We start from the raw sequence: 57,671 nt of genomic DNA on the forward strand, positions 1-57,671 counted from the left end.
GTGGCTCCCTCAAAGATGGATGCGGTCTCGAATCTATCCTTGTTACTGGGAAACAGGATCAACAGCTGCCTGCCGTGGAAGGCGCAGCGCAGATCCCGGCCGAACTTCTTGCTCAAATCCAGCAAACGCTCCATAAACAAGGGGTTCATCAACACCCGGCCATTGATCTGATTGTCGGCAAAGACATCGAACTCTTTCTCGAACACAGGATCTTCCAGCTTCATCTGCTTCAGCCCCGAATAGCTGGAAGAGAGTTTCCCCAGCAGGCCGCGGTCGCGGATCAATACCGCATGACAGCCGAAGTTTTGTGGCACGGTAAAGGTCATGGCCAGGCCCTTGAATACCTCGCTGGTACGCTTCTTATTCTTGCTATCCCGATATTCTGACTTCAGCACTAATTCACTGATCCCCAGTTCGACCTGTTTATAGCTACCGGTAATAAAATCGCTGGAATGCGCTATGTCATGCTTGGGCAAAATGCCGGCATCGCGAAAAGGGCGCAGTGGCAAACCATCGTTGGGACTAAAGGTAAAGTCGTCGCCGAAATAGCGGAAGATCAGCGGGAACAGATTTTTTTTGACTTGCTTTTGAAACGCCTTGATGGGTTTCTGACACCAGAAAAACATCAGCAAAACTGGGGTAAGGGCGAGGGCAAACGAAGCTTCCGGGCCAAGGGAACTGTAGTACATAAGGTCATACCAATAGTGCCAAACCAGTAGCAGAGTCACCACAAGTGTCAGTACAAATAGGGCTACCCGGGTTCGGCACTGCTTGAGGCTCTTGATCCTCAGTCTTTCATATTGACTGGCCTTGGGCTGTATATGCTGGCGATAGTATTGCTGCAGCTTGGGCAGGTCTTCGCTGGGGGCCTGCAAGCCTTTTCCCGGGCGTACCGGGGAAATCTTGGCCCCCATCAGGAAGGTGATAATATTCACGGGTCAATCTTTTACTCTGTCTCAGTTCAAATAGTCGCCGGCATTGACCGGACTTTTGGCGCTTTCATCCGCCTCATAGAAGGGCAGAGCCTGTACCTTGGCCATGGAAGCTATGATTGAACCCGGGAAAATTTCCACCGCATTGTTGAGTTCAGTGACCGCCGAGTTGTAGAAGCGCCGCGCCGCAGAGATATGGGCCTCCACTTCGTTATAGGTCTGCATCGCCTGCAACATGGTGTTGTCTGACTTGAGTTCAGGGTAGTTTTCTACCGACACCATCAACTGGCCGACACGGCTGTTGAGCTGGTTGGCCAAATCCAGATGTTGTTTTACCGCATCTGTGTCGGCAGGATTGTAGCTTTTGGTCAGTTGAGTGCGTAATTCGGTGATCTCGGTCAGCAGCTGTTTTTCATGGTCCATGAAGCGCTTGGCTATGGTGAGAATATTGGGCAGCAGATTGGCCCTTTTCTTGAGCTGGACATCTATGCCGGAGAGGGCTTCACGGGCCGTGTTGCGTTTTTTTATCAGGCTGACATACCAGAGATAAATCAGTATCACGGCGATCGCCAGTATCAACAAAAATCCATCCATATTTGCTAAAGTTCCCTGCAGTTTTTTCTGAACTGCGCCAGCTAATCATAAAATGGCCGCAAATGCATCTTTGTTGTGATTTTGAACCTGTGCTGACCCCTTGACGGCGAGTCTTGCCAAGTCAATGAAAACCATCACTTATATGGCTTTAAATATAGATTTAAGCAAAAGCTGGCAAATCAAAGGCTTAGGCTGTACGTTTTTAGTGCATGGAAATATTATGTGGTTGATTTATTTGAAATATTTATCTGTTTTTGAGTGGTAAAAAAACAGCGACTTTTGACTCAAGTCTGTCGGAAGCCGCTATAGACCCTGGGAAAACTGTTTACCGTGCGTCAAAGCGAAGAAATGGAATCATACTATTTGCAAACAGCTTTTATTATGTTCAGGCAAGGTTCAGACAGCGTATTGTAAATTGTAATAACACAACGTTGGGGCAAAGCGAATAGTTCAGCGAATTTGCCTTTATGGACCCGCCCTGGGTCCTTTTTTTTGCCTCTAATTTCCCGCCATTCTTCCAGGTTAAGTTTCAGTTAAAAGTGTCGCGGCAAAATGGCCGGTCGCTTGTCGTAGATGTTACGACCATGAAAATAGAACCGGCAGACGAGCCGGCAGACAGGGAAATCAGATGCAGTCCAATCGTTCTCAGCAACCGCTCGAAACCGCCAAGAGTGGCTGGTTTATCCGCTTCCTCAATGTGGTGGAGCGCCTGGGCAACCTTTTGCCACATCCCATCACACTATTTGCGCTGTTTTGCGCAGCCGTCATCCTGATCTCCGGCATTGCCGGTTATTTTGAAGTCACAGTGGTGGACCCTCGCCCCGAAGGCGCCAGTGGCCGCAGTGCCGATGGCCTGATCCATGTGGTCAGCCTGATGAATGCCGAAGGGCTGCGGATGATAGTCTCCAACCTGGTGACTAACTTTACCGGTTTTACACCGCTGGGCACTGTATTGGTGGCCTTGCTCGGGGTAGGGATTGCCGAACGCTCAGGACTCTTGTCCGCCGGCATGCGGGCGCTGGTGATGGGGGCTTCCAAGCGCCTGGTTACCCTGACAATTGTCTTTGCCGGAATCGTCTCCAATACCGCCGCCGAACTGGGTTATGTCGTGCTGATCCCCATGGCGGCGATGATCTTCCATTCTCTTGGCAGGCATCCCTTGGCGGGGTTGGCGGCGGCCTTTGCCGGGGTATCCGGTGGCTACAGTGCCAACCTCCTGCTGGGAACCGTGGATCCCCTGTTATCCGGGATCACCGAAGCGGCGGCGCAGATGATAGACCCTGACTACACTGTGGGCCCCGAGGTCAACTGGTACTTCATGTTTGTCTCCACCTTTGTGATCTCTTTCCTCGGCGCCTTGGTGACAGAGAAAATCGTTGAACCCAAGCTCGGTCGCTATGATGTCTCTGAAGCCAGTGTCGATTTGGAAGATCAGCGGATGGAAACCGTCACCGAACTGGAGAAAAAGGGGCTGAAAATGGCCGGTTTGGCGGCGCTGCTGCTCGGCGCCGTGTTGGCCTTGACCGTGGTACCCGAGTGGGGCCCACTGCGTCACCCAGAGACGGGGGAGGTGGCCGGTTCGCCGTTTCTCAAGGGAATCGTGGTGTTTATCTTTGTCTGCTTTGCCATTCCCGGGCTGGTATATGGCAAGGTAGTAGGCACCATGAAAAAAGATACCGATGTGATCAATGCCATGTCTCACAGCATGAGCACCATGGGCATGTATATCGTGTTGGTGTTTTTCGCCTCGCAGTTTGTGGCCTTCTTCAAGTGGACCAATCTGGGCGCCGTGCTGGCGGTGACAGGCGCCGATGCCCTCAGCGCCCTGGGGCTGACCGGGCCGATAGTCTTCCTGCTGTTCATTATGATGTGCGGCTTCATCAACTTGATGCTCGGCAGTGCCTCGGCCCAGTGGGCGGTGACGGCGCCGATATTTGTGCCCATGTTGATGTTGGTGGGTTATGCGCCGGAAACCATTCAGGCGGCCTATCGAATAGGTGACTCAGTGACTAACCTTATCACGCCCATGATGAGTTACTTTGGTCTTATCCTGGCGGTCGCCGCGCGCTACAAGAAGGACCTGGGGATAGGTACTCTGGTGGCCACCATGTTGCCATATACGCTGGTGTTTTTCGTCGGTTGGACCCTGTTCTTCTTCCTTTGGGTATTCGGCCTGGGGCTGCCGGTTGGCCCTGGTGCAGCTACCTACTATTCACCGGCGGGCTGATAGTCTGTAACAGTGAATGACTGAGGATTTTAGTGGGAAGGGGCTTAGGTTATATACAGTAACTAAAAGTGTGTATAACGTTTACTAAGGCAGAGAAATCTGCCTTTTTATCACCAAATAATCAAAACGGATAACTCTCAACTTTTCAAGAAGCTGTGTCAGACCTGGTCGGAACTAATTCAGCATCACCAGATCAAGTCTGAACTAGTACACTTAAAGACTTCTGGCATGCTCTTATCAAGTTTCATTCCACTCGCTAGTCCTTCACTCCGACCATGCCGTTTTCCCGCACCCGCACGCTTTTGAGCAGCCCTACTATCATCTCGGTGGCATTCAAGGGGGCCATCGCCGGAAAATCTTCTATCTCTATCTTGCCGCTGATCTCCATATGAGCATAACGGACACTGTTGATTTTGCTGTCGGTGCTGACCCAGGTAAACTCCCGCTGGGTATCCGAGTATTTACCATCACTGATAAACAGCCGCCCTTCCCGCCCGGCCACCTTGGTCTTGCTGCTGGCGAAAAAGGCCATCATCCCGCTGTAGCGGCTCAGCTCCTCTTTCAAGCCCTTTTCTTCGCCTTTGCCATACACGTTTACGATGATCTCAAACAGTGAATCTTTTCCGTTAAAAAACTCCGCCTGATAGTTTTCGTGATAAGAGCCTTCCTTATACGCGCTCGTTGGATAAGGCCCTGAAGGGGTAATCGGTGGCTGAAGATTGGCGATCAAGATATTTCTTTGCAAACAGACACCCGCCTGCTTATGCGGCCAGGGCTGATATTCAATCTTCTCTATCGCCTGACGCATCCATTGCAGCCGCTGCTGCAATATCTCATCCACATTGGGGGCATTACGGGCAATGAATTTGTTAGCACGGCCATCAATGCTGAGCCCCAACTGCTGCTCCGGAAAATCCTTGAAGAAAAAGCTAGAGAAATCATGCTTAGCATTAGGATCATTCATTAAAACTCTGGAATCTTCGTTATAAACTAATGTCTTAAGTTCAGGTTCCAGGTCTCTAATCACGTACTTGGTAGGCCCATATTTCGCAGCCTTACTACGCAATTCCTCCACATACTCCAGCCATTGCTCAAGCCTATGCTCACCGGTGATCACCCCTTTCTTTTCTGCCTTATCATCCTGATGATAGATATCGATAGAGAACTGCGGTTGACCATAACCCGAGGTGAGCAGTTGCATCTCTTGGGGTAACTCAAACTCAAAACGGCCCACGCAGTGTTTGGTAAAAACCATACTCGCCGGTCCTTGCTGCATTTTTTCCGCTTGCGCCATCACAACTCCTCCCTGCCAAAAACAAACCATTACCAGACTGCCGAGCAGCCCTTGCTTGATAATCTTGCGATAACCCTCTGCCATCTCTACCCCTTGAATTTCTGGTGAATATCCGGCAGCCAAGACTGAAGCACACCGACCATCAGTTCCCTGACATCGGGGCAATTGTAAAACCCCTGGTGATCCTGGGTCGCCACCAAGCCGATAGTCTGCACCCCTTTGGGATACTTGCCCGCGCCTTCATGCACGGTACCATCACCCTTGGCCGTCTCGCTACCCAACCTGAAGCTGGCGCTTTGAGCCCTAGGCGGCATGTGGGCATGCTGATGGCCATAGCGGTTCTGCTCCATCCAGCTCTTTAACTTGCGTTCATGCTCGGCCAGCTCACTGCGGCTCAGCAGCTTGACTTCGCCCTTGACCGAGAGCCAGTCATGGTTTTCATCGCCTATGACTTGCCAGCGCTCCACCGCCGCCGTCTCCAGCCCCGGGGTCAAGCTGTTCTGCAATTGCCACTCACAGGTGTCAAACGCCTTGGTGTCCGGGTTATTGCTGTAGAGCAGTGTGGTCGTTGCGTGAAAGTTAGCCGCCAGTTGGTCATGAAATTTCTCACAATCAGTGATACGTTTTGTAAATGCTTTCTTATGTTCTATTAACTGCTCATCCGTTGATGTGCCCAGCTCGGGTGCCAACAAGGGAGGCTGCACCAGGCTATACCAAGCATCGAAACGGCGGTAGAAATCATAAATGCCACTGCCATAGCCTATCTGCAACAATTCCCGTTTGTCTGTCTGTTTCGCCGGGTCCTTATTGACAAACAGCCACTCCCCCTTATTGGCCGCATCCACGTAGAGCTTATTGGGCATCAGCTCCAGCCCGCCCTGACAAAAGCCCAGTATTGCCGTGGTATCGGCGGCGTTCTTGCCCAGCACCATTTTGACGACCTGCCCCACAGCACCGTGGCCGACGGCGCCGCAGCGAAACTGAAAATAGGTGGATGGGCTGCCGTGGGTTGGCATAGCGCCATGGATAACGGCTTCGACTTGAGATTCCAAGCCGCTTAGGATAAAGCCGGCGCGGGAGGCGTATCCGCCCATTGAGTGACTGATGACCACAAACTTAATATCGTCCTTGGTCAGCCCCAGGTTATCGCCTTCTTTATCTTCCTTGAGTAGCTGTGTCCTGAATTCCTCAAGTTTATCCTTGAGTCGCTTCCCGGCGTATTCATTGCTGCGCATCCAGTTATAGCCTACGGCAAATACCGGGAATTGCAGCCCGGGATACAGGCGTTTAAATAACGGCTCCTTCGACTCAAGATATCGAAGCAGCGGGCCATAGCTGTCCCACAACACCTCGCCCCAACCCCGACGCTTTTTGAGTTCCACTTGCGACTTGGGTACTGAGGTATAGACCCTGAAATACTTATCGGTGCCTGGGTCTTCCACCAATAAATGATCATCCCGATCGATTATCGGATCCCCTTTCTTTTTAGTTTTACCATTAACCAACAATGCTTTACGCTGTACCGGACCGGCAAAAATCAAATCTTTGATCCGAGGCCAGGCGGCGGCTTTGGTTCGGTACTTACGGCCGGTTTCCGCTATTCCGCGTCCCTTTTCCTTTATCCCTATCCACTTTCGATTAAACCATTTACCTATCCCCTCAAAGAAACCATCATCATCGTCCGCCTGCGCCGCAGCAAGCTCGGCTTCACGTTCGGCCTTCAGCTCCATGGCGGTACTGCTGGGACCACTGAACTTTCCCCCGGCAGCAGGATCCCATACTGAGTCGCCACTCTTTTTATTCATCAAGCGGGTGCCCATAATGCCGGGGACGAACACCAGCGCCACAATACCCTTGCGGCATTTACAATCGGCGTTACAACTCATAACCAGACTCCTTAACGGTCGCTTGCCGCTCTTTGGCCCACTGCAACAAGATAGCCGCTCGTCCTGAAGGCAAGCCGGTCTTGGTGACTATGGCACTCACTTCCAGGTCATCGAGTGACACTTGTGCCAAAAACAAGGCCTCGGCCACCAAGCGCAGATGACTCAGCTCGGTGAATCCATATTGATAAGCCTGACTTGCTGCTCGAGCCAGTCATAGCATGCCTGCTCATCTGTTGGTGGACTTTCCAGTGATAATAGGTGACGTGCGAGGGCATGGATCTGGTTTCGCCTTTGCCAGTTTGGCATCGCATCCATGATTTCCTGACTTAATTCCCAGCTCATTCGCTTCTCCTTAAGACACTGTCAAGGCAGCATCTCCCTGAATGACTTTGCCACCATGGGCCGTGGACGCACCCTGCAATACCACGGCGATGCCATTGACCGTCAAACTCGGATGTCCCTGAACCAGGGTATCTGGCCCGCCAACCTGGCAGTCACACTTGTGCCCGGTTAAGGCCACAGGAATACCGTTGACCGTTAGAGCACTTTCTCCCTGGTTTATCGGTCCACCAACATGAGGGGTATTGCCGCTGAACATAGGGCAAATATGTTGATGTCCTTTCAATGCAACCGGAGTCCCCATATTAATCCTCCTTAATCGATATCGCCTGGCAGCCGTATCCGTCCGGCTCCCTTTGCCAATTCAGCCAATGGCTATTGAAACGAAAGGGGTTAAGCGATGCATAGAGCACTGACCCCAAAGGCTCCAGAAATACATCCCTTCTGGCTTGCGTTTCTTCGGTTAAATAGTGATGTAAGACCCTGGGGTCGTAGAAACGAAAACGAGTAGTTTCACCATCAGGCTTGACGGCATACAACCTTTGCCCCAGTGCTTCTTTCAGTGGCTGCAGGGCTAGCTCACTCTTGCACCACAGCGCGCTGTGACCATGGGTGTCTTTCTCCAGCATCAGTTTTATCAGCTCGTCCTGTCCCGCAAGATGGAGTAACCAAGGGCCGTTATCCACCAATGCCTGATCCCTGTAATCAAACAGGCTATGACACTCGGCTCCGGCCCCTTTGGCAAACCACAGGGGCTCTGGGCATAGCGCTGCATCCAAGACCAAGTAGTTGGGCCCAAACGCCTTGAGGCTATTTTCCTTCACCATAGTCATACTGTTATTCTCCGCAATCGGGACAAAGATCGACTATCGGGTTGCCCTCTTCTGCGGCACTCTTCAGTGTCGCCAATTGGGGCTTGGCCCCGGTTGTCACAGCCACTGGCCCCTTGAGCTTGATATTGGGAGCTTCGAGAGTGATCCCGCCGGAATCTATGAGTATCTTGCCTCCTGGCCCCTGAATAGTGACTTTCTCCGAGCCATTGAGGGTGAGCGACTTGGTGTGCACCAGCACACTTTCACCGGCTTCCAATAACACCTTTCCCTCAACCTTCTGGGTGTAGTGGCCGCCCACTTCCAAATCGTGATTGGCTCTGGAGTACTCGTGACGACGATCCATGACTTCGAGGCGATAATGACGCTTGATCAGGGTTTGCCTGTCTCTGGTCACTTCCAGCTTTTGATCCTGACCAATCAATGCCTGCTGATCTCGACCTATTTCCAGAAACTCATCCTGCCCCACGTTCAGGCGCTGATCCCGTCCTATGTGCTTTTCTCTATCGTTACCCACCTGATAGTGCTGGTCGTGGTTGATTTCCAGCTTATGGTCTTTCTGGGCATGCAAATAGATGAGTTGATTTTCGGCGGCATCCTCAAAACTCAACTCATTGAATCCCGGCCCCTTGTGGGTTTGGGTCTTGAGCACGGTTTTGGTTTTGTTGGTCGGCAATACATAGGGCACAGGATTGGCAGCATGGTATGTGCGACCGGTAATGATAGGTTGGTCCGGGTCGCCTTCAAGAAAAGAGACTATGACCTCATGACCAATGCGTGGAACCGCCATAAAGCCGTACTGGCCACCGGCCCACCCCTGGCTGACTCGAATCCAACAGCTGCTCTGCTCATTTGCCTGGCCATATCTATCCCAAGGGAACTGCACCTTGACCCGGCCAAATTCATCACAAAAGATCTCTTCATTATCCGGCCCCACGACAATAGCCATGTGTGGCCCTGTCACCAAGGGTTTGGTGGCCGGAAGCGGTAACCAGGGAAGGTGCCCTTCAATTGCCAATAACTGGTTTTGATACTGAGTCGGGGTGCTACTGTTCCCCTCCTCTGCCGCTGCACCCTGTATCCCGCTGTGTTTTACCCCCACAAGCAACCAGTCACGGTTAAACGACGCATCTGGATGTTCGCCCAAGTTGAACTTGATACCGGCACCGGCATCAGCAATATCGGACATTGCCGATGCCATTTGGGTTTCATTCCGTAACGCCTGCAATCTGGCGCGGGTGAAAAGCTCTCCTTGGGCGTCATCCTTGTAACGCCCCGGATAATCATAGTGCTCATAAAGCACTTCAGATCCCGCTTGCTGGAAGTCGAGCTGATTGGCTATATCATCCTGCAAAAAGCTATAAGCAGGCTTTTTGAAGCTGTAATCCTTGAGTTCGGCCTTGGCACTCGCCAGTTGCTTGGCGTAACTGAAGCTGCGGACAAAAGGCACTTCGCTGTCGCCGCCGCTCAAGGCGTTATAGGGGAATAGTTGTTTGGCCGCCGGCAGCTTGCTGGTGGCATCACAGAAAATCAGCGTATGTTTGTCGTCACTGAATTCGAAATACCAAAACACCCCGGCCTCAGCCGAAAGACGGGTGATAAAGTCAAAGTCCGACTCCCGATACTGAACACAGTATTCGCGCTTTTCCGACTCGTAGCGTGCATCCCAACTGAAGGCATAATCACTGATACCCATTTCATCAAGCAGGGTGCTGAAAATCTGTTTGAGGGACTTTTCCTGAAAGATACGGCTGTTTTGCCGCAGCCGCAGCCGCGCCATGGCAGGTTCCATGGTCAGCTTGTATTGAGTATGTTTATGGCCTGAGTCTTCCTTGGCAAAGCGGCTGACTATACCGTGAAAACGTCTGACTCGAACACCATCCTGCCAAATACTCAAGACGCCATTCTTATCGACTATCTGCTCGGCAGTAATATCATCCCTGCGGCTCAGTAATATCAACTCTCCCTTGAAGGGCGAGGACAACTGTTCATCAAAATCAAACGACAGCAGGTTGAAACTATCGTCCGCCTCCGCTTCTGCCTTGAAATGAAACCGCAAACCACTGCCAAGATAAAACATAGCCGGTATCCTTGTTCGAGTTCGTCCTGACTCTAATCCGCTAGAATCACTCTTTTCTTGCCATTGAGACGCTACTTGGAAAAACCTTGTAGCAGATAGCAAAATGTATGCGAGCGTTTTGCCCGCATACATTCAAGCAAATCAGTCGTTGACTGAATTACGCTTCGATGGGCTTGCGCCAATCGTCGGCACCAGAGGTTCCGGCGCTGACGTGATCCCAGTCTATCTTGCGATAGGCCATGGACACTTCAACCAGCTGAGTGAAGTCGGCTTTGTTGGGATCCTGGCAGTGAGGCATATGACAGTTAATATCAATGATGGTGGCGCCTTCCAGCTTGGTGGTGAAGAAGTGCTCTTGCTTACCTTCGATAGAAGTGCGGTACCACTTGAGCTCGACCTTGGTCAGTTTCTCACCGGAAGAGAGTGAGTTGTACATGAGAGGAACGGCTTTGTTCAGCGCGACGGTGAACTTGAACGGCTTGTGCACACGCTGACCGGAAGGCATGCCGGACTGAGGGTCGGTTGGCACAGTCACAATGTGGTTGAACTCCTGAACCAGCATCTCGTCTTCATGGCCTTCCACAAAGATGTCACCGACGGATTCCGCAGTAAAGGCGCCGGCAGTGAGGTTGCCCTGAGTTTGGCCTTCGATAGAGATATAACATGGTGTTGGCATGATAAATTCCTTTTTAAAATTCACTGAGGTTTGGATTAACCTTCCTAGCTAAAGCAACCTTCGCGCCAAAATTTAATCAATTGATTTCGTTACTGTTTAAAAAATAGCCCAACTGGCTGGGCAAAAAATTGCCCGAACTTGAGCAAAAAATTGCCCAATCAATATGACGTACTTTAAATGTGAAAAACTTCCGCTTTGAGGTGTTATGACAAGGCAAGACAGATACATAATATCACCATCAAAACACGCTAGCGGTTGTCATCGTGTGCCGGTGATAACTAGAGTCCGGAGCCAACGGCCTTAGTGCTATGGAACATGGTTTATACATGGGTTACGGCCAATCGATGATGAATGCTTGCAACTCCTATCGCCACGGATCAGGGTAAGCATCTTTTTTGCCTAGATGAGTAGATCATTGCACCTATATCGTTTCTGAGTAGTAACTTGACGCAGTTATAACATCAAGCTTGGTGAGCTGGGCTTCAAGAGCACATGTTCGGGAACCCTTGCGCTACAAGGGTTCTGCAAGGTGTAGCACAAATAGGAACCGTTATTTAGGGATTGTCTGGGGGAGTGAGTAAACTTCTAATGGAAAGTTAATGCGATGGGCGAGGTTAAGTTTAAGTTGATGACAGAGAAGTATTGAAAATATTGCTTGTCATTCTCTCACTCGCGAATGGACACAGTTTTGGCCCCTTTTGTTTACAGCATAAGGCGGAGATTAACTATGTAAATGAGGACGAAAATGGTTCCGTTTTTGTTCTAACTATAAGCTATTGTTGAACTTTTTCTATTGTCATACACTATCGGGCCCTTTGGTTTGTTGGTTGGGCCCGCATGCGTTTTTCATCTGCACGTCTGTTGCTGCTAATGGCTTGGTTGGCCACGAGTTTTACCCTGGCCGCCGAGATAGGCGACACGGTAGTGGTCGGAAAACTCTATATCAGCGGCGCCGAACTGCCCGGGCAATTGACTCCAGAGGGGGCCGGTTGGTGGCCGGAGCCTATGTGGTTGCTGTGGCTCATGGGCCTTGGCAGCTTCTTTTGCCGTTTTCGTTGTTTTGCGCTCTGGCTGCTTGCTTTGCTGGCGTTGCAACTCAAGTTTGTTATTCGGGTCGACGACAGCCTGCTGTGGAGCAGTTGGCTAGTGCTGCTATTGCCTACACAAGTGTTGTTTGGCCTGATTCTGCTGTTGATTGACCGGGGCGAGGGCGCACGAGCCCAGGTAATCACCTTTGACTGACGATAGTCCAAGTCCCAAGCCGTATTGAGGGAGAATAATAGATGTCCAGAAAAGCCAGGGCCGCCATGATCTCGGTCTGCTCCAATATTTCGCTGATCATCATGAAGGTGGCGGCGGGTATTGTCAGTGGCTCGGTCAGTATCATTTCGGAAGCGATTCACTCCGCCATGGATTTGGTGGCGGCCTTGATCGCCCTGTTTGCCGTGCGCCGCGCCGATGTGCCGCCGGACTGGGATCATCCCTACGGCCACGACAAGATAGAGAATGTTTCCGGGGTTATTGAGGCGCTGCTGATTTTGGCGGCGGCCGGTTGGATTATTTTCGAGGCCGTCGGCAAGTTGCTCAGCCCCTCAGAGGTGGAAGGCCTAGGCTGGGGGGTATTGGTGATGCTGTTGTCGGCGCTGGTTAACACAGGCGTTAGTGCCTATCTCTACCGGGTGGCCAGGGAAGAGCAATCGGTGGCGCTTGAGGCCGATGCCCTGCACCTTAAGGCCGATGTGCTCACCTCCCTCGGGGTCGCCGTGGGGCTGCTGCTGATCTGGGTGGGCGGTTATTTTGGCCATAACCTGGCGCTGCTGGATCCCATAGTGGCTATAGGGGTGGCACTGTTTATTCTTAAAGAAGCGATAAGCATGCTGGATCAGGCCTTCAAGCCGCTGCTGGATCACAGCATCAGCGAAGAGGAGCTGAACCAGGCCGCCGAGATAATCGCGCACCACTGTCCCAATGAAGGCGGTTTTCACGACTTGCGTGGCCGTCAGGCGGGCAGACGGCGTCATATCGACTTCCACCTGACCTTGCCCAAGGAGATGAGCGTTGGCCATTCCCATGCCATTTGTGACCGTATCGAGCAGGCCTTGATGGCTGCCATTCCCCATGCGGCGGTGTTTATCCATGTGGAGCCGCTGGAAGAGCAGCCCGAAGAAGAAGGCTTACTGCAACAGGGCGCCTGAAGCGGCGCCCGCGTGGCTGCATCAGAGCCCTTGATGGGGACCGAACACTTCGTAGTGGATCTGCGCTTCCTCAATACCCAGGGCCAGCAACTGCGCCTTGATGCTCTGCATAAAGCCTATGGGGCCACAGCAGTAGAATTGGCCCTCGGACGGCAGCATGGCCGCTATCGGCTCCAGCACCATGGTGCCCTTCAGGTCATAATCCTGTCCCTGAATATCAGTCTCAAGCGGCTGGCGATACCAGGTCAGCGCTTTGAGATTTGTCTGCTCGGCCTGCTTGCGGCGTATCTCTTCGGCACAAGCATGCTGGGCGCCATTTTCACAGGCATGCAGCCATAGTGTCTCGGCGCAGTCTTGCTGCAGGCGACTGTTTAACATGCTCAGCATAGGCGTCAGGCCAACTCCGGCAGATAGCAGCACAACCTGGGTTTCAGGCTCAGTATTCAGGAAAAAATCCCCCGCCGGCGGGATTAGCTCAAGCTCGCTGCCGATATCGAATTCATTGTGCAGCAGGTTGGAAACCAATCCTTCGTTTTCACGTTTAACGCCGATGCGATAGCTGCGGCCGTTGGGGGCATCCGCCAGTGAGTATTGGCGTATCTCGGTATGTGCCAGCGCCGGATGGCTGAGTTTGATGTTCAGGTATTGCCCCGGCTTAAAATCGGCCACAGGGCCGCCATCCTTGGGCGTGAGTTCGAAAGAGGTAATGGCGGCAGACTCGCGGCGTTTGTTGCTGACAACAAAGGTGCGGGTGCCGCTCCACCCCCCTTGTTTGCCTGCAGCATCGGCATAAATCTGCGCTTCGCGACCAATAAAGATATTGGCCAACACCCCATAAGCCTTCTCCCAGGCGCCCAGTACCTCTGGCGTGACGGCATCGCCGCCGAGTTCTTCCAGGGTGGCAAGCAGATGCTTGCCGACTATGGCGTATTGCTCGGGTTTGATCAGAAAGCCTGTGTGTTTCTGGGCAATTCTTTCCACGGCTTCACCGAGAACAGCCAGATTGTCGATATGTTGGGCATAGGCGGCGACGGCATTGAACAAGGCTACCGGCTGATCGCCCTTATGCTGATGAGCCAGGTTGAACACATCTTTCAGTTCGGGATTGTGGTGGAACATGCGCTGATAGAAGTGTTTGGTCAGCTCTGGGCCGGCGGCAACCAGCAGGGGAATAGTACTCTTGACCACTTGGATAGTGTGTTGATCCAACATAACGACAACCTCAAAGATTTATTTAAGTTATATGTTCCGCGATAAAATAAACATGTATTTGATTTGGATCAATAAAAAATCTGACTAGATCTATCAGGTATTCAGTATGGTTTGCAAAAACACTCTTGTGGGTGAGGCATGTCTATGTTTTATCGTATCTGGATACTGATTCTGGCTTGTTCGCTTCTCTGGTGCCGGTGCCAAGTCGCCGTCAGTGGCCAACAATGACTTTTGCCGCTAAAAAGCGGATAATTCCCCCAATTTTGCTCAATTTGACCCAGATCACAGCCGGTCGCTGGTTTTACCGCTGCGGCGAGTGTCATAGGGCGAGCGGGAAACCCCGCCGGAACTCGGAACTATCCAATGGAAATCAAAGTAAATTTTCTCGACAACCTTAGACTCGAAGCCAAGTTTGATGACTTCAGTGTCATTGCCGACCAGCCAATCCGCTACAAGGGTGATGGCTCGGCGCCGAGCCCGTTCGACTACTTTCTGGCTTCATCAGCGCTGTGTGCCGCCTATTTTGTGAAGGTGTACTGTGTCGCCCGCGATATTCCTACCGAAGGCATACGCCTGTCGCAAAACAACATAGTCGACCCGGAAAACCGTTATAACCAGATCTTCAAGATTCAGGTGGAACTGCCGGACACCATCTCTGACAAAGACCGTGAAGGCATACTGCGTTCCATCGACCGCTGCACTGTGAAGAAAGTGGTTCAGACCGGCCCCGAGTTCCAGTTGGAAACCGTGGATAACCTGGATCAGGACGCCCAGGCGATGCTGATGCTTAAGCCGGATGACAGCCACAGCACCTTTATTCTGGGTAAGGATCTGCCGCTGGAGCAGACCATAGCCAACATGACCAACACCTTGGCCGAACTGGGGATGAAGATAGAGATCTCCTCCTGGCGTAACCTGGTGCCCAACGTTTGGTCGCTGCATATCCGTGACGCCGCTTCGCCCAAGTGTTTTACCAACGGCAAGGGCGCAACCAAAGAGAGCGCGCTCTGCTCGGCTCTGGGCGAGTTTATCGAGCGTCTCAGCTGCAACTTCTTCTACAACGACCAGTATTTCGGCCCCGAGATCGCCAACGCCGAATTTGTTCATTATCCCAATGAGAAGTGGTTCCAGCCCGGCCCCAACGATGAGCTGCCAGCCGGGATCCTTGATGACTATTGCCTGGAAATCTACAACCCGGATGGCGAGCTCTGCGGCTCCAACCTTATCGACACCAACTCGGGCAATGTCGAGCGCGGCATCTGCGCCATTCCTTATGTGCGTCAGTCCGATGGCGAGACTGTGTATTTCCCCTCCAACCTGATTGAAAACCTGTATCTCAGCAACGGCATGAGTGCAGGTAACAATCTGGATGAGGCCAAGGTGCAGTGTCTGTCCGAGATTTTCGAGCGGGCGGTGAAGCGCCGCATCATAGAAGAGGAGCTGGTTCTGCCTGAGGTGCCGAAAGCCGTGCTGGCCAAGTATCCTTCGATAGTGGCCGGCATAGAGGCGCTGGAGGCGCAGGGCTTTCCGCTGGTGATCAAGGATGCCTCCCTCGGTGGCCAGTTCCCCGTCATGTGTGTGACCCTGATGAACCCCCGCACCGGCGGTGTATTTGCCTCCTTCGGCGCCCACCCCAGTTTTGAGGTGGCGCTGGAGCGCAGCCTCACCGAACTGCTGCAGGGCCGCAGTTTCGAGGGCCTAAACGATGTGCAAAAGCCTACTTTCAACAGCATGGCGGTGCAGGAGCCGGAGAACTTTGTTGAACATTTTATCGACTCCAGCGGGGTGATCTCCTGGCGCTTCTTCAGTAGCAAGCCGGACTATGAGTTTGTCGAATGGGACTTCTCCGGCAGCAACGCCGAAGAGAGCCAGAGCCTGTTCGGGATTCTTGAAGAGATGGGCAAAGAGGTCTACATCGCCGAGTTTACCGAGATAGGCAACGCCTGCCGGATCCTGGTGCCAGACTTCTCCGAGGTGTATCCGGTATCGGATCTGATTTGGGACAACACCAATAAAGCGCTGGACTACCGAGAAGATATTCTTAACCTGCATCGCCTCAGTGACAGCCAACTGCAAAGCCTGTCCGAGCGCCTCGAAGACAGCCAATTGGATATCTACACGGATATCATCACCCTGATAGGCATAGAGTTTGATGAAAACACCGTCTGGGGCCAACTGACGATACTCGAGCTCAGACTGCTGATCTGCCTGGCCATAGGTGAGCTGGAAGAAGCGCTGGAGCTGACCGAAACCTTCCTGCAGTATAACAACAATACCGTCGCTCGCGGCCTCTTCTATCAATGTTTGCAGGCGGTGTTGGAGATCAGCCTGGACGATGAACTCGAGCTGGACGACTACCGGTACAACTTAGGACGCATGTTCGGCCAGGAAACCCTGGATGCCGCCATAGGTTCGGTCAATGGCACAGTGCGCTTCTACGGCCTGACCCCAACCAATATGCAGCTCGAAGGCCTGGAAAAACACCTGCGACTGATCGAAAGCTACAAGAAGCTGCACGCCGCCCGCGCCAGAGTGGCTGCCAAGAAGTAAATTATGTTCAGGTAAGGGGCATGTTTGCCCCTTACCTGGCCACATTGGCTTTTAGTCTGGTTCCTTGTGGTTCAAGTTATCTCGTCACTTTGACCTAGAGAAGAAGTTGCACACAAATGTTTTCTCTGTAACGCATCTTCTCTATGTACTCAAAACATGTGTACTCAAAACATGTGTACTCAAAACATGAAAACAATTTTAGCGGCAGACTCTTTGCCTGTAGGTTAATTTACCGTTAGCATTAAGCATTGTGTGTGCCTTTTTGTCATGAACATCAAGGATTTCATTTGTGAAGATGCCAAGGCCTGCCATGGCCTATGTTGTTCCTTTTTGTGTTTTTTTTATTTATCTCTGCCTGGTTGCCGGAGAGTATTTTTATGAACGCCAGTCTTTGGAATCCGAGGCGTCTACGGCCCAGATAAAGCAGCTTGAGAAAGAACTTTTCAGGATGCAACATCTTGTTGAGAGGGCGATTCACAATCAAAATTTAGACAGTGTGGCCGAGGAGATATCTCTGGCGGCGACAGACTTCAACATCATGGTGTACATACTGCTAGATGACACCAGTCTTATCCGCTACGCCAATCATGTTGTTTGGCGCGACAGTCGGGCTTCGCAAGTGATCGATGGCTATTCAATGGCGTTACACCGGCAAGTGGTTGATTCTGGAAAGCCACGGATATTTGCCAATATGGATAGGCTATCAATACAGGCATATTATCCCGTCATCACCGAGGCTCCCGTTAGTTTTGGGGGCAAGGCCGAACTGCTTTATCTCGAGTATGATCTATCGCCTGCAATGGCCAAGGTAACTGATGACCTCAATCTGCGTTTTATGCGGGTTTGGGGCTTGGGAGCCTTATTTGTTTTGGGCTTTATGCTGGTGTTGCACTTTATGTTAATCCGCCCTTTAAGGGCTCTGGCTTGGCAGGCCAGAGGGGGCGAGAACATCCCTTTTCATATGGATAACACTTGGGTTTTCAGTGAAATACGGGTGCTAAAGGATTATTTGCACCGGAGCCAACAGAAGTTGCAGCGAACCCAGAAGCAATTGAGGGACAATGAACAACGCTGGTTGTTTGCGGTGGAAGGGACTCGCAATGGGATCTGGGACTGGAACATAGCCAGCGGCGAAGTTTTTCTGTCGGACCGCTGGAAAGAGATGATAGGTTATGGCCCACACGAACTCGAAGGGCTTTATTCTACTTGGGAAAGCCGACTGCATCCGGACGATAAAGGAGCCGTGTTGTCGTCTTTGCAGGCTTATCTCAATGGTGAAACTGAGGCGTTTGAGAGTGTTCACCGTTTGCGCCATAAAGAGGGGCACTATATCTGGGTGCTGGATAGAGGAATGCTGGTTGAATGGGATGAACAGGGCCGCCCTTGCCGGATTATAGGTACTCATGCCGATGTGTCGGATGATGTGCGCAATCAGCAAGCCCTGGCCCATTTAGCCAACCATGATGCCCTGACTAATTTAGCCAATCGCCGCTCTTTGATGGATGCCTTGTATGAGCAGCAAAAGCATTGTCGCAACAGCCAGCAGTGTGCAGCGCTGTTCCTTATAGATTTGGATAATTTCAAAACTATCAATGACACTCTCGGGCATCATTTGGGCGATCGGTTATTGATCCAACTGGCGGCTAGATTTTCGGGCTATTTTAGCGCCAATACTTTGGTTGCCAGGCTCGGGGGGGATGAGTTCGTTATTCTGGCGAAAGATCTAACCCAAGACAGAGCTACGGCAGCAAGGCGAGCCTTGGCGTTGGCCAGTGAGATCAGGCAGTTGGTTGCCAGGCCTTTCAATATCAGTGACAAGCAGCTGCATGTGTCTGCCAGCATTGGTGTTTGTCTGTTTGATGATCAGGATGATATTGATGCCGAGGAGCTTTTGAAGCGAGCCGATATGGCCATGTTCCAGGCCAAGGAAGACGGTCGAGATAACTGCATGATCTACAACTCCGAGATGGAGGTTAAGGCTCACCAAAATCTGCTGATCCAGAATGAATTGCGCTATGCCATCGAACGGCAACAACTCTCTTTGGTTTACCAGCCAATAGTTGATGCCCAGGGGAAATTGACTGGGGCTGAGGCGCTATTGCGTTGGCAGCATCCGCAGCAGGGGAATATTTCGCCGGCGGATTTTATTCCTGTGGCTGAAGGTAGCGGCCTTATCAGTGAGATTGGCCATTGGGTCATTCTTGAAGTTTGCCGCTTCATTCGCGAGCAGCAGGCCAGGGGAATTGGGGTGCCTAAAATTGCCATCAACCTCAGTGCCAGGCAGTTCAATCAGCCCGAGTTTGTGGAGCGTCTTATCGCCTTGCTGAAGGCTCAGGGGATTGCTACAGATGCGCTGGAGTTGGAGTTGACCGAATACGCCTTGTTGACCAATCTGTGTATCATGAATACCCGAATCGATCTGTTGAGGAAGGCGGGGATATCCGTGGCGATAGATGACTTTGGCACAGGCTACAGTTCGTTGAGTTATCTACAGAACCTGCCTCTATCCAGACTGAAGATAGATGCCTCTTTTGTGCAGAAGATTGGCTCTGGGCGCAGTGCCGATGCCATAGTTAAAGCCATAATCGAAATGGCCCACAGTCTGGAATTGAAAGTGGTTGCCGAAGGGGTTGAAACCGCTCAACAAAGAGCCTTTTTGAATCAGCTCGGCTGTGACAACTTCCAAGGGTATCTGTTCAGTCAGCCTCTGCCTGAGGTTGAGTTTGCAGCTCTGCTGCGGCCTCCGAGGCGTAAGTTACCGTATGCTGCGCCAGGAAGTTGAAAATAATATTCAGCACCTGCTCACGTAATGTGTCGATTTCAATAAAGAGTTCATGCCTGGCTCCCATGATCTTTTCTAATGTCACCTTGGGGCCAAGGGCGGCGATTTGTGCCTGGTTATCGACGATAGTGTCTTGCTCAGCCTGAATAATGAGGATTGGCACTCTTGACTCTCTGGCTGCGGTTATAGTCTGCTCGCAAGCATCCAAAGCTTCTATCAACCACTGATTGGTGGGTGAGCCCAGTTGGATCTCAGGATGTTGCTGACATAAATCCAGTAAGGCTTGATATCGGCTTTTGCTGTGGGTCAGTTGATTATCTTTAAAGGCGAGCGGACGATAATCATGGCCGGATAACACATAGTTGGGCTCGGTATGCGGGCCATAGCTATTGAGTTTTCCCGCCAACCAACGCACGAAGTTGCGCGGCATTGGCAAACGGATCCCATACATGGGTGCAGAGAAGGCTGCGGCAGTAAATCTCTGGGGATATTGCTGCAAATACAGAGTTCCTATGGCACCGCCCATGGAGTGGCCTACTAGAAAATACTGTTCATATTGGTTTGAAACCACTACTTGCTCAACAAAACTATGCAAGTGATCCACATAGTCCTGAAACTTATCTATGTGCCCCTGGTGAGGATTGGCGGTTAGTCTGCTGGATAGTCCTTGCCCCATATGATCCAAGGCGTAGACACTATAACCTTGCTGATAGAAGTCATGGATCAGTTCCCGATACTTGAGATAACTCTCGACCCGGCCATTACTGATGACGACGGCTTGTTTCGCCTTTGGATGGCAAATATAACCATAGGCCAGCTCTTTACCGAATCCCACCGCCAGCTTGGCGTGGGTGACACCTTGCCAGAAAGTCTCCAATTGAGACTGGGTTGAAGCGGGTTCTGTGTTGCGGGCCTGGGTCGTTACCATCCAATATTTCCTGATCTAAAAAAGCCAGTGCTCAAAGGCACTGGCCGAGTGTATCAGAAACAGGGTTTCATTGCTGTGAGGCGATAAAGTCGGCTATCTGCTGTTCCAGTACAGACATGGGCACAGAGCCTTGCGCCAATACTGCATCGTGGAATTGGCGGATATCGAACTTTTCCCCCAGGGCATCTTCTGCTTGCTTTCGCAGACGTTTGATAGTCAGCTCGCCAATCTTGTAGGCCAGCGCCTGCCCAGGCCAGGAGATATATCTGTCTATCTCTGTGGTGACATTGTGCAGCGACAGAGCCGTATTACCGGCCATAAAGTCTATTGCCTGCTGACGGCTCCAGCCTTGGGTGTGCATACCTGTATCGACTACCAGGCGGGCGGCGCGCCACATCTCGTAAGTCAGGCGTCCAAAGTTGCTGTAGGGATCCTGATAAAAACCCCCTTCCAGCCCCAAATATTCACTGTATAGTCCCCATCCCTCACCAAAGGCCGAGATATAGCTGTAGCGGCGAAAATCGGGCAGTTGCTCCAACTCTTGATTGAGAGAAATCTGCAGGTGGTGACCCGGAACAGCCTCATGCAGGGTGAGTGCTTCCAACTCATAGAGAGGACGCTTATCCAAGGCATAAGTGTTTACCCAATAAAAACCCGCCACAGTCTCCGAGTTGGAGCCGGAATAGCGTCCGGTTGTATATTTGGGGGCAATTTCTGCCGGTACAGGGGCTACGCCATAGGGTTTGCGTGGCAGCTTGCCAAAATAGCGTGGCAGCATGGCGTCGGCTTTTTTGGCAATATAGGAGGCCTCTTTGAGCAGTTGCTCCGGCGAGTCTACATAAAAGCGTTTGTCGGTGCGCATAAAATGCAGAAACTCGGCAAAGCTGCCTTTAAAACCGGTTTGTTTGATGATCTTTTCCATCTCGGCGCGGATCCGTTTTACTTCACTCAGCCCCAGTTGATGGACTTGCTCAGGCGTCATATTCAGAGTGGTGTAGTACTTGACCCTGTTTTCATAAAAGGCCCGGCCATTGGGCAGCTCTGATGCGGCAATGCTCTGGCGGGCGCCGGGGATATATTCCTCGGTCATAAAGTCGTAGAAGGCTTGATAACTCGGTAACACATGCTGCTCGACACTGACGTACCCGGCATGGCTCAGTTCCTGTTTAAGATTGGCAGAAAAGTGTTCTGGAAACGTCTCAAACGGCTTGGAATAGCTGCTTTGCTGCACTGGTACCATATAGGCCTGAATACTCTGTTCAAACCCTTTCAGCACAGATTGCGGCTGAGTGATGCCCTCGGCAAGCCCCTGGCGCATCCAGTGTATCTGTTGCTGGAAGTAGCGCGGCAGAGATTGCAGCTTCTGCAGGTAGCGACGGTAATCGGCTTCTGTCTTGAATGGCCCTGAGGCCATAGAAGCAATGTAAGCGTGAAAGCCACTCTCTGAGGTAATCGGCAGGTAATGGGCCTTGAACCTGAAGCTATCCACATTCTCCTGCAATTGGTATTCGAGAATACTGGCATTGATGGCGGCTTCTTTGCTCAGCTGTTCCCTGGGTATCGCCTTTAGCCGTTGCAATAGTGCTGAATTGGCCGCAGCATCGGCCGCCAGAGCCTCAGCTGACAAGTCTGCTAATTTACCCGCGGCCGAGTCATCGCCAAACTGGAAGGCCATCTGTGGGCTTTCTGCCAGCCGTTGCTGCCAGGCATCGGTTATTAACTGCTGGAGCTGGCTATCGGCTTGGGATTGCTGCTTGCCTATTTCTGGCGTGTTGGTTTCATGAGTAGGGGTTTGGCAGGCGCCCAAGAGTCCGGTGAGCAATAGGGGGAGCAGGAGTTTTTTCATTTGATTTTGTTCCTTTTTTATCCTTGATGACGGATTATGCCTCAAGCCCGGATGGACCCCCAGAGATTTAACGTCACCTTTTGGTAACAAAGCCTGTCAGTAGACCAAGAGGTGCTAACAAAAGGCGTGTTACACTTAAGCGTCCCCAGACCAAAAAATAATTACATTGGCGGGGTAGTTCATACAGGGGTTATTTTTATGATTGATACTTCAATTCCGTTGGTCGATTTACATCGCCATCTGGACGGTAATGTCAGGGTTGAGACCATATGGGAACTGGGTCACCAACATGGCATTGCCTTGCCGGCGGCCTCGCTTGAGGATTTGGCACCTTATGTACAGATCCAGGGCAAAGAATCCAGCTTAGTGGCTTTCCTGAAAAAGCTGGACTGGATGGTTGCCGTGCTGGCCGATTTGGATGCGGTAAAGCGGGTGGCCTATGAAAATGTCGCCGATGCGGCATTGTCCGGGTTGGATTATGCCGAATTAAGGTTCAGCCCTTACTACATGGCAATGAATCACAAGCTGCCGATAGAAGGCGTGGTGGAAGCCGTTGTTGATGGTGTAAAAGCCGGGCTCAAGGACTATCAAGTTAAGATAAAACTGATAGGTATTCTGTCTCGCTCATTTGGTCAGCAGGCTTGTACTCAGGAGTTGGATGGCTTGCTCGCGCACAGGGAGTCTCTGGTCGCGGTTGATTTGGCCGGTGATGAATTGGGTTTCCCCGGTGAGTTGTTTAACGAGCATTTCAAGCGGGTGCGTGATGCCGGACTTCAGATAACGGCTCACGCCGGAGAAGCCGCCGGTGCCCAAAGCATGTGGCAAGCCATCAAGGAGTTGGGGGCGACTCGCATAGGCCATGGGGTCAATGCCATTCATGATCCCAAATTGATGGAGTATCTGGTGGAACATAAGATAGGTATCGAGTCCTGTCCCACCAGTAATCTACATACTTCCACTGTGAGCAGCTATCAGGAGCATCCACTGCGCACCTTTATGGAAGCCGGTGTGCTGATTGGCTTGAATACCGATGATCCAGGCGTCAGTGCCATAGATATCAAGCATGAATATCGTGTGGTTAAGCAGGAGATGGGCTTCACCGACGCTGAGTTGGCCAAGCTGCAGCGTAATGGCGTGGAGATGGCCTTCCTCTCAGACAGCGAGCGCCGGGAACTTTACGCCGCTAAAGCATAAAAGTTTGGTTAAGACACAAAAAAGCCGATGAATCATTCATCGGCTTTTTTATTCTACTCAGGGTTAAATTACCCGGGAGAACTGTTGCTGACGTGCCTTTTCTCGGAAGTAGACATCGAAACAGATACAGATATTACGGATCAACAGACGCCCGGTTGGGCTGATGCTGATCTGACGGTTTTCAATGTTAACCAGTTTATCGTCGATAAAGGTTTGCAGCAGCTTGAGATCTTCGGCGAAGTAGTCTTCAAACTGGATCCCCAATTGTTGCTCCATCTTGGCCATATCAAGCTCAAAGTGACAGATAAGCTGCTTGATCACCGCGCGACGGATTTCATCATCACGATTGAGTTTACAGCCTTTCCACAGAGCGTGACCCTGCTCATCTATGGCTTCATAGTAAGGGCGAATATCTTTTTGGTTCTGCGCATAACAGTCACCAATCTGACTGATGGATGACACCCCTAGTCCAAGGAGGTCGCACTCTTCTTGGGTGGTATAACCCTGGAAGTTACGGTGCAATCGGCCTTCTCTTTGCAGCTTGGCCAGCTCATCATCGGGTTTGGCGAAGTGATCCATGCCTATGTATTGATAGCCGGCGCCGGTCAGGGTCTCAATAGTCTGATGCAGCATGTCCAGCTTCTGTTGTGGGCTGGGCAGGTGCTCATCTTTAATTTTCCGCTGCGCCGCGAAGCGGGCCGGCAGGTGAGCATAGTTGAATACAGACAGACGGTCGGGTGACAGATCCAGAATTCGCTGAATGGTTTCGGCAAAGGTTTCCGGTGTTTGATGAGGCAAGCCGTAAATCAAATCGACGTTGGTAGAGACAAAGCCCATCTCTTTGGCCTTTTTGATCAGCGCAAAGATGAAGTCTTCATCCTGTTCACGGTTAACTGCTACCTGAACCTCTTTATTGAAGTCCTGCACTCCGATGGAGATACGGTTGAAGCCGGCCTCTTTAAGGGCATCCAGCATAGACAGTTCGATTTCTCTAGGGTCGACTTCGATAGAGTATTCACCCTGTTCGGCAAAGTTGAAGTGACTTTTCAACAGTGACGATAACTTGATGATTTGCTCTGGGTTAAGGAAAGTCGGCGTACCACCGCCCCAGTGCATCTGAGTCACAGTGTAGTGTTTGAACAGAGGTGCCCGCTTGACGATTTCGGCTGCCAGGTACTCTATGTACTGATCGGCTTTGTGCTGATGCCGGGTGATCACCTTGTTGCAGCCGCAGTAATAGCAAAGTTTGGCGCAGAAGGGGATATGAATATACAGAGATAGCTTGTCACTTTTGCTGCCGGCTATGGCCGACAATAGATCGCCTTCTGTGAATGAGTCGTCAAACTCCAGCGCCGTTGGATAGGAAGTATAACGGGGACCGCTGTAGTTATATTTCTCGATCATTGATTGATCCCAGCTGATATGAGTGGGCTGCTTCAAGGCGTGTCCTCCGACAGTAAATTAGCAATGAGCGAAGTATGCAGGGTTATTGCTCAAATAACCTTGATCCAGGTTGTAAAAATTATATGTACACAAGCAAACGTTAAGAAATATCCCTGAAAATGCTTTCAATGTCTGTTTCCTTATTGAGGTTTTGTGCACCGACTCACGCCAGAGAAAAGATTCAGCAGGTTTGATTATTGTTTGGCTGAGACGGCAAAACAAGGCTGCGAACTCAGGCGTAAGCAAAACACAGGCCTCCGATGTTTGGGGCTGATTTTTGGGGGCGAAGAGTTAGGGGGGGGAATAAAGTGCTGCCGACTGCTGAGAGCAAGCCGGCAGTTGGTGCCTAATGAGCTGGTTTGAGCTGAAACTCGGAGAGTTTTTTGGCGTCGGCCAATATGCCTTGCTCTAACTCGGCTTCAGACTTCATCCTGGCCAGGTCGAGCCGCATCCGTTCTTGCTTGGGTAACTGAGCCCTAGCCTCCAGAATGGGATGATCCTTGATACGCTCAAAATGGGTAAATACATCCGGGTAGTCACCACTGACTCTCTCTGTCAGCGATAGCAGATCGAACAGTTTGACGATTCTAACTACCCCTTCAGACAACTCACAACGTTCTTCCGTCATGGCGGCAGCAATATAGCGGATATCTGCAAGCAGGGATGCCTGTTTCGCTTCCATAGCGGCCTTTTGTTCAGCCATAGCCAGCTCTCTGGCCTGGGTTTGTTTCCTCAGACGCAGCAGCAACACTGTGGCATAGGCGCTCAGTCCTATGATGATCAACATGGCTAAGATGATGAGGATAAACTGCATCCCGGCCTCCGTTAGTTGTCTTGGTATTGTTTCAGAAGTTCAGCACCGGATTCGAATTTTTCCAGCAACTCGTCATCGCTATGACCCTTGCCTGGGGCTTCATCGCTCTGATCCAAATCGGTAATGCCGAGTTTTTCCATTAGCTTTTCAATCTTGGCCAATTGCCGCTCCAGCCATTGCTGGTCATCGGCGGCCAGTTCCCGTCCTTCTTCCAGCTGATCCAGCAGCTTATTCAGGCGCGGATCTTCCTCCAGTTGCAGCAGCAACTGTTCATCGGTCAGTTTGGGTTGTTTGGGCTGTGCAACCTTTTCTTTGACTATATCCAGAGCGACAGGTTTTTTGCTGCCAAGGCGGATATCTTGTTTGTCAGTGCCAGCACGTTTTTGCCCCTTCGGAGCAGCAGGGTTCTGGCGGCTGCCCGCCTTATTGCCAGAGTCCTGCTTCTTACGGGCCGGAGCGCGCTCAGATTTCTTGCTTCTGGGGGCCAGTTTGGGGTTGTTCTCGCCGACTTTGCGGGTCTTTTTACTACGGGACATAATTCTCTCGATAAAAAGTAGTTGGTTGCGTCCGAACCGTGCCGGGTTCAGTCTACAAGCGGCGGTTCTGCATCAAGGTCGCGTGTTATAGCAGATCCTGATGTTTTTTGCATCAAGATGAAGTCCTGCGCTGCAAATATTAGCCTAAATTTGCCCTGAGATGCCAAGTAAGCAAATGTCTGCTGCTGATAAAAGCTGACATGGGTTGGATTGTTTTTGTAATGCCATTTGGGGAACGCGGCTAAAGAGGTCAGTAGTGGGGTGGATATGGCCAGCCAACCACCTGGTTTCAAAAGGGTTTCTATTAAGCTCCACTCTTTGGCCGGGGTCCTGAAGTGTTCGAATACCCGAAAACAACAGATAAAGTCATATTGGTGATGTAGTAACTGGTGGTCTGCTGCAAAAAAGGGATCGAACTGTTGTAAATGGTGACCGGCGTCGCGGATCTGTTTCAGGCCATCCTCGCTTAGCACTCGGCCAAAGTTGAGACCAAATAAAGGCGTTGGCTGCAAAGATTGCAGCTGATCCAACAAGGGGTGGATAAAGCGAGCCAACTGCTTTTGCTTTCCTGTTTGGCGGGCTCGGCCGTAACGCTGCTTTTCGGCATCGGGTAACAGGTAACTGCTGGAGTCTGCAAACAACAGCCGACATTCAGGGCAGAGATAAAAACCTCGTTTCTTATCTTGAAAGCTGAGTTCAGCCTGATCGTTATGACACAGGGGGCAGCGACGCATGGACTAATTCAGATCTGCTCAATGGTGGTTAATAAATTATGCCATAAAAAAAGGCGGCAGTATGGCTGCCGCCTTATGATGGTGCTAACTAACACCCTATTCTGATTTCAAGTTTCCTTACTTGCTATGCGACTTTCCCGGTCGATATCCTTCTTTTTTTGACAGCTTTCCCTGCAGTTTTTCTCGTTATCGGTCTTCCAGACACTTTCTTGGGTTTCCTGCAAATAGCGATGGCCAATTGACTCATCATTATTCAGTCGTCTTCTGTGACGCCTAACAGACCATCCTTGTCTACCAAGTACCTTCCAGTGATAACAAGCTTCCAGCCAGTGCATCCAAAGCGCGTTGCTTCCCGTGCCAATGTTTGAGTCCTGCAAACATCTTCCTGTTGGAGCAAGTTCCCCTGTTAATTCGTAAGGACAATGCTAAAAAGCGGTTTGGCAAAATCGCCGGTTCCTTACTTTTATTGACCTGGATTTCAAACTGAAATCTCGACTCATTATTATTATTTGCGAGTGGTCTTAGTAGTCTTATTGTTATTGGCTTGCTTTATTCTTATATCTTGAATGTAAATTATACCGAAACCTGAATGTTGTTGGTAAAGTTTTTATACAAACAGATGGGTTTATCTCGGTACGGGCACATTAAACCTAAATCTGTGATCTGTGTCAAGCATTAATGTTCTCAGTTTACGTAAACGTAAACATTGTGGCTTAAGAAAAGGGTGAAACTTCACCCTTTTCCAAGCTACAGCAAAAATTACTTCAGGCTGGAGATGTACTTGGCCAGTGCATCAATATCTGCATCATTCAGCTTTTTCGCTGTGTCCTGCATCATGCCGTTTAGGTCATTATGACGGCTCTGGTCACGGAACTTATTCAACTGGATCTTGATGTAGTTGGCGTGCTGCCCAGCAACAGCCGGGAAACCGGCCAGTTCGCTGCCTTTACCTTCAGGACCGTGACAAGCAGAACAAGCGGCTATGCCACGAGACATATCACCACCCTTGAACAGCTTTTCGCCGGCATCAGGAACATCTTTTACTTCAGCAACTTGTAATGTTTGACTGGCAAAATAAGCTGCAACATCGGCAATATCCTGATCGCTCAAGGCTACCGCCATCCCACCCATGATAGGATCCATACGGCCATCCTTGCCACCGGTTTGAGCTGCACTACGAAACTCCCGCAGCTGTTTTTGCAGATAGGTTGTATGCTGACCGGCCAATTTGGGATACATGTCGATCATGCTGTTGCCATCAAGACCGTGGCAGGCAGAACAGACAATGGCTTTGGTTTTTCCCGCTTCAGCATTACCTTCAGCAATCGCAGGTGAAGATATGGCGGCGACTACAGACAGCGCAAGGGCTAACTTTTTCATGGCGTTCCAACTTCTTTCGTTAAATTATTGTCCTGAGCTTACTAGGGTGACCCGCAAGCGTGGTAAAATACAAATAATGTGATCGGGCTAATATTTTACACGAAAACGTGGAAAAGTAAGCAAGTCTTCAATATTTATGCTATCACCCAGCAAAATTCCGGAGTCAGAAGTGACAGCAACTCGTATCGATTTTCGCAAGACAAAATTCCTTATCAGCGCGCCTGATATTGCCCATTTGGACAAGCACTTACCTGGCGATACCGGCGTGGAAATCGCCTTTGCTGGTCGCTCAAATGCCGGTAAATCAAGTGCTTTGAATGCTTTGACCGAGCAGAAAAACCTTGCCAGAACCAGTAAAACTCCTGGCCGTACCCAACTGATTAATGTGTTTGAGCTCGATGAGCAGCGCCGTTTGGTGGATTTACCCGGCTATGGTTTTGCTCAGGTACCATTGGCCATGAAGCTTAAATGGCAGGAGTCTTTGGGTGAATATTTACAAAAGCGGGCTTGCTTGAGTGGTGTGGTGGTGCTGATGGATATTCGCCATCCGTTGAAAGACTTGGATTTGCAGATGATTGAATGGGCTGTTGCCAGTGAAATCCCGGTGTTGGCGCTGCTGACCAAGGCAGATAAGTTGCCACAGAGTGCCAAGATGAAAACGGTCAATGAGGTACGTAAAGCGCTGGCTGACTTTGGTGATTGGGTCAGAGTCGAGCCTTTTTCTTCATTGAAGGGCACCGGGAAACCTAAGGTTTTGGCAATTCTGGATGAGTGGTGCCATCCAGCCTGGTTGGAGCTAGAAGACAACGAACAAGGATGATGGACCCAAACCACTATACGGCAGCCATGGAGGCTGCCGTTTTTGTATCTGTTGTTTGTGCTGGGAGAATCAGGACAAAAAAAACCGGTGACTCAGTCACCGGTTAACTTAGCTCTTTTGGGGAGAAGCTAAAATTTCAACAAGACTCAAGTACCATCAAACTTGGACTTCGATGGCTCTCAATGACGGTAGCATAGCGCGAATCGAATCAGGTTTAAAGTAATTGCTCTAAAAAATACTGTAGACGAAAAAAAGCCCCAGCAAATGATTGCTGGGGCGCCAGAATTTGGCTGATCACTAAAAGTGAAATAAAGGTCTGAAAGATAGAACATCTTAACCTCTGTACCCTACGCCGAGAATAATACTGCATTTATCTTTAATGGGAAAACTGTTTTTTCAAAAATACGACAATAATGTGGAGTCGATCACAAGAAATCTTGGTTGAAACAGCAATTTTTGATCTGTGAATTACAGAAATGAGCTTAAAATGCAATCTGTTAGCACGCATTTGTCGATTAATTGCCGGAAAGTGTTGTTTTCAGTTCAGATAGGTTGGCTAGTGACGATAATAAGCGGGAATAATTACTGCGTTGTGTTCAAAATACGAAAAAGCCACCCCGAAGGATAATGCCGATCAGTTAAGACAGATCGCTTGACGATCTCACTGAAAGGATCAAAATCCGATGACCCCATGTCATCGGATTTTTTTATGCAACTTTCAGAAGCTTTGGCGCGTACTCATATCAATCGTCTTACCGAATTCACCTGTCTGGCCGATGTGCTTGAGCCTGAGTTAATTCAGTCGTGCCTTGATTCACATGGTGTTGCCAGTTTAAGGCGACGTAAGTTACCTATGGATGCCATGATTTGGGCGGTGATTGGTATGGCTCTGTTCAGAGGCGAGTCCGTCCGTTCACTCATCAATAAGCTTGATATCGTCTTACCTCAAGAGGTGGATTACGTTGCTCGCAGTGCTGTCACGCAAGCGCGCAAACGGCTGGGCTCTGATGTTGTTCGGGATGTGTTTAAGCGAAGTGCCAAGACCTGGCATGAAAGAGCAGAGCATCCTCATTGGTGTGGGCTTAACCTCTATGGGGTCGATGGTGTCGTGTGGCGAACACCTGATAGCGAGCAAAACAATCAGGCCTTTGCCAAAACTGCCAACGCTTCTGGTGATGCAGCCTATCCGCAAATTCGCATGGTTTGCATGATGGAGCTAAGCAGCCACTTGGTATTGAACAGTGCCTTTGATTCTGTTGCTGTCAGTGAAATGAATTTAGCCGCCGAATTGATATCAAGCATCCCCAATAACAGCCTGACGCTGTTTGACAGAGGCTTTTATTCGTTGGGACTTTTGCACGCCTGGCAACAGGCTCAACCTAACAGTCACTGGCTGCTGCCGTTGAAGAAAGGGACACAATATGAAGTGGTACGCTCTTTAGGAAAACACGACCAACTGGTGCGGTTAACCACCACGCCTCAAGCCAGAAAGAAGTGGCCTATGCTGCCTGACAATATTGAAGCTCGCTTACTGACGAAGACGATAAAAGGTAAGTCGGTTTCCATTTTGACGTCATTAACGGACCCATTGCGTTATCCGGGGGCAGAGATAGCGGATTTATATGCCCATCGATGGGAGATAGAAGTGGGCTATCGGGAGATGAAGCAGCATCTTCTGGAGAGTCGCTTTACGTTACGCAGTCAATTGCCAGAGCTGGTTATCCAAGAATTGTGGGGAGTACTGTTGGCCTATAACCTCATCAGATACAAGATGGTGTTGATGGCTAAAAGCTTACCGTCGTTACATCCGAACCAATTAAGCTTTAGAGATGCGTCGAGTTATATCATTTTTAAACTGACTCAGCTGTCATCTCAAACGCCTGGGAATGTCCCGAGAGATGTCTTGGACATAGTGCGTAATGCGAGGCAGTTCAAGCTTGATGGGAAACGGGATAGAGCCTATCCACGTGCGTTAAAAATGAGTAAAAACAAGTATCCCATTAAGCCTAAGAAAAATGCCGTTCACACTAAGTGAACGGCATTACCCCGAAGGATGGCTCTTGATGAAGTAGGTGGGTTATCAGTGTGCCTGATCCCAGCTATCACCCAGGCCCGCTTCGGCTAGCAAAGGGACATCCAGGGTAGCGGCTTCAGCCATGAGTTTGCAGATCTGTTGTTGCAACTCTTCTGCTTTCGTTTCATCCACCTCAAACACCAATTCATCGTGAACCTGCATGATCATGGTGATCTCCCCCTTGGTGTCAGAGGCTATCCAGTCGGCAACTTTGATCATCGCTTTCTTGATGATGTCAGCGGCTGTTCCCTGCATAGGAGCGTTGATTGCAGCCCGTTCCGCAGCTTGACGCCTCATGGCGTTGCGATCACGGATTTCCGGTAGGTACAGGCGTCTACCAAATAGTGTGGAGACATAGCCTTGCTCGGCGGCGAGTGCTCGGGTCTCTTCCATATACTTGAGCACGCCGGGATAACGCTTGAAGTAGGTATCCATATAGCTTTGTGCTTCAGCGCGGGGAATATCCAGTTGGCGCGCCAAGCCAAAGGCCGACATGCCATAAATCAGACCGAAGTTAACCGCCTTGGCGCGGCGACGCTGTTCTGGGGTGACAGTTTCAAACGCCACATCAAAGACTTCAGCCGCAGTTGCTCTGTGAATGTCTTTACCCTCGGCGAATGCTGCCAGTAGCCCGGCATCCTGGGACAAGTGAGCCATGATCCTGAGCTCAATTTGTGAATAGTCAGCGGCCAAAATCTTGCGTCCTGAAGGTGCGATAAAGGCTTGACGAATTCTACGCCCCTCTTCGGTGCGGATAGGGATATTCTGCAGGTTAGGGTCGCTGGATGACAAACGGCCGGTAGCGGCGTTGGCCTGATGGTAGCTGGTGTGCACTCTACCGGTTTTGCCATTTATCATCAGCGGTAACTTATCTGTATAGGTGCTCTTGAGTTTGGTCAGGCTGCGATGCTCGAGAATAATCTTTGGCAATGGATAATCCAAAGCCAACTCTATCAAGACTTCCTCGGCAGTGGATGGCGCACCTTTCGGGGTTTTCTTGATTACCGGATAGCCCAGTTTTTCGAAGAACAGCGCCTGCAGTTGTTTGGGGGAACTGAGGTTAAATTTCTCTCCGGCGATCTCGTAGGCTTTTTGCTCCAGCGCATCTATTTTTTGCGCCAGCTCATCACTCTGTTGCGACAATTGCATACTGTCGATCAGCACGCCGTCGCGCTCCATCTGTGACAACACCTGAATAAGCGGCAACTCAAGTTCAGTGAAAACCTTGGCTAACTCTTGCTCCCGCTCGAGCCTGGGCCATAGGTGTTGATGCAGCCTAAGGGTAATATCGGCATCTTCTGCGGCATAGGGCGATGCTGTTTCCAGTGGGATCTGGTTGAATGTCAGCTGCTTGGCGCCTTTGCCTGCAATCTCTTCGAAGCTGACGCATTTGTGCCCCAGGTATTTGAGTGCCAGCCCGTCCATGTCGTGCCTGGATGCCACTGAATTGAAGACATAGGATTCGAGCATGGTATCGAAGGCGACACCGGCCAGCTTGATACCGGCATTGGCCAGAATACTGATGTCATATTTTAGATTTTGACCGACTTTCTTGATCTCAGGGTTTTCAAGGATCGGTTTGAACTTCGCTAATACCTGTTCTCTAGGTAGTTGTTCGGGGGCTTCCGGGTAATCGTGCCCCAGAGGTAGATAGGCTGCCTCTCCTGCCTTGACTGCAAAAGACAGTCCTACCAGTTCGGCATCCATATAATTGAGGCTGGTGGTTTCGGTATCTACCGCCATCAGTTCGGCCTCGGTTAACTTTTTTAGCCATTTTTCCAGGGCAGCCTCGGTCTGTATGGTTTCGTATTCTGTCTCTATGGCGAGTTGGGGTGCAGTTTCTTCCTGGGTTTCAGCCATTGCAGTATTGACCGCCAACGGATGCGGTATCTTGTTATCCAGAACTTCTGCCAACCAACGTTTGAACTCCATCTCACCATAAAGCTGTGTCAGTTGGTCTTTATTGGGGGCCGTAATATTGAGTTGGTGCCAGTCCAGATCCAGCTCGCAATCTGTCTTGATGGTCGCCAGATCGTAAGAGAGTTGCAGCATTTCTGCATTATCGATGATTTTCTTAGCCATGGTCTTGGCACCACGGAAGCCAAGAGCTGTGACACAATCCGGTTGCTGCAGTAGCTTGGCGACACCACCGGCCCCTGTCAGCATGGCCAACGCGGTTTTCTCACCCACACCAGGCAATCCCGGGATGTTATCGGCCTTGTCGCCCATCAGTGCCAACAGGTCGATGATAAGCTCGGGGCCGACGCCAAATTTACTGGTGACCTCTTCCGGCCCCATTATGGTGTCTGTCATTGTGTTGATCAGGGTGACATTGTCATCCACCAGTTGCGCCATATCCTTATCACCTGTGCTGATCAGAATGGCACGTCCTTCTTTACTGGCCCGGGAGGCCAGAGTGCCTATCACGTCATCGGCTTCTACGCCGGGAATACATAGGAGTGGTAAGCCCAGGGCTTCGATGATGGCATGCAGAGGCGCTATCTGACTACGCAGATCATCAGGCATGGGAGGCCTATGAGCCTTATACTCTGTATACATATCGTTGCGAAATGTGGGGCCTTTGGCATCAAACACAACCGCCATCTGCTGTGGCTTGTATTTGCCCAGCAAGCTGCGCAACATGTTGACTACGCCGTAAACCGCCCCGGTTGCTTCACCCTTGGAGTTGGTCAGGTGAGGCGGCGCATAGTAGGCCCGATAGAGGTAGGAAGAACCATCCACAAGGACGAGGGGGTTTTCTGCTATTGTTGGCATAGTTTTGTTTCAATCTAAGCTGTCTTAAGTGCTGCTAAGCATGCCATACCAAGGCATTTTCGGCCATGACAAAATCACCCTCAGCCTGTGGATAAGTCTGTGAGTGAAAAAATCAACATAGAGAAACACTGTAGAGAACAACTCGAAGTTGTTTTTGTAACTTGTTGATATTTATTTATTATTTGTTTTTTTGTGAGTCAGGTAAAAGTTTTACCAAATCTTATCGGTTGTGGATTTTTTAAATTCCTTTTCCAGATTTGCACCTTGGTAGCGGTAAAAATCGCCTCTTAGCAGAGACGATGAATTAAGTTAGCATGTTTTTTAATCAGATCAACCAGTTTGTAATTGGTTTGTTAAACCTAAATGACATAAGAGGGATTTTTTAATGAAAAAAATTGCAGTTCTTCTCAGTGGTTGCGGTGTCTTCGACGGCAGTGAAATCCACGAAGCAGTGTTGACCCTGCTGTCCCTGTCTCGCTCCGGCGCAGCGTACCAATGTTTTGCCCCTGATATTCCTCAAATGCATGTGGTCAATCATCTCAAGGGTGAAGTCGTGGAGACTGAGCAGCGCAATGTGTTGGTGGAGGCTGCTCGAATTGCCCGGGGTGATATCAAGGCGACGTCCGAGTTGAATCTGGCCGACTTCGACGGCCTGATCATTCCTGGAGGCTTCGGGGCCGCCAAAAACCTCTGTAACTTTGCCGTAAATGGCAGCAATAGTGAGATTGCCGCCCCGGTGCGTGAATTTATCAGCCGTTTTATCAGTGCCGGAAAGGTGGTGGGCTTTATCTGTATCGCGCCTGTGATGATCCCGGGCCTCTATGGTAAGGGGGCCAAAGGCACCATAGGGACGGACGCCGAAACCGCAGCGGCCTTTACTGCCATGGGCGGTGAACATCAAAATGCCAAGGTAGATCAAATTGTGGTCGACAGTGAGCGCAAGATAGTCAGCACCCCAGCTTACATGCTGGCAGGTTCCATTGCCGAGGCCAATAGTGGTATTGAAAAGCTGGTGGCTAAGGTGTTGGAGCTGGCCTAAGCCCTGTCCAAGTTCTTTTGAACCTATTCAAGAGGGAGCCTGAGCTCCCTCTTTTTACTGTAACCTGCTGTGCAGAATGACTTTGGCGTGTACAAACCTGAGCCACATAGGATTAGCTTTTCTTGCGGTTGTCGAGCCAGCCTTGGGCCAGCCCGACCAAGAGCCCGCCTAGATGCGCGCCGTTGGCTATCGAAAGGCCAAACATATCCATAAAGCCAAGTACCAGCCACAGCAGCATAAAGCCCATCATGGCCGGTGGCAGGCCTATGCCTTTCTCTGGGCTCATGCGGCCGCTGACCCAGGTATAACCCACCAGGCCATATACAACCCCGGAAAGACCGCCGAAGTTGGGGCCACTGAGATAGTACTGCACTATATTGGGCAAAGTGCCGGCGACCAGCAGTAGAGTCAGCAGTGGCGCAATGCCGATACGGTTTTCTATTTTGCCACCCAAGACCCACCACCAGAGCAGGTTAAAGGTGATATGCAGCGCCGAGAAGTGCAGCAGGCTCGGGGTAAATAAGCGCCAGAATTGGCTGAAACCGGCATCCGAAGTGGCGCCGAAGAAAGCCAGGGCTTCGAAAACCTGATTGCCGTAGCCCAGGTTCATGGCTGCGAAGATAGCTATGCAGACCAGTAGAATGATCAGCGTCAGCGGTCCGGCGCCGGTAATAAATTGACTCAGCAGTTGCAGCGATGGCGCGCCATAGTCAAAGCGGATTCGGTTGTCGCCATGATCCCAAGAGGCCTGCAAGTACTTGGGGTTTAACGGATCCTGGACAAAGTCGAGAAATGCTTTGCGCCCCTTGGCTTGGTCTGTGTCCTCAATAACATGGATGGCCACCCCCTGTTCCAGATGTGTGATGCGACAGGGGATCCCTTCACCCTTGAGGTAGTCTACCAGCGCCTGGGCGGCGCGTTCGTTGGGGAGGCGGCCGATTTCCATGTCTCAGTCCCTCGGCCAGGCAGCGAAACCGCCATCCAGGCTGTAGACCTCATCGAATCCTTGATGTTGCAGATATTCCGCGGCACTTTGGCTGCTGATGCCATGATAACAGCAAACCACCAAGGGCTTATCCATATCGGCGTCCCTGAGATAGTCGGCCAGATTGTCATTACCGAGGCGAACGGCGCCGGGAATATGGGCCGTCTCGAAACTGGCCGGATCGCGGATATCGACTATCTGCAGCTCGGCATCTTCGGCCATCATTTGCTGGAGTTGAACGACAGAAAGGTGTTGGTAACTGGACATAGTTTGCCTGTAAAAGAGGTAGTGCTTATTAACAGTGTGCATCAGGGCGCTGCATGAGTACAGCGCCCTGTTTGGGGATCAATCCCAGCTGAGAATGACTTTGCCGGATTGACCCGAACGCATGGCATCAAAGCCCTGCTGGAAGTCATCTACTTTGTAATGGTGAGTGATAATAGGTGCAATATCCAATCCGGACTGGATCAGGCTGGCCATTTTGTACCAGGTTTCAAACATTTCCCGGCCATAGATGCCCTTTATCACCAAACCCTTGAAGATGACCTTGCTCCAGTCTATCGCCATATCGCCACCCGGGATCCCCAACATGGCAATTTTGCCACCGTGGTTCATGGTATCCAGCATGGAGTGGAAGGCTGACGGCACACCGGACATTTCCAGGCCGACATCGAAGCCCTCTGTCATGTTGAGTTCGCTCATTACGTCTTCGAGTTTTTCCTTGGCCACATTGACGGCTCGGGTCGCCCCCAGTTTACGGGCCAACTCCAGACGGTACTCGTTGACATCCGTAACTACCACGTGGCGCGCACCGACATGGCGGCAAACCGCGGCGGCCATAATGCCTATGGGGCCGGCTCCGGTGATCAGCACATCTTCACCGACGAGATCGAACGACAGCGCAGTGTGTACCGCGTTGCCGAAGGGGTCGAAGATAGCGGCCAGATCGTCGCTGATATCATCGGGGATCTTGAAGGCGTTGAAGGCCGGGATCACCAGGTATTCGGCGAAGGCGCCTTCGCGGTTAACCCCAACACCCACAGTGTTGCGGCACAAATGGGTACGGCCACCACGGCAATTGCGACAGTGACCACAGGTGATATGGCCTTCGCCTGACACCCGGTCACCAATATTGAAGCCACGCACTTCCTGGCCCATATCCACCACTTCGCCGACATATTCATGGCCGACAACCATAGGAACCGGGATGGTCTTTTGTGACCACTCATCCCAGTTGTAGATATGCACATCGGTACCACAGATGGCGGTCTTGCGGATCTTGATCAGCAGATCGTTATGGCCCATTTCTGGCTTGGGCGCGTCTACCATCCAGATGCCTTGTTCAGGCTTGAGTTTGCTCAGTGCTTTCATCATGTTACTCCATGGGATAGGTATCAGATGATACCCATCTCCTTGCCGATTCGGGTGAAGGCTTCGATGGCCTTGTCCAGCTGTTCACGGCTATGAGCCGCCGACATCTGGGTACGGATACGGGCCTGTCCCTTGGGTACAACCGGGAAGGAGAAGCCGATAACATAGATATTTTCCTGCAACAGGCGGTTGGCGAAGTCACTGGCCAACTTGGCATCACCCAGCATGACCGGCACTATGGCGTGGTCGGCTCCGGCCAGGGTGAATCCGGCTGCAGCCATTTTTTCACGGAAATAACGGCTGTTTTCCCATACCGCTTCGCGCAGTTCCTGGCCCTCTTTGAGCATCTGCAGCACCCGAATCGAGGCGCTGACAATGGAAGGCGCCAGTGAATTGGAGAACAGGTAAGGACGTGAACGCTGACGCAGCCAATCGACGACTTCTTTACGGGCCGCGGTAAAGCCGCCGGAAGCGCCGCCCAGCGCCTTACCCAAGGTGCCTGTGATGATGTCGACGCGCCCCATCACATCGCAATATTCGTGGGTGCCGCGGCCGTTCTGGCCGATAAAGCCAACGGCGTGGGAGTCATCGACCATGACCAGAGCGCCGTATTGGTCGGCGAGGTCACAGATACCTTTGAGGTTGGCAATAACCCCATCCATGGAAAACACTCCATCTGTCGCTATCAAGATATGGCGGGCACCGGCATCGCGGGCGGCGATCAGTTGGGTTTCCAGATCGGCCATATCATTGTTGGCGTAGCGGAAACGCTTGGCCTTACACAGGCGAACACCGTCAATGATAGAAGCGTGGTTCAGGGCATCCGACACTATGGCATCTTCCGGGCCCAGCAGGGTTTCAAACAGACCTGTGTTGGCATCAAAGCAGGAGGAGTAAAGGATGGTATCTTCCATGCCGAGAAACTCGGATAGATTGGCTTCCAGTTGTTTGTGAATATCCTGGGTTCCGCAAATAAAACGTACCGAGGCCATGCCAAAGCCATGATCTGCCAATCCGGCCTGCGCCGCCTTGATCAATTCAGGATGATTGGCCAGCCCCAGGTAGTTGTTGGCGCAAAAGTTGATAACTTCTGCTTCATTGACGCGAATGGCCGGTTGCTGTGGAGAAACTATTACACGTTCGCTCTTGTACAGGCCTTCGGCCTTGACGTCAGCAAGCTGTTGGTTGATCTGATCGTAGAATGAGGTAGATGCCACCTTAAGTCTCCTTGATTGGATTATTCTGTTTATTGGAGTGGTGGCATTTTAACCCTAAAGCCAATGGCTCAACACTCTTTTTTGAGCTGGGTCGGCAGGGATAAATCAGATTAGGGCTAGTGCTTGTTTCAGATGAGAAAAACTAGGGAATCCGAGAAGGAGAAAGGCATCTGAATGACAGATGCCAAAGACCAAAGACAGTAGGGTTAGTCTTGCTGGTGGGCTAAAGTTTGGTAGTGCTGCTCCAGACGCTCGAAGGTCGAGGTGGAACTGGGGGTGGCGTAGGCTTTAAAGATCATCAGCACCCTGAGCAGGCCTTCATAGAGTGAAGACTTGGTGATATTGGCTATGCTGGATTGGGTCAGCTGATAGCTGATCCAGAAGCTGACTATCATCTTGATAGTATCGGCCAGGCTGGAGATCTTGTCTTGCTCCAGCTGCAGAAAGCCATCCTGACACAACTGTTGCAGTACGTGACTAGAGCGGGTCAACACCTTTTGCTGGGCTTCCAGATAGCGCTTTTTCAAGGCCTCATCGCGGCTGAGGATGTCGGCCAGGTTGGCGTACATAAAGCGAAATTGCCACAGGGTATAAAACATGGCATCGAAATAGCCAATCAATAACTCGACATCGACTTGCCTGTCTTCATAGGGTTGAAACCCCAGGTCCAGATGATTTTCATACTGGGCGAAGATGCAGCGAATAATGTCTTCCTTGTTGCGGAAGTGGTAATAGAGATTGCCTGGGCTTATTCCCAGATGGGCCGCGATATGATTGGTGGTGATGGAGCGCTCGCCGTGTTCGTTGAAGAGTTCCAGGCTGGCCTGGATGATTTTATCGCGGGTTTTCATCTGAGTCCTAAATGGTTGCGGCATCATCCGCAATCCGGCGAATGGCTCTTGGTTATGCTGCTTCGGGTATTATGCTAGCATTGTGACAATCCATCAGGCAAAACTCAATTATCCCGCCAATGAACCTTAGTCGTTACTCACTCTTGCTGTATCTGTTGTCGCCACTCTTACTGCTGTATCTGGCATTTAGGGCCTTGAAAAGCCCGGATTACCGTGGCCGGTGGGGTGAACGATTCGGCTTGTTCAAGGCCAAACCGACAGACCTGTTGATCCATACTGTTTCCATGGGGGAAACCCTGGCAGCTGTGCCGCTGATCAAGGCATTGATGCAAGCCAACCCTGATCTATTTGTCACGGTAACGACCACCAGTCCCACAGGTTCCCGTGAGGTGCTCAAGGCATTTGGTGACACAGTGCAGCATTGTTATCTGCCGTTCGATCTTCCCTGGTGTGTGCGGCGTTTTCTAAACAGGCTCAAGCCTGCAAACCTGATTGTGATGGAAACTGAACTCTGGCCCAACTTACTGCATCAGGCCAAAAAACAGGGTGCCGGCATCATGCTGGCCAATGCCAGGTTGTCGGCCAAGTCGGCCGCCAAATACCAAAAGTGGGCCGGGCTTAGCCTGCCCATGTTGCAACTGCTGGATAAGGTGGCCGTGCAGACTCAAGCCGAGGCCGAACGCTTTATCGCCCTCGGGATAGCCGGCGACAAGCTGAGTGTGTGCGGCAGCCTCAAGTTCGACCTGCAGCTGGATCAGCACAAGATAACCAAGGCCAGAGGCGAAAGGCAGTTGTGGGGGCGCGCCTCGTCCCCGGTATGGGTTGCCGGCAGTGTTCATCCTGGGGAATTTGCCGCCATGTTGGAGTGCCATAAACGCTTGTTGGCGCTGTGGCCCGAGGCTTTGTTGATCATGGTACCGAGACACCCGGAGCAGTTCGATAATGCCGCCACGGCAATCAAGCAGGCCGGGCTTGCCTATGTGCGGCGCAGCAGTGGTCATGAGCTAGCTGCCGGGACTCAGGTGCTGCTGGGGGATACCATGGGGGAGTTACTGGGGTTATATGCCTGCGGCGATCTGGCCTTTGTCGGCGGCACCTTGATTACCAATGGCGGGCATAATCCGCTGGAGCCGGCGGCCTTGGGCTTGCCGGTCTTTGTCGGCCCCCATCATTGGGACTTTGCCGAGATAACCTGCATGTTGCAAGATGCCGGGGCCTTGCTGCAAGTTGAGGATGCCGCCTCGCTGGCGAGTGGCATAACGGCACTGTTGCAGGACAGCAACGCGAGACATCGTGCCGCCCAAGCCGGCTTGGAAGTGGTTAGCAGCAACAGAGGAGCACTGCAGAAGCAATTGCGGTTGGCTCAGGCTTTGTTGTCAGCTGAGCCGCGGTAGCCTTCCAGCAGCCACTGCCAGTTATCTTCGGTAAATTGCAGCTCGGGCTGTTTGCGTTTTTCTTTGTTGAAGGAACGCAACAGCCTACTGAGATTGGCCTGTTGCCAACCGTCGGCCGGGGTTCGCAGCTCTCCTCGGTCAAAATCAATCAGATAAAAGCCCTGGTCGCTGCTGAGAATATTCTTGGCGTTGAGATCGGCATGGTAGACACCACGCTGATGGAAACGGCCAATCAAGGCGCCGAGTTGTTGCCACTGAGGGCGCGACATGGCCTGTTTTTGCAGCAGAGCCACCAGATCCTCGGCACCATGAATGCGGCGGATCAGAATGTCGGCCCGATACCAGAGACCGAAGCGTTCCACTTTGGCGGCAATTGGCTCGGGCACAGGTAAACCTTCTTCAAAGAGTTGCTCCAAGAGCGCCAGTTCTGCTACAGCACGGGTCTTGGGGACGCCGGTGAATAGGTAGGCATCTTTGCTGAACTTTTCCATCAGGCCGCCGCGCCAATAGTGGCGCAATACCCACTGCTGTTTCCCATGCTCGACAAACCAGGTGGTGTAACGCCCCTTGGATGAGCCGACAATCGCTTGCTGTTGCCGCCAAAAAGACTCGTCAAACCAGGTTTCATCCAGGGCTTGTGGGGCGGCATGACTCAGCGCCAGGCAACCCTTGGCGGTATTTTTAATCTGCATCGGCTATTTGTTCGTTATAAGCTTGGAACCTGGGTCTATTCTACATTAAGATCTGGGGTTTGCACCCAAGAAGCCGATTCTGTCCATGAGTCTTGACCCAGCGAAAATTCAATCTCTCTGCTTGCTGCGCCTGTCGGCGATTGGTGATGTTTGCCATGCCGTCGCCATGGTGCAGGCGATTCAGCGTCAGTATCCGCAACTGGCCATCACCTGGGTGATAGGTAAGATAGAATATCAACTGCTCAAACACCTGCCCGGGGTGGAGTTTGTGGTGTTCGACAAAGGCCAAGGCTGGAAGAGTTACTTCAATCTGCGGCGAGCGCTCAAGGGGCGTCGTTTCGATGTGCTGTTGCACATGCAGGTGGCGCTGCGGGCTACCATAGCCTCATTGATGATCCCCGCCAAGGTGCGCATAGGGTTTGACCGGGCCAGGGCCAAAGAGGGACAATGGTTGGTGACCAATGAACAGGTGGCTCCGTTGGCCACACCCCATGTATTGGAAGGCTTTATGGGCTTCGCTAAGGCTTTGGGGGTGACAGATCTTCAGCCTAAGTGGAACATTCCTGTGCCCTCCGCCGATACTGAGTTTGCCCGTCGGTTGATCCCTGATGGGGATAAGGCACTGATTATTTGCGCTGCCGCCAGTAAGGCAGAGCGAAATTGGTTGCCAGAACGTTATGCTCAAGTAGCCAATCATGCGCTGGGAAAGGGGTATCGTGTGTTGCTTTGCGGCGGTCCCGCTCCTATGGAGTATCAGCTTGCCGAGGCCATTCTTGAACATGGCGATGCGCGCATCGAAAACCAGGTGGGTAAGACTTCGCTGACGCAGCTTTTGGCGCTTTTGAAACAGGCGAGCATAGTCCTGGCGCCGGATACCGGTCCTGCTCATATGGCTGTGACCCAAGGAACACCGGTGATCGGCCTATACGCCCACTCCAATCCTGGACGCACTGGGCCTTATACCTGTTTGGATAGCGTGGTCAGTGTCTATGATGAGGTAATTGCCTTGCAATATCCAGGTGAGGTTCCCTGGGGGACACGCGCCAAAGGCGCGCATCTGATGGAGATGATCCCGGTGGCTCCTGTAATTGCCCAATTGGATCGTCTGTTGCCAGCAAGCGAAAGCACTTAATCAAGCGATCCACAACAATACTCCGGTCAATAGTAAGGAGCTTCTGATTAATGGTAAACTTCAGGCTTGATGGGCTCATCTGCTGACAAACATCAGTTGAGTGATGCAATGAGGGAGGATGGGGTTTTCCATTTTATTTTAGGGATAATGTCGATGTCCGTGGCGCCAAAATTTCTGTTTGTACCTGTCTCCTGTGAAGAGGGAATAGGTGAATATATGCGTTCCACCATAGTGGCCGACGAGATCATGCAGCGTTGGCCCGGAGCACAGATTGAATTTGTGCTTAACAGTCGCGCCCCCTATGCCAAGTATTGCCCCTATCCAACGCATCTGGTTGACGACACTCCCACCAAGCGAGTGAAAGAGGTGAACCAGCTGATCTCAAAGTTAAAGCCTGATTTAGTGGTCTTCGATGCCGCAGGACGTAAAGCACAGCTGAAACATGCTTATCGCAGCGGTGCCAAGGTAGTTTTTATCAGCCAACACAAACGCAAACGTGCTCGTGGCATGAAGCTTGTGCGGGCATTGGTCACTGACAGTCATTGGGTGGTACAGCCTGAGTTTGTGATTGGCGATATTAGTCGTTTCGATCGCTTTAAGTTAAACCTGATTAAGCGGGCCGAGCCCATCTTTACCGGTCCTATCTTCGCTCGACCCGATAAAGTGTTGCAACAGCAGTTGCAGCAAGAATATAGCTTAAATCCCAAGGGCTATCTCCTCTATAGCGCAGGATCTGGCGGTCATTATGTCGGCGCAACTCTGGCGGCTGAGCGTTTTGCCCAAGTGGCGCAAATCTGTTATCAAAAGATGGGAATACCCAGCGTCATGGTGTTTGGCCCTAATTATCCTAAACCTCTGCCTAGATTAGAGGGTGTAGTGAGTATAGATCGGCTCTCCAGCGTGGAGTTTATCAACCTGCTTGATGGCGCAGTGGGCGCTGTGCTAAGCGGTGGCGATACCCTGCTGCAGGCGATAGCTCTTAAGGTGCCAACGTTGGCTGTGGCTGTTTCCAAGGATCAACCCAAGCGGATTGATAGCTGTGTGCAGCGGGGCTTAGCCATCAGCAGCGATATCGAGACCGATACCATGTGTACTCAGGTACAGCGCCTGTTGGAACCACAAACTGTAGCGCAGTTAGTTGTCAATATGGATAAAGAGGGGGAGGCCAAGGGGTTGGATATCTGCATAATGGAGATTGCGCGACTATTGGGGCTTGATTATGAGTAGTAAACGGATCGGCTTAGCTATAGACAGCCTCGCCGGTGGCGGTGCAGAGAAGATAGTCTTAACCCTGGCGACTGAACTGAAACGTTTGGGACATGAGCCGCATCTTTTGGTGCTGACCCCTCATTATGATTATGCAGTCCCCGAGGAAATTCCCTTGCATGTCTGCTTCGATGAAGGTGAGCGGCATATCATTGCCTGGTGGCGGTTGGGTCGCTCGGTTGCCAGGGTAAAGCAATGGTTCGATGAACTCGAACAGACTTATGGTGGTTTTGACCTTATTTTGTCTAATTTGGACAAGAGCAATTTATTGCTAACTCGTGCCGGCGTATCACCGCTCTATATTGTGGTGCATAACTCTATTGAAGAGGAGTTGAAGCGTGAGCGTAAACTCGGACTATTAGCTTACCTTGCAATGCTCAGAACCAAGCTGGCACTGAACGGCCAGGCGTTGATCACAGTCTCCAAGGGGATCGCTCAGGAAATTCGCCAGAGCGGGCGAATTTCTCCCCGCAGTATGCGTACTATATATAATCCATTCGATATAGAAGCGATAAGGGCAAAGGCTGCAGAGGAACACCCGGATATTCCCAAGGGGGACTATCTGATCCATGTTGGTCGTGTCGCACGGCAAAAACGTCATGACATACTATTTCAGGCTCTTGCCAAGATGCATAAGCCTTTGCCGCTGGTGCTGCTTTGTAACAATCCCAAGAAGGCGATGAAACTGGCCAGAAAATACGGCGTGGCCGATCGCATCATCTGTCCCGGGTTTCAGGCCAACCCCTTTCCCTGGATAAAGGCGGCGCGCCTATTAGTGCTAAGTTCCGATTATGAAGGCTTTGGTAATGTCCTGGTCGAGGGGTTATTGTGCGGCACACCTGTGATCAGTACCGACTGTCCCCATGGACCTGATGAGATTTTAACGGGTGAATTGGCTAAATATCTGGTGCCAAGACGGGATAGTAAGGCTTTAAGTCAGAAGTTGGAGCAAGCCTTGGAGTATTATCCGCCTTTTGCCGACAGTCAGATCCTTACGCAGGTGACTATCGACAAAATTGTTGCCGATTATCTGAGCCTCTGTGAGTCCTCTTAAGGGTAATGGAATAGAACTTTCACTACTTGCAGCCTACTTACTTAAGTTCTTGCTTGTTTAATCGTTTTACAAACCCTGATATTACAGCCTCGTTGTTGGTGGGCTAAATATAAAGCATTAATAAATAATGCTTTATAAAGTTTTCCCTGCCTAGATTTATGTTCAACATATGCTCAATTGTTGATTAAAGGCTGAAATTTTTCTGTTTCACCATAGAAGTTTAGGATTTGCTTTTCCACTGCATTTGCGACTTGGTGTGGGGCAATAGAGCTTGCTTTACCTGTACCTTCAAGGATGATGCTATCCCCCAGTGGTTGCCAGAGCTTAAAGTCGCTGGCCATTAGGGTTACTTGAGGCTTAGACATACATACAGCTAGATGAGCAGTAGCTGTATCTACGCTTATAATTAGATCGCAAAGACCTATGATAGCAGGAAGCTCAAAGAAATTATTCAGTGCAGTAAAAGTCGTGATCTGTTTTGGATTTAAATCTCTATCTGCTCTTATCTCTGCCGTGACAGATTCAAGCTTATCTGGCGGTGTGTTGACTATGAATACCAGGTTGGCATATTTTGAATTAAGCAGCTGGATCAGTTGTTTCACTTGAAGCCAAGGGTAGTCTTTTTTCGTCGCCGTTGATAGGTGATTGATAAAAATAATGAGTTTATTTGAGTCACCCTGTGTGAGTGAGGTTATCACGGGTTGGACACTAGATTGATATTCTGGACTAATATTAATATCGAGTTGTTTGTTGCCGTTAATGAGATCTTTGGTATCTAATCCTAGAAATTGATTAAAGCAATGACCATAGAACTCTGTAACATGTGAGCTTTTTTTAGCTATATCACGGTAGTTGAGAATACCATCGAGTTTGCCAGCATGGATTTTACTGCTAAATAGATTTCTTAGGGTGTAGTTCATGGTGGCGACAACTACGGCTGTCGATGAGATTTGACGTGCAATCTTTGCAAATTGTTCGCTACGATTCTTCCCTACGAAAATGATGATATCGTAGTTTTTTTCTCGAGCTGCTTGGATTGCTGCTTGACGTTGATTCAAATTGCTCACTATGGGATAGACGTCGTCGAAATCCCCTATTGCATTTATCCATTCCGATAGAATTTTGTTGCGGCCTTTGGCCCAATCGTGGGGCTTACTGCGACAGTCATCAAACCAGATATCGATACTAAGATGAGGGTATTTTGCTTTAAAGGCGCGTAACCAAACACCTTGGTAGACAAAGTCACCAATGGCCAAGTGTGTCATGTACAAGACACGTTTAGCTTTCAGTATGCTTGAATGTTCAATTATGACAGACACAAGAATCTCTATTTTAGATAGTTGGTAAACTGTGTGAATTTTTTGTCAAGCTTAGGCGTTGCAAAAAGCCGCGCCAGGGCACGTTGCCAGTTAAGATATAGCTTGGTTAATTTACGTTGCTTCATCTTTTCAAGCCCCCCATGAGGGTTGATGTCCGATAGGCCCGTCAGATCGACTGAAACGCAGTATGGGATGAGTCCAAAAGGATAAATACCTAGCGTCCACCAGGATTTTAGGTGCCCATCAACTGGCTGTACCACATAAGGCATGTTTTTGATAAGTGCTTTCGCTCCTTTTTTACTCACTACCTGTGCTACAGCGCTAATTGGAAACTTATGATAGCTAATAAATTTGTGCTTATGGTAAGTATAAGCATTCCTAATATTACTCTGGCCACCTTTGCGGAGTGGATAAAGCTTAATGAAATCCCATTCTTTTGTGGGTAGGTTTCGCATTAAGTCGACCACTTCGGAGAAATTGTCTTCTAGGTAGATGTCATCCTCAAGGATGAAGGCAAAATCCAAGTCATCATCGATAATTTTTTGCCATGCTTTTTTGTGGCTAAGACTGCAACCGACCTCTCCTTTACTTAGCGCCCTGTAATAGTTTTTTTGCACTAATTTGGCAGGAGAAACCTGTTCAATTTCTTCATCTGTTAGTAGGTTGCCATCAACACCTTCTATGCGTTCGAAGGGGACTCCAACACGATTGAGTTGCTCGGAAATGCGGGCCATCCGCTCAGTAGAGCGGGCTAGATTGATAACGAAAACCTTATACTTCATCATGAGTTTTAGCTATTTCCTTAAATGGTGACGAAGGCTTTAGCCAAGGCACTGATGATCGTTCTCGGTAGCTTATAACGCTTATGTGCTTTGTCGATAAACAAGTCCCAGCCGTCACTTTTTATTTCTTTTAAAATGTCAGCATCTATTTGGTTAGCAAATATGTCGCAGAAGTCGTTTACAAATCTGACTTCACGTTTTAAAGAAGAGTTAGTATAGCCTCTACCAGCATAATGGATGAAGCTGGCTTGTTTATAATTTTCTGCCCCTAAAACATCCATGCGGTTAAACCGTGAAGATATGCTTTTATTTTTGAGATTATCACGTTGTATCAGGTAATTTACATAAGTTTGTTCATAGTACTTTATGTGATTACAAAGTTTCTGAAGATCAGATAATGAGGCAATGTCAAATACCGGACATTGGCGTGAAATTAGCATGCAGCCTAGGTTATAGTAGACAGGGCGTCCATTTACTTTTGGCCAGTCTTTTATTTCACCCATGATCGCAGAGATTTTGTCTATCACAGGTTGACGTTCTAGCAACTGTCCTTCATTAAATAGATAAATAGTATCTAGTTCATTATAAACTTCAAAAATGTTGTCAGCATCTGGAGTAATAATGATATCGGCATCCAGGTACAGTACCCTATCGTATTTTTTCAATAACTCCTTGATATATAACTTCTCTGTCCATGCAGGGCTGGCGGTATGTTTTGGATTTGTGATGGTGATTGGGTAATGGAGCTCCTTTGAAACGATAAGATCAGCACCGACTTTTTCGGCATATCTTTCGAAACTGAGTAACGCGGCACGGTACATGGGATTTTCATCACCAATAGCAAGCGTAAAAATAGCTGTTTTCAATTGATTGTCTTTCATTACAAATGGGCTCCTCAAGGCTTAATTACTGACCGATAAAGTGTTGCGCGGCCAGCCAGTCCAAATACTCGGGTACTCCTTGCTCGACTGTTTTAAAGGCCTGAGTATATCCAGCAGCCCTAAGCCGAGTGAGATCCGCCTGGGTATAGCTTTGATAGGCGCCTTTGAGCTTATCCGGGAAAGGAATATATTCGATTTCCCCCTTACCGTGATAAGCGATCACCGCATTGGCCACATCGTTGAAGCTCTGTGCTTGACCCGTACCACAGTTGTACACCCCTGAGACACTCGGATTTTGCCATAGCCAGAGGTTGACCTTGACTACATCTTCGACATACACGAAGTCTCTCAGTTGTTTACCATCTTCGAAGCCGTCGTGGCCCTGAAATAGGCGGCAGATGCCATTCGCCTTGATCTGATTGTTGAAGTGGAAGGCTACGCTAGCCATGCCGCCCTTATGTTGTTCTCTTGGTCCATAAACGTTGAAGTAACGTAGTCCGGCCACTTGAGTCGTGAAGCTATGTTGCCTGACATATTGATCGAAGAGGAACTTGGAGTAGGCATAGACGTTGAGCGGCTTTTCCAGCTCCCGCTGCTCGACAAACTTATCGCTGCCGCCGTAAACAGAGGCCGAAGATGCATAGATAAACTGGCTGCCGGTACGCTCACAAAAGTGGAGCAGGGTTTTGGAATACTCGTAGTTGTTAGCCATCATAAACTTGCCGTCCCACTCTGTGGTCGACGAACAGGCGCCTTGATGGAAGATCACTTCAACCTTGTTATCGAATTGTCCTTGGGTTATCTGTTCGATGAAGTCTGCTTTATCCAGATAGTCGGCGATTTCACAGTCGGCGAGATTAAACATCTTGGTGCCGTCGGTCAGGTCATCTACGGCAATAATATCACTACGTCCTAAGTTATTGAGCGCTTTAACTAAGTTGCTTCCAATAAAGCCTGCGGCACCTGTGACTACTATCATAAGTATTTTCCAATTTTCGTGTGACTCATATCAATTTTGAGTCGCTAAATGTTATAAATCCGAGGTGAGTGGTTGGGGCTCACCATAAAAGGTATCTAGAAACTGTGCAATTTCCTGTGCCGCAGCGTCAAAATCGATTAGTGCCATATTTCGGCCAGTTTTTTTGCCTATCGGTGGAGTAAAGGCTAGACGCTTGTGGCTCTGGGTCAAAGTTTGCCAGCGAATCTTGGGCGCTGAACGCCTCCCAGCGTAAAACCCTACAGTTGGCACATCATGAAGCCCTGCGATATGTAAAGGGCCTGTTGAACCTGCGATAAACATGTCGGCAGCGACCAGTGATTCGGCAAAGTCGGCAAGGCCGGCTAAAGGTTTAGCCATTACCACTTTGACTCCATTAGCTTGTAAATCTTTATTGATTATTTGCGCTAATGCTTCTTCGTCACCGTTGAAGGTGAGTACAAACTTACAGTCGATTTTAGTATTGGCGTTTATCTGTGTTAATAGGTAGGCAAAGTCCTTTGGGGCGAGCGCACCGGATGACCCGCCTGTACCCGGATGAGCAAAGATTAACTTTTCACCTGCAGAATGTTCGTAATAGGCTTGCCATTTGTCTCGCACGGCTTGCTTATCCCAATATTGTTTGGGAAGTGCTGGGATACTGTATCCAAAGTGATTAAGGAAGTGCTCTACCAGTAGGCAAGCTCCACGCCAACAGGGCTCTCCCTTACGATACTGAACGTTGGCTCTATGTTTATAGAGATATTGGTACCAGTTATGCTTAGGAGCGAGTTTATAGGCAACATCTATGTGACGTAAGATTTTGTAGATACGGTATTCGGATTGAGAGATGAGAATTGCGTCATATTGCCTGGCGGTGATGGCTTCGCCACTCTCTTCGTCATTGCCGTTATCGACAATGACATGGTCAACATAAGGGCATACTTCAGCAAATGGCTTTACGGCTGGAGAGACAAACATTTCAATACTGGCTTGCGGTAAAGCATGCCTGAGTAAATACAGTGCAGGCCACATGAGGACAAAGTCGCCAATTTTATCGTGTTTGATGACCAATACTCTTTTTAACATATGAAAAAATCAACTCATTGTAAAAACTTAAGTGGTCCATTGATGTCTACATCCTCGCGAACATCAATGGATCACTCACGAAAAAAGGCGTGTCAGTATACCAATTTAAACTCCATAGATCTGTGTTTTCGTCTTTCATAATCAGGTTTCGTCTGAAAGATTTGCATGGGTCGCTAAATGCCTTGAACTCAGACTCTCCTGGGTACAACCGTTGTTAAGGATTAACCACACCGATTCGATGTCAATGGTTCAATCCTGGGAGAGAACTCGGTAAACTAGGCGCGATTACACCATCAACTTAGGGCAGAGAGTCATGTACACGAAAGCCATCTATCCCGGAACATTCGACCCTGTCACCAATGGGCATACGGATCTTATCCAACGTGCCGCTGCGCTATTTTCTCACTTGGTGATAGGTGTGGCGGCCAGTCCATCGAAGCAGCCTTGTTTTACTCTGGAAGAAAGGGTCGCCATGCTCAACAAGGTGACCTCACATCTGGACAATGTCGAGGTGGTTGGCTTTACCGGGCTACTGGTGGACTTTGCCAAAGAACAGAGTGCCAATGTGTTGGTTCGTGGGCTGCGCGCTGTGTCTGATTTCGAATATGAGTTCCAACTGGCCAATATGAATCGTCGGCTCCACCCTGAACTGGAGAGTGTCTTTTTGACTCCGGCAGAAGAAAACTCTTTTATTTCATCGACCTTGGTCAAGGAAGTCGCGCTGCACGGGGGCGATGTCAGTCAATTTGTTCATCCGGATGTTGCCAAGGCCTTGGTTACCCGAATCAAAAAGCAAGGAAGTTAATTTCAATGAGAAGTTTTTTGTACAAAAGCTTGGTACTGGGCATTGGCCTGGGAATGAGTACTATGAGTCAAGCGGCGCCTTGGGTTGATAGTTCTGACATTTATTTAAGAGCCGATATACAAGCGCTGGCCGATGCCGGGGTAATCACGGTTCCGGTCAATACCTATCCCTTGATGTGGGCCGGTATCGGTGCCGACTTGGCCAAAGTTGAGCCGGCCACCCTGACCCCGGCGTTGACCGACGCCTTTTCCAGAGTGAATTTTTACTATCGTCAGGCGATAGACAGTCGCGGTAATGCGGCCATCAAGGCAACGGCGGCAACCGATGCTGCCAGGTTTCAACATTTTGGTTCTGACTATCGTGAGGAGGGACAACTGAGTGCCTCCTATGAATATGTCGGAGAACGTTTTGCCTTCAAGGTTGCAGGAACCGGGGCATATGATGCTCAGGATGATGAGAACGCTCGTCCGGATGATTCCTACATGGCTGTGGTATTGGGCAATTGGATAGTGACCGCAGGCACTGTGCAGCAGTGGTGGGGCCCAGGGTTTGATTCGGCCTTGCATAAATCAAATAATGCCAGGCCCATGCCGTCTGTGATGCTCAGTCGCAACAATGCCGCTGGCTTTGAAACCCCTTGGTTATCCTGGATTGGCCCCTGGACCTTGACTACCGGCATCAGCTGGATGAACGACGACAGGGCCATCGAAGATACCCTGCTGTGGAATATGCGCGGCAGTGTCAGACCCTTCAAACAGTTGGAAATAGGCCTTTCCTGGACCACGCAATTTTGTGGTGAAGGCCAGGATTGTGATCTTAGTTCGTTCTGGGATGCTATTTCAGGGGGGACCGAGTGTGCCGATGGAGAAGCTAGCTGCGACCCTTCTATGAATTCCAAGGTGGGCAACCAGATGGCGGGCTTCGATATTCGTTATGCCGACACTCTGTTTAACGTGCCTTTCGGCCTTTATCTGGAGCGCACCTGTGAAGACTCCAGCGGTTCGGCGCCATGGCAGATTGCCGATTGTGCCATGCTGGTGGGTGCTGATACCCGCTTCAACCTGGCGCAGCAACAATATAAGCTGTTCTTCGAGTATACGGATACAATGGTAGCCTGTGGCAGCGACCCTAATGTGTTTAACTGTTTCTATGAACATAGCACTTACCTGAGTGGTTCACGTTACTATCAACGTTCTTTGGGCTCCACCTATGACAGCGATGCCAAGGTTTATGTGTTGGGCTTGGTGGGGCAATTTGCCGACAGCCACGGCATCAACGCTTACCTGCGCTATGCTCAACTCAATAAAGACGGCAAGTCTCCTGCTCATGGTTGGGCACCTCAGCCTGCCAAGGAAGACCTATTGATGTTGGAGCTCAGCTATCGAATGCCCTTGCTGAAGGGAATGATGACTTTTGGGGGAACCGCTTCCCGTTCGGAATTCGATACTGATAACGATACCGATGCCAGCCTATTTGGCAGTTACGAATACAGATTCTGAGAAATAACATCTTCCCCAAGCCGGCTTAGCCGGCTTTTTTATGTCTGTAATTGAAATGTTATCAATGTTGGTTTTAATGGTTGCGTAAAAAGCGGCGTTGACATAATTTAGCCTTAAGAAACGACTTCTATGCTGCAGTTCAAGCCTATGTTTCATAGGCTTGAACTGTTTTTAGGTCAGTATCCCGGGAGCTTATTTTTGATTTCAGTCGTAATACCCGCCAAAGACGAAGCCGGCAATATAGGCCCTCTCATTAACGAAATCTGTCAGGCCTTGGCAAGTACAATTCCATTTGAAATTCTGGTTGTGGATGATGGCAGCAGCGATAACACTGCTGAAGAAGTGTTACAAACCGCAGAGCAAAATGGCTGTGATGCCAGAGTTATCCGTCATAAACGCAGTACAGGCCAGAGCACGGCTATCTGCACGGGAGTGCGCGAGGCCAAGGGGGAATATATAGTGACGCTGGACGCCGATGGGCAGAATGATCCTGCCGATATTCCCGCTATGATCCGGCTTATCCCGCAAATGAGCAGTGCTGATTTTTGTATCGCAGGTTATCGAAAACACCGTAAAGACACAGCTTGGAAACGCTTTCAATCCCGTTTTGCCAACCGGGTACGCGATGCTTTGTTGCACGATGGCGTTCCGGATACCGGCTGTGGCCTTAAACTGTTTCCACGAGCCAGTTTTCTGAAACTTCCCTATTTCAACCATATGCACAGGTATATTCCGGCGCTTATCCGCCGCATGGGGGGAGATGTGCGCATTTCCGTGGTTAATCACAGAGACAGACAAGCCGGTATTTCAAAATATACTGCTTGGAATCGACTCTGGGTGGGAATCGTCGACATCTTGGGGGTGATGTGGTTGATCCGCCGGGCCAAAATTGCCGAGATAGACAGCATTGAACACAGCCGCCGGGATTAAGTTGAAGCGTTTGCTAAAGACACTGTTGTTGCTCTCTGTCTTGCTTGGGCTGATGTTGGCCGTTCAGGCAGGCTGGTTTGAGCATCTCACCGACAGTAATTGGGTTGCCAACTATATTCAGCGCCAAGGGAGTGGTGGACTGGCGTTACTGTTTGCTGTGGGCACCCTGTTTACTGCCGTGGGGGGGCCGAGACAGATCATTGCCTTTGTCTTCGGTTTTGCTCTGGGGGGGGCTGTTGGCGCCCTGTTTTCTACTTTTGCCGCCTTGGCGGGTTGCCTTCTCAGCTTTTACTGCGCCCGCTTGACGGTACGCGAATTCTTGCAAAAACGTTTTGGTATACGGCTGCAACGTTTTGAACGGATGATCATCCATCGCACCTGGCTCAAAGTATTAATGATCAGGCTGTTACCTGTGGGCAGTAACCTGTTGACTAATCTTTTCGCCGGGGCAACCCGGGTTCCTGTCGGCGGTTTTTTGCTTGGCAGTTTCATTGGTTATTTACCGCAGATGCTGATCTTTGCCTATGCCGGGGCCGGTTTGGGTTTGTCTGATCAGTATCAACTTGGCATCAGTCTGGTGCTCTTGCTGCTTTCCAGCTTTATAGGAACTTACCTTTACCGTAATCGCCTGAGTCGTCAGGTGGATGATTTGGTCACAGATAAACAGGAGCTTTGATGAATTGGCTGCGTAGCTACTTTGACAGTGATAGTTACACCAGGGTGTTTTGGGCATTGTTCTGGCTGACCCTGTTTATTATGTTGCTGGGAATTGGATTCCGCTCTCCCTGGCCTGCTGACGAACCCAGATTTGTCGAAGTCGCCAGAGAAATGGTCAGTAGCGGTCAGTGGTTGTTTCCCAGTCGCGGCGGCGAATTTTATCCTGATAAACCGCCGGTTTTCATGTGGGCCATAGCACTTTGCTACGCCTTGATTGGTGATCTCAAGCTGGCTTTCTTGCTGCCCAATGCTCTGTGTGGTTTGTTGACAGTGATGCTGGTCTACGATCTGGGCGCCAGACTTTGGAATGTTCGCACCGGGCGCAATGCCGCTCTGCTGCTGCTATTGGTGCCGCAATTTTTGATGCAGGCCAAGAATGCCCAGATAGATGCCATGGTGATGTGCTGGGTTACTTTAGGGTGTTATGGTCTATTGCGCCATTTCCTCAAAGGGCCGAGTTGGGGCTGGTATTTCGCCGCCTGGGGCTTTATGGGGTTGGGGGTTATCACCAAGGGGGTTGGCTTTCTGCCTCTGCTGTTGCTGTTGCCGTTGGCATTTTACAGCTGGCAACGAGGCTTATGGCGAGAGAGCTGGCGCTGGCGGGCGCTATTGGGGCCGGTTGTTATGCTAGCCGTAATTGCGCTCTGGTTGGTTCCCATGATACTGACGGTTCAAGCATCCGCGAGCCCGGAGCACCTGGCTTACATGAACAATATTCTGTTTAAGCAGACGGGTGAGCGTTACGTTAATGCCTGGGATCATATCAAGCCTTGGTATTTCTTTGTTTTCAGTGTCATTCCCTGGCTCTGGTTCCCACTGCCTTTATTGGCATTGGCTTACGGAAAGCGACTCTGGGCAGCTATTAAGGCAGATCCAGGCATTGCCGTCTTGCTGTTATGGGTCTTGTTGGTGGTGGTATTTTTCAGTATCAGCCCCGGCAAGCGCAACCTCTATATTTTGCCGGCACTGCCTATGGCCGCGCTGGCCATTGCGGCTGCACTGCAGAAGGCACACTTGTGTCTGTGGTTTGAGCGCTTGGTTTCCGCCTTGCTGTGGTTGTTGGGGGGCTTGCTGCTGACTTTAGGCGTGCTGGCATTGCTGCACCATCCCAAATTGCTCGAGAGGTTGGCGGACTATACCGATGATCTCACAGGTATCGGCTATCTGTTTATGGTGCTGGGAACCACCTGGCTAATTTTGATTTGGTGGTTAAGGAAGCAGCCTTCGCTGTTCAGGGCTGGCGCTGTAACTATCCTGGGATGGCTTCTGGTCAGTACCTGGGGCTATCTTTTACTCGATGAAATACGTACTCCCAAGGCCTTGATGCAGCATACTGCCGAGGTGATAGGTGAGGAAGCCGAGCTTGGGCTGATCCGCTTCAAGGAGCAGTTTATTCTGTTTTCTCCCATAAGTATTACCCATTTTAGCTATTTGGCATCCACCGCCGAGCAGGAGCGCCGGGCCTGGCAGTGGCTGCAACAAGGTAAACAACGTTATCTCCTGGTTCCTGGGTGGGTAACCCTTGAATGCTTTGACTTGAGTAAGGGTCAGAACATGGGCTCGGCTCACAGGCAAGATTGGTATTTGCTGGCGGCATCGGCGAGTTTACCCGAGTGTCAGGCACCCAAGACCATGGTCAGTTACTACACGCCGCATCCGGGACAGTGGATGCGGGAATAGTCTTGAGTCAGCGCGTTTGGCACAGGCTGCAAAACACTGTGGTGCGCTGTCCCAGGCGTATTTCGGATAACATATGGCCACATTGGGTACAGGTTTCCCCACCGCGGCCATAGACGTGCAGCTTCTGGGCAAAGTAACCCGGTTTACCTTCGGCATTGGTGAAATCTTTCAGTGTGGTGCCGCCCTGTTTGATGGCCTGAGCCAGGATCAGCTTTATCTCGGCGACCAGCACTGTCAGCCGCTCTTTATCTACTTTACCGGCCTCGGCCTGCGGGTGGATCCCGGCGGCAAACAGGGCTTCGTTGGCATAGATATTACCGACACCCACCACAATGGCATTGTCCATCAGACAAAGTTTTATCGCCTTCTTCTTGCCTTTGAGCGCCGCGTGCAGTTGCTCGACATTGAAGGCATCCGTTAAAGGTTCGGGGCCCAGTTTGGCCAGCAGCGGATGTGCCGTTTCCGGCAACTCGCACCAGAGCCAGGCACCGAATCTGCGCGGATCGTTGAACCTCAGCACCCGGCCGTTTTCCAGCTCCAGATCTATATGATCGTGTTTCTCCGCCGGTGTGCTACGGGGCAAAATCCGCAGGCTGCCGGACATCCCCAGATGCACTATGCAGGTACCTGCATCTGTATCCAGCAGTAGGTATTTGGCGCGGCGGCGCACGGCTCTGATGGTCTGTCCTATGATATTGCGGGCCGTTTCGGGTACCGGCCAACGCAGTGAAGGATTACGAACGATAAGGTTACTGACGGTCTGATCAACAAGATACGGCGCAACCCCGAGGCGGGTCACTTCCACTTCCGGCAATTCTGGCATAAGGCTTTCTGCTCTATCAGCTTGTGGATACACTCAGCAGAGGTATAACACCACTTCTGAGGCTAGGGGGAATAAGATACCAGTTCCCGGCGGCAGATTTAAGCAGTCCCTGATGGGGGTAGAACAGCCAAAGTTGTGGCTCGGCAGCGCCGCTGACTTTCAACAGCAACTCTCGTGGCCGCTCATCTTGGGTGAGTTCAGGCTTACTGGCTAATGGTGATACCCGAATACTGAGCCAGGCTTGACTCCAGTCGGCGCAATTGAGCACCTTGGGATCACACTGCCATTGGCCATTGGCGGCCTGTGCCAACCAGATCCCGCCCAGTTGCAGCTGCTGCAGTTCAGTATGGCTGTCAAACAGTTCGCGGGTATCGGGCACTGAGTTCATGCGTTTATCCAGCAAGGTTAGTACCGACACCATCAGGATGGAGGCCAGAATAATGATGTTATTCCACTGTTTGCGGGTCAGTGCCATGGGCAAAAATAGTTTGATTGAGGTCGAATCGCCAGTGTAGCACGGTGGCAGGTATCAGCCACCTGTGCTGTTCATAAACCTCAGGATCTGCACTTGATTGGGATCGTCGAAGTGATGCTCTTTGGGTTTGCGTTGAATCGCCTCGAAGATAGCCTGCTTCAATACGTCTATATCACCAGGATGGCTGCGGATGATCTGCTTCAGATCCAGTGAGTGTTCGTTCCCCAGGCACAGCAGCAAGCGGCCTTCGGCCGTGACTCTGACCCGGTTGCACTCATGGCAAAAGTTATGGCTGTGGGGTGAAATAAAACCTATATGGATAGGGCTGTCGGCCATGCTGTAGTAACGTGCCGGGCCGCCGGTACGCTTGGATGACAGGCTCAGTGGCCAGCGTTGATTGATAATTTCCCTGACATCACTGCTGCTCATGTGCCTTGGCAGAGAACGCTCTTCCATCACACCCAGAGGCATCTCTTCGATAAAGGCGATGTCCAGCTGCTTTTGACGGCAATATTCCAACAGATCGATAATTTCGTTTTCGTTGCGTCCCTTG

51 protein-coding genes (2 of these 51 cut by a window edge) are annotated in these 57,671 nt (G+C 50.5%); 18 read left to right on the forward strand and 33 right to left on the reverse strand.

Annotated features, from left to right (window positions below):
* Together WKR14_RS00280 and WKR14_RS00285 are read right to left on the reverse strand one after the other, a co-directional pair.
* On the reverse strand, positions 1 to 935 hold the 5' portion of the coding sequence (locus WKR14_RS00280) for a DUF3137 domain-containing protein (protein WP_101057210.1). The gene continues 100 nt to the left of window position 1, outside the view; only the first 935 of its 1,035 coding nucleotides appear in the window; it begins with the start codon at positions 933 to 935; its stop codon lies beyond the left edge, outside the window.
* Positions 936 to 956: 21 nt separating this feature from the next.
* Positions 957 to 1,526 (reverse strand): LemA family protein, encoded by a 570-nt coding sequence (locus WKR14_RS00285; protein ID WP_234555362.1) that lies wholly within the window; start codon positions 1,524 to 1,526, stop codon positions 957 to 959.
* 628 nt (positions 1,527 to 2,154) lie between these two features.
* Here WKR14_RS00285 and WKR14_RS00290 point away from each other — a divergent pair.
* Positions 2,155 to 3,753 (forward strand): AbgT family transporter, encoded by a 1,599-nt coding sequence (locus WKR14_RS00290; RefSeq protein WP_165564233.1) that lies wholly within the window; start codon positions 2,155 to 2,157, stop codon positions 3,751 to 3,753.
* Positions 3,754 to 4,009: 256 nt separating this feature from the next.
* On the opposite strand, the gene WKR14_RS00295 is transcribed toward WKR14_RS00290, so the two are convergent.
* The 8 genes from WKR14_RS00295 to WKR14_RS00330 all read right to left on the reverse strand — a co-directional run bounded on the left by WKR14_RS00295 (position 4,010) and on the right by WKR14_RS00330 (position 10,858).
* A complete protein-coding gene (locus WKR14_RS00295) occupies positions 4,010 to 5,131 on the reverse strand; it encodes a hypothetical protein (RefSeq protein WP_339087184.1) in 1,122 nt (373 codons plus the stop codon).
* A 2-nt stretch (positions 5,132 to 5,133) separates the two neighbouring features.
* On the reverse strand, positions 5,134 to 6,933 hold the full coding sequence (locus WKR14_RS00300) for a hypothetical protein (protein WP_339087185.1): 1,800 nt from the start codon (positions 6,931 to 6,933) through the stop codon (positions 5,134 to 5,136).
* Complete coding sequence (locus tag WKR14_RS00305; RefSeq protein ID WP_339087186.1) at positions 6,923 to 7,063, reverse strand: hypothetical protein; 141 nt, start codon at positions 7,061 to 7,063, stop codon at positions 6,923 to 6,925. Before WKR14_RS00305 ends, WKR14_RS00300 begins: the two co-directional genes overlap by 11 nt.
* A 32-nt stretch (positions 7,064 to 7,095) precedes the next feature.
* Positions 7,096 to 7,275: a hypothetical protein gene (locus tag WKR14_RS00310; protein WP_339087187.1), complete on the reverse strand. Its 180-nt coding sequence runs from the start codon at positions 7,273 to 7,275 to the stop codon at positions 7,096 to 7,098.
* 10 nt (positions 7,276 to 7,285) lie between these two features.
* The gene (locus WKR14_RS00315; protein ID WP_025012114.1) at positions 7,286 to 7,576 is read right to left on the reverse strand and encodes a PAAR domain-containing protein; all 291 of its coding nucleotides are present in this window, start codon (positions 7,574 to 7,576) and stop codon (positions 7,286 to 7,288) included.
* Position 7,577: 1 nt separating this feature from the next.
* A complete protein-coding gene (locus WKR14_RS00320) occupies positions 7,578 to 8,105 on the reverse strand; it encodes a DUF4123 domain-containing protein (RefSeq protein WP_101057220.1) in 528 nt (175 codons plus the stop codon).
* Between the two features lie 4 nt (positions 8,106 to 8,109).
* Positions 8,110 to 10,182 (reverse strand): type VI secretion system Vgr family protein, encoded by a 2,073-nt coding sequence (locus WKR14_RS00325; protein ID WP_339087190.1) that lies wholly within the window; start codon positions 10,180 to 10,182, stop codon positions 8,110 to 8,112.
* Between the two features lie 157 nt (positions 10,183 to 10,339).
* Positions 10,340 to 10,858, reverse strand: coding sequence for an Hcp family type VI secretion system effector (locus tag WKR14_RS00330; RefSeq protein ID WP_039035438.1), 519 nt, complete (start codon positions 10,856 to 10,858; stop codon positions 10,340 to 10,342).
* An 837-nt stretch (positions 10,859 to 11,695) separates the two neighbouring features.
* Between WKR14_RS00330 and WKR14_RS00335 the strand changes: the two genes are divergently transcribed.
* Together WKR14_RS00335 and WKR14_RS00340 are read left to right on the forward strand one after the other, a co-directional pair.
* Complete coding sequence (locus tag WKR14_RS00335; RefSeq protein WP_339087191.1) at positions 11,696 to 12,100, forward strand: hypothetical protein; 405 nt, start codon at positions 11,696 to 11,698, stop codon at positions 12,098 to 12,100.
* 41 nt (positions 12,101 to 12,141) lie between these two features.
* Complete coding sequence (locus tag WKR14_RS00340) at positions 12,142 to 13,053, forward strand: cation diffusion facilitator family transporter (RefSeq protein WP_339087192.1); 912 nt, start codon at positions 12,142 to 12,144, stop codon at positions 13,051 to 13,053.
* A gap of 21 nt (positions 13,054 to 13,074) precedes the next feature.
* Here WKR14_RS00340 and hmpA read toward each other — a convergent pair whose 3' ends face one another.
* Positions 13,075 to 14,265: an NO-inducible flavohemoprotein gene (gene hmpA / locus WKR14_RS00345; RefSeq protein ID WP_165564240.1), complete on the reverse strand. Its 1,191-nt coding sequence runs from the start codon at positions 14,263 to 14,265 to the stop codon at positions 13,075 to 13,077.
* Positions 14,266 to 14,628: 363 nt separating this feature from the next.
* On the opposite strand from hmpA, the gene WKR14_RS00350 reads away from it, so the two are divergent.
* Complete coding sequence (locus WKR14_RS00350) at positions 14,629 to 16,815, forward strand: OsmC domain/YcaO domain-containing protein (protein ID WP_226565432.1); 2,187 nt, start codon at positions 14,629 to 14,631, stop codon at positions 16,813 to 16,815.
* A 295-nt stretch (positions 16,816 to 17,110) separates the two neighbouring features.
* Positions 17,111 to 19,597 (forward strand): putative bifunctional diguanylate cyclase/phosphodiesterase, encoded by a 2,487-nt coding sequence (locus WKR14_RS00355; protein WP_339087720.1) that lies wholly within the window; start codon positions 17,111 to 17,113, stop codon positions 19,595 to 19,597.
* Here WKR14_RS00355 and WKR14_RS00360 read toward each other — a convergent pair.
* Entirely contained in the window at positions 19,512 to 20,525 is a 1,014-nt protein-coding gene (locus WKR14_RS00360; protein WP_339087193.1) for an alpha/beta fold hydrolase, read from the reverse strand. The genes WKR14_RS00355 and WKR14_RS00360 overlap by 86 nt on opposite strands.
* Positions 20,526 to 20,592: 67 nt before the next feature.
* Positions 20,593 to 22,371, reverse strand: coding sequence for a DUF885 domain-containing protein (locus WKR14_RS00365; protein WP_339087194.1), 1,779 nt, complete (start codon positions 22,369 to 22,371; stop codon positions 20,593 to 20,595).
* A 198-nt stretch (positions 22,372 to 22,569) separates the two neighbouring features.
* On the opposite strand from WKR14_RS00365, the gene add reads away from it, so the two are divergent.
* Positions 22,570 to 23,565: an adenosine deaminase gene (add, locus tag WKR14_RS00370; RefSeq protein WP_101053290.1), complete on the forward strand. Its 996-nt coding sequence runs from the start codon at positions 22,570 to 22,572 to the stop codon at positions 23,563 to 23,565.
* 63 nt (positions 23,566 to 23,628) lie between these two features.
* On the opposite strand, the gene hemN is transcribed toward add, so the two are convergent.
* The 5 genes from hemN to WKR14_RS00395 form a co-directional block, all read right to left on the reverse strand.
* Positions 23,629 to 25,005: an oxygen-independent coproporphyrinogen III oxidase gene (gene hemN, locus WKR14_RS00375; RefSeq protein WP_101053288.1), complete on the reverse strand. Its 1,377-nt coding sequence runs from the start codon at positions 25,003 to 25,005 to the stop codon at positions 23,629 to 23,631.
* Positions 25,006 to 25,354: 349 nt separating this feature from the next.
* Positions 25,355 to 25,822 (reverse strand): DUF2489 domain-containing protein, encoded by a 468-nt coding sequence (locus WKR14_RS00380; RefSeq protein ID WP_165564243.1) that lies wholly within the window; start codon positions 25,820 to 25,822, stop codon positions 25,355 to 25,357.
* A gap of 11 nt (positions 25,823 to 25,833) precedes the next feature.
* A complete protein-coding gene (gene yihI / locus WKR14_RS00385; protein ID WP_101053284.1) occupies positions 25,834 to 26,358 on the reverse strand; it encodes a Der GTPase-activating protein YihI in 525 nt (174 codons plus the stop codon).
* Positions 26,359 to 26,405: 47 nt separating this feature from the next.
* A complete protein-coding gene (locus WKR14_RS00390) occupies positions 26,406 to 27,092 on the reverse strand; it encodes a methyltransferase domain-containing protein (protein ID WP_101053282.1) in 687 nt (228 codons plus the stop codon).
* A 759-nt stretch (positions 27,093 to 27,851) separates the two neighbouring features.
* Positions 27,852 to 28,472: a c-type cytochrome gene (locus tag WKR14_RS00395; protein WP_039035423.1), complete on the reverse strand. Its 621-nt coding sequence runs from the start codon at positions 28,470 to 28,472 to the stop codon at positions 27,852 to 27,854.
* A 169-nt stretch (positions 28,473 to 28,641) separates the two neighbouring features.
* Between WKR14_RS00395 and yihA the strand changes: the two genes are divergently transcribed.
* Positions 28,642 to 29,292, forward strand: coding sequence for a ribosome biogenesis GTP-binding protein YihA/YsxC (gene yihA / locus WKR14_RS00400; RefSeq protein WP_335921277.1), 651 nt, complete (start codon positions 28,642 to 28,644; stop codon positions 29,290 to 29,292).
* A 709-nt stretch (positions 29,293 to 30,001) separates the two neighbouring features.
* Entirely contained in the window at positions 30,002 to 31,327 is a 1,326-nt protein-coding gene (locus WKR14_RS00405; RefSeq protein WP_117200635.1) for an IS4 family transposase, read from the forward strand.
* A 45-nt stretch (positions 31,328 to 31,372) separates the two neighbouring features.
* Here WKR14_RS00405 and polA read toward each other — a convergent pair whose 3' ends face one another.
* Positions 31,373 to 34,141, reverse strand: coding sequence for a DNA polymerase I (gene polA / locus WKR14_RS00410; RefSeq protein WP_335921276.1), 2,769 nt, complete (start codon positions 34,139 to 34,141; stop codon positions 31,373 to 31,375).
* Positions 34,142 to 34,526: 385 nt separating this feature from the next.
* On the opposite strand from polA, the gene elbB reads away from it, so the two are divergent.
* Positions 34,527 to 35,180: an isoprenoid biosynthesis glyoxalase ElbB gene (elbB, locus tag WKR14_RS00415; protein ID WP_101053278.1), complete on the forward strand. Its 654-nt coding sequence runs from the start codon at positions 34,527 to 34,529 to the stop codon at positions 35,178 to 35,180.
* A gap of 112 nt (positions 35,181 to 35,292) precedes the next feature.
* Here elbB and glpG read toward each other — a convergent pair whose 3' ends face one another.
* From glpG to WKR14_RS00440, 5 genes are all read right to left on the reverse strand, one after another.
* Positions 35,293 to 36,126: a rhomboid family intramembrane serine protease GlpG gene (glpG, locus tag WKR14_RS00420; protein WP_226565422.1), complete on the reverse strand. Its 834-nt coding sequence runs from the start codon at positions 36,124 to 36,126 to the stop codon at positions 35,293 to 35,295.
* 3 nt (positions 36,127 to 36,129) lie between these two features.
* Positions 36,130 to 36,432, reverse strand: a complete 303-nt coding sequence (glpE, locus tag WKR14_RS00425) for a thiosulfate sulfurtransferase GlpE (protein WP_025888989.1) — start codon at positions 36,430 to 36,432, stop codon at positions 36,130 to 36,132.
* A 78-nt stretch (positions 36,433 to 36,510) separates the two neighbouring features.
* Positions 36,511 to 37,536 carry an L-threonine 3-dehydrogenase gene (tdh, locus tag WKR14_RS00430; protein ID WP_101053274.1) on the reverse strand — a complete coding sequence of 342 codons (1,026 nt, stop codon included), beginning with the start codon at positions 37,534 to 37,536 and terminating at the stop codon, positions 36,511 to 36,513.
* A 23-nt stretch (positions 37,537 to 37,559) separates the two neighbouring features.
* A complete protein-coding gene (locus WKR14_RS00435) occupies positions 37,560 to 38,753 on the reverse strand; it encodes a glycine C-acetyltransferase (RefSeq protein WP_101053272.1) in 1,194 nt (397 codons plus the stop codon).
* Between the two features lie 206 nt (positions 38,754 to 38,959).
* On the reverse strand, positions 38,960 to 39,604 hold the full coding sequence (locus tag WKR14_RS00440; protein ID WP_208143363.1) for a TetR/AcrR family transcriptional regulator: 645 nt from the start codon (positions 39,602 to 39,604) through the stop codon (positions 38,960 to 38,962).
* A 119-nt stretch (positions 39,605 to 39,723) separates the two neighbouring features.
* Between WKR14_RS00440 and waaA the strand changes: the two genes are divergently transcribed.
* A complete protein-coding gene (gene waaA, locus WKR14_RS00445; RefSeq protein WP_339087197.1) occupies positions 39,724 to 40,998 on the forward strand; it encodes a lipid IV(A) 3-deoxy-D-manno-octulosonic acid transferase in 1,275 nt (424 codons plus the stop codon).
* Here waaA and WKR14_RS00450 read toward each other — a convergent pair.
* Positions 40,968 to 41,690 carry a 3-deoxy-D-manno-octulosonic acid kinase gene (locus tag WKR14_RS00450; protein ID WP_101053266.1) on the reverse strand — a complete coding sequence of 241 codons (723 nt, stop codon included), beginning with the start codon at positions 41,688 to 41,690 and terminating at the stop codon, positions 40,968 to 40,970. The two genes, waaA and WKR14_RS00450, sit on opposite strands and share 31 nt — an antisense overlap.
* Positions 41,691 to 41,775: 85 nt before the next feature.
* Here WKR14_RS00450 and WKR14_RS00455 point away from each other — a divergent pair, with 85 nt between their 5' ends.
* The 3 genes from WKR14_RS00455 to WKR14_RS00465 all read left to right on the forward strand — a co-directional run bounded on the left by WKR14_RS00455 (position 41,776) and on the right by WKR14_RS00465 (position 45,142).
* The gene (locus tag WKR14_RS00455) at positions 41,776 to 42,822 is read left to right on the forward strand and encodes a glycosyltransferase family 9 protein (RefSeq protein WP_165564249.1); all 1,047 of its coding nucleotides are present in this window, start codon (positions 41,776 to 41,778) and stop codon (positions 42,820 to 42,822) included.
* 153 nt (positions 42,823 to 42,975) lie between these two features.
* The gene (locus tag WKR14_RS00460; protein WP_240905016.1) at positions 42,976 to 44,049 is read left to right on the forward strand and encodes a glycosyltransferase family 9 protein; all 1,074 of its coding nucleotides are present in this window, start codon (positions 42,976 to 42,978) and stop codon (positions 44,047 to 44,049) included.
* The gene (locus WKR14_RS00465) at positions 44,042 to 45,142 is read left to right on the forward strand and encodes a glycosyltransferase (protein WP_101053260.1); all 1,101 of its coding nucleotides are present in this window, start codon (positions 44,042 to 44,044) and stop codon (positions 45,140 to 45,142) included. Before WKR14_RS00460 ends, WKR14_RS00465 begins: the two co-directional genes overlap by 8 nt.
* Before the next feature lie 173 nt (positions 45,143 to 45,315).
* Here WKR14_RS00465 and WKR14_RS00470 read toward each other — a convergent pair whose 3' ends face one another.
* The 5 genes from WKR14_RS00470 to WKR14_RS00490 are packed head-to-tail and all read right to left on the reverse strand — an operon-like array spanning position 45,316 to position 50,189.
* On the reverse strand, positions 45,316 to 46,461 hold the full coding sequence (locus tag WKR14_RS00470; protein ID WP_165564251.1) for a glycosyltransferase family 9 protein: 1,146 nt from the start codon (positions 46,459 to 46,461) through the stop codon (positions 45,316 to 45,318).
* Positions 46,462 to 46,469: 8 nt separating this feature from the next.
* Positions 46,470 to 47,246, reverse strand: a complete 777-nt coding sequence (locus tag WKR14_RS00475; protein WP_101053256.1) for a glycosyltransferase family 25 protein — start codon at positions 47,244 to 47,246, stop codon at positions 46,470 to 46,472.
* Positions 47,247 to 47,263: 17 nt separating this feature from the next.
* On the reverse strand, positions 47,264 to 48,124 hold the full coding sequence (locus WKR14_RS00480; protein ID WP_339087198.1) for a glycosyltransferase: 861 nt from the start codon (positions 48,122 to 48,124) through the stop codon (positions 47,264 to 47,266).
* A 25-nt stretch (positions 48,125 to 48,149) separates the two neighbouring features.
* Entirely contained in the window at positions 48,150 to 49,103 is a 954-nt protein-coding gene (rfaD, locus tag WKR14_RS00485) for an ADP-glyceromanno-heptose 6-epimerase (protein WP_101053254.1), read from the reverse strand.
* 51 nt (positions 49,104 to 49,154) lie between these two features.
* Positions 49,155 to 50,189 carry a glycosyltransferase family 9 protein gene (locus tag WKR14_RS00490; RefSeq protein WP_339087199.1) on the reverse strand — a complete coding sequence of 345 codons (1,035 nt, stop codon included), beginning with the start codon at positions 50,187 to 50,189 and terminating at the stop codon, positions 49,155 to 49,157.
* Between the two features lie 313 nt (positions 50,190 to 50,502).
* Between WKR14_RS00490 and coaD the strand changes: the two genes are divergently transcribed.
* The 5 genes from coaD to WKR14_RS00515 all read left to right on the forward strand — a co-directional run bounded on the left by coaD (position 50,503) and on the right by WKR14_RS00515 (position 55,820).
* A complete protein-coding gene (gene coaD, locus WKR14_RS00495) occupies positions 50,503 to 50,994 on the forward strand; it encodes a pantetheine-phosphate adenylyltransferase (RefSeq protein WP_101053250.1) in 492 nt (163 codons plus the stop codon).
* Between the two features lie 5 nt (positions 50,995 to 50,999).
* Positions 51,000 to 52,493: a capsule assembly Wzi family protein gene (locus WKR14_RS00500; RefSeq protein ID WP_420884223.1), complete on the forward strand. Its 1,494-nt coding sequence runs from the start codon at positions 51,000 to 51,002 to the stop codon at positions 52,491 to 52,493.
* A gap of 198 nt (positions 52,494 to 52,691) precedes the next feature.
* A complete protein-coding gene (locus tag WKR14_RS00505) occupies positions 52,692 to 53,423 on the forward strand; it encodes a glycosyltransferase family 2 protein (RefSeq protein ID WP_117200940.1) in 732 nt (243 codons plus the stop codon).
* A gap of 1 nt (position 53,424) precedes the next feature.
* Complete coding sequence (locus tag WKR14_RS00510) at positions 53,425 to 54,099, forward strand: TVP38/TMEM64 family protein (protein WP_208143359.1); 675 nt, start codon at positions 53,425 to 53,427, stop codon at positions 54,097 to 54,099.
* A complete protein-coding gene (locus WKR14_RS00515) occupies positions 54,099 to 55,820 on the forward strand; it encodes a glycosyltransferase family 39 protein (RefSeq protein WP_339087200.1) in 1,722 nt (573 codons plus the stop codon). Before WKR14_RS00510 ends, WKR14_RS00515 begins: the two co-directional genes overlap by 1 nt.
* A gap of 7 nt (positions 55,821 to 55,827) precedes the next feature.
* Here the strand turns inward: WKR14_RS00515 and mutM are convergent, their stop codons facing one another.
* The 3 genes in view from mutM to moaA are tightly spaced (at most 54 nt apart) and all read right to left on the reverse strand, a layout consistent with a single transcriptional unit that may run on beyond the window.
* Positions 55,828 to 56,643 (reverse strand): bifunctional DNA-formamidopyrimidine glycosylase/DNA-(apurinic or apyrimidinic site) lyase, encoded by an 816-nt coding sequence (gene mutM, locus WKR14_RS00520; protein ID WP_045283807.1) that lies wholly within the window; start codon positions 56,641 to 56,643, stop codon positions 55,828 to 55,830.
* Between the two features lie 16 nt (positions 56,644 to 56,659).
* On the reverse strand, positions 56,660 to 57,118 hold the full coding sequence (locus WKR14_RS00525; RefSeq protein ID WP_101053244.1) for a hypothetical protein: 459 nt from the start codon (positions 57,116 to 57,118) through the stop codon (positions 56,660 to 56,662).
* A gap of 54 nt (positions 57,119 to 57,172) precedes the next feature.
* Positions 57,173 to 57,671, reverse strand: partial view of a GTP 3',8-cyclase MoaA gene (gene moaA / locus WKR14_RS00530; RefSeq protein ID WP_208143357.1) — the 3' portion only. The gene runs 488 nt beyond the window's last position; the window shows 499 of its 987 coding nt (coding positions 489–987); its start codon lies off the right edge, out of view; the stop codon is at positions 57,173 to 57,175.

Origin of the sequence: Shewanella chilikensis (genome assembly GCF_037953065.1) — a bacterium.
In the GTDB taxonomy this organism is placed as follows: domain Bacteria; phylum Pseudomonadota; class Gammaproteobacteria; order Enterobacterales; family Shewanellaceae; genus Shewanella; species Shewanella chilikensis.

Coding starts and splice junctions, on each gene's coding strand:
- WKR14_RS00310 (WP_339087187.1), bottom strand. CDS start 7,275: ATGAGCTGGGAATTAAGTCAGGAAATCATGGATGCGATGCCAAACTGG.
- coaD (WP_101053250.1), top strand. CDS start 50,503: ATGTACACGAAAGCCATCTATCCCGGAACATTCGACCCTGTCACCAAT.
- WKR14_RS00330 (WP_039035438.1), bottom strand. CDS start 10,858: ATGCCAACACCATGTTATATCTCTATCGAAGGCCAAACTCAGGGCAAC.
- polA (WP_335921276.1), bottom strand. CDS start 34,141: ATGCCAACAATAGCAGAAAACCCCCTCGTCCTTGTGGATGGTTCTTCC.
- WKR14_RS00405 (WP_117200635.1), top strand. CDS start 30,002: ATGCAACTTTCAGAAGCTTTGGCGCGTACTCATATCAATCGTCTTACC.
- WKR14_RS00335 (WP_339087191.1), top strand. CDS start 11,696: ATGCGTTTTTCATCTGCACGTCTGTTGCTGCTAATGGCTTGGTTGGCC.
- WKR14_RS00475 (WP_101053256.1), bottom strand. CDS start 47,246: ATGATGAAGTATAAGGTTTTCGTTATCAATCTAGCCCGCTCTACTGAG.
- WKR14_RS00440 (WP_208143363.1), bottom strand. CDS start 39,604: ATGAAAACCCGCGATAAAATCATCCAGGCCAGCCTGGAACTCTTCAAC.
- WKR14_RS00285 (WP_234555362.1), bottom strand. CDS start 1,526: ATGGATGGATTTTTGTTGATACTGGCGATCGCCGTGATACTGATTTAT.
- WKR14_RS00460 (WP_240905016.1), top strand. CDS start 42,976: ATGTCCGTGGCGCCAAAATTTCTGTTTGTACCTGTCTCCTGTGAAGAG.
- WKR14_RS00395 (WP_039035423.1), bottom strand. CDS start 28,472: ATGAAAAAGTTAGCCCTTGCGCTGTCTGTAGTCGCCGCCATATCTTCA.
- WKR14_RS00325 (WP_339087190.1), bottom strand. CDS start 10,182: ATGTTTTATCTTGGCAGTGGTTTGCGGTTTCATTTCAAGGCAGAAGCG.
- glpE (WP_025888989.1), bottom strand. CDS start 36,432: ATGTCCAGTTACCAACACCTTTCTGTCGTTCAACTCCAGCAAATGATG.
- WKR14_RS00290 (WP_165564233.1), top strand. CDS start 2,155: ATGCAGTCCAATCGTTCTCAGCAACCGCTCGAAACCGCCAAGAGTGGC.
- WKR14_RS00515 (WP_339087200.1), top strand. CDS start 54,099: ATGAATTGGCTGCGTAGCTACTTTGACAGTGATAGTTACACCAGGGTG.
- mutM (WP_045283807.1), bottom strand. CDS start 56,643: ATGCCAGAATTGCCGGAAGTGGAAGTGACCCGCCTCGGGGTTGCGCCG.
- WKR14_RS00500 (WP_420884223.1), top strand. CDS start 51,000: ATGAGAAGTTTTTTGTACAAAAGCTTGGTACTGGGCATTGGCCTGGGA.
- WKR14_RS00525 (WP_101053244.1), bottom strand. CDS start 57,118: ATGGCACTGACCCGCAAACAGTGGAATAACATCATTATTCTGGCCTCC.
- hmpA (WP_165564240.1), bottom strand. CDS start 14,265: ATGTTGGATCAACACACTATCCAAGTGGTCAAGAGTACTATTCCCCTG.
- WKR14_RS00320 (WP_101057220.1), bottom strand. CDS start 8,105: ATGACTATGGTGAAGGAAAATAGCCTCAAGGCGTTTGGGCCCAACTAC.
- WKR14_RS00465 (WP_101053260.1), top strand. CDS start 44,042: ATGAGTAGTAAACGGATCGGCTTAGCTATAGACAGCCTCGCCGGTGGC.
- WKR14_RS00315 (WP_025012114.1), bottom strand. CDS start 7,576: ATGGGGACTCCGGTTGCATTGAAAGGACATCAACATATTTGCCCTATG.
- WKR14_RS00455 (WP_165564249.1), top strand. CDS start 41,776: ATGAGTCTTGACCCAGCGAAAATTCAATCTCTCTGCTTGCTGCGCCTG.
- waaA (WP_339087197.1), top strand. CDS start 39,724: ATGAACCTTAGTCGTTACTCACTCTTGCTGTATCTGTTGTCGCCACTC.
- WKR14_RS00480 (WP_339087198.1), bottom strand. CDS start 48,124: ATGAAAGACAATCAATTGAAAACAGCTATTTTTACGCTTGCTATTGGT.
- rfaD (WP_101053254.1), bottom strand. CDS start 49,103: ATGATAGTAGTCACAGGTGCCGCAGGCTTTATTGGAAGCAACTTAGTT.
- WKR14_RS00300 (WP_339087185.1), bottom strand. CDS start 6,933: ATGAGTTGTAACGCCGATTGTAAATGCCGCAAGGGTATTGTGGCGCTG.
- WKR14_RS00340 (WP_339087192.1), top strand. CDS start 12,142: ATGTCCAGAAAAGCCAGGGCCGCCATGATCTCGGTCTGCTCCAATATT.
- WKR14_RS00350 (WP_226565432.1), top strand. CDS start 14,629: ATGGAAATCAAAGTAAATTTTCTCGACAACCTTAGACTCGAAGCCAAG.
- WKR14_RS00355 (WP_339087720.1), top strand. CDS start 17,111: ATGCCAAGGCCTGCCATGGCCTATGTTGTTCCTTTTTGTGTTTTTTTT.
- WKR14_RS00295 (WP_339087184.1), bottom strand. CDS start 5,131: ATGGCAGAGGGTTATCGCAAGATTATCAAGCAAGGGCTGCTCGGCAGT.
- tdh (WP_101053274.1), bottom strand. CDS start 37,536: ATGAAAGCACTGAGCAAACTCAAGCCTGAACAAGGCATCTGGATGGTA.
- WKR14_RS00365 (WP_339087194.1), bottom strand. CDS start 22,371: ATGAAAAAACTCCTGCTCCCCCTATTGCTCACCGGACTCTTGGGCGCC.
- WKR14_RS00490 (WP_339087199.1), bottom strand. CDS start 50,189: ATGTTAAAAAGAGTATTGGTCATCAAACACGATAAAATTGGCGACTTT.
- WKR14_RS00360 (WP_339087193.1), bottom strand. CDS start 20,525: ATGGTAACGACCCAGGCCCGCAACACAGAACCCGCTTCAACCCAGTCT.
- WKR14_RS00390 (WP_101053282.1), bottom strand. CDS start 27,092: ATGCGTCGCTGCCCCCTGTGTCATAACGATCAGGCTGAACTCAGCTTT.
- add (WP_101053290.1), top strand. CDS start 22,570: ATGATTGATACTTCAATTCCGTTGGTCGATTTACATCGCCATCTGGAC.
- elbB (WP_101053278.1), top strand. CDS start 34,527: ATGAAAAAAATTGCAGTTCTTCTCAGTGGTTGCGGTGTCTTCGACGGC.
- WKR14_RS00380 (WP_165564243.1), bottom strand. CDS start 25,822: ATGCAGTTTATCCTCATCATCTTAGCCATGTTGATCATCATAGGACTG.
- yihI (WP_101053284.1), bottom strand. CDS start 26,358: ATGTCCCGTAGTAAAAAGACCCGCAAAGTCGGCGAGAACAACCCCAAA.
- glpG (WP_226565422.1), bottom strand. CDS start 36,126: ATGGAAATCGGCCGCCTCCCCAACGAACGCGCCGCCCAGGCGCTGGTA.
- WKR14_RS00450 (WP_101053266.1), bottom strand. CDS start 41,690: ATGCAGATTAAAAATACCGCCAAGGGTTGCCTGGCGCTGAGTCATGCC.